The sequence below is a fragment of the Paludibaculum fermentans genome (genome assembly GCF_051172195.1).
GTDB classification, from domain to species: domain Bacteria; phylum Acidobacteriota; class Terriglobia; order Bryobacterales; family Bryobacteraceae; genus Paludibaculum; species Paludibaculum fermentans_A.
Map to the genome: position 1 here is coordinate 3102501 of NZ_JBPJAQ010000001.1, position 57671 is coordinate 3160171.

The following is a 57671-nucleotide window of genomic DNA, read 5'->3' on the forward strand; positions in this document are numbered from 1 at the left end:
TAAGTTCCGACCTGCACGAATGGCGTAACGATCCTGCGACTGTCGTGACAACCTGCCCGGCGAACTTGTGGTTCCGGTGAAGACGCCGGATGCCCGCCACTAGACGGAAAGACCCCGTGCACCTTTACTGCACCCTATCAATGAATTATGGGTCGGTCTGCGCAGCATAGGTGGGAGGCTTTGAATTCGGACTCTTGGGTTCGAAGGAGCCAACATTGAGATACCACCCTGATCGTTCTGTGATTCTAACCTAGCTCCGTAATCCGGAGCAGGGACATTGGTAGGCGGGTAGTTTGACTGGGGCGGTCGCCTCCTAAATTGTAACGGAGGCGCTCGAAGCTTGGTTCAGGAGGTTTGGAAATCCTCCTTTGAGTGCAATGGCATAAACCAGGTTAACTGCGAGACCAACAAGTCAAGCAGGTGGGAAACCAGGACATAGTGATCCGGTGATTCTGTATGGAAGGGTCATCGCTCAACGGATAAAAGGTACGCCGGGGATAACAGGCTGATCGGAGTCAAGAGTTCACATCGACGCTCCGGTTTGGCACCTCGATGTCGGCTCATCGCATCCTGGGGGTGTAGAAGCTCCCAAGGGTTAGGCTGTTCGCCTATTAAAGCGGTACGTGAGCTGGGTTCAGAACGTCGCGAGACAGTTCGGTCCCTATCTGTGGTGGGCGTAGGAGATTTGAGAGGGCCTGCCCTTAGTACGAGAGGACCGGGGTGGACGAAGCTCTTGTGTTCCAGTTGTCACGCCAGTGGCACGGCTGGGTAGCGAACTTCGGTCAGGATAAGCGCTGAATGCATATAAGCGCGAAACCTTCCTCAAGATGAGATCTCCCAAGCGAAAGCTAAGAAGGGCCGTGGTAGACGACCACGTTGATAGGCCGGGTGTGTAAGCACAGTAATGTGTTTAGCTTACCGGTACTAATAGCCCGTTCGGCTTGACCATAAAATTTACTCTTTGCACAGAGCTCCCGCTCTTTTGGCAACAAAGTGGACCCCGTCAATATTCAATGAAGAACAAAGCTCAAACGAGTTTTGGGTGACCATAGCGAGAGGGACCCACCCGTTCCCATCCCGAACACGGAAGTTAAGCCTCTCAGCCCCGATGGTACTGCGTGCGCAAGTGCGTGGGAGAGTAGGACGTTGCCCGAATTAAAACAAAAAGCCCCGGAGTCAATCCCGGGGCTTTTTTGCGTCTGCGATCACACACCGTCACCCCAACCACCCCTCTGCCAGACACTTGACCGAAGCAAGTAAGATACTTGACGATGTCAAGTAATTGTAGGGCGCAGTTTACCGTCACTTTGCGGTCGTTTACCGGTACTCCACCGTCGACCAGCCGTAGCAGGAAACATCCACAGTTCGTACGGAATCATTGGTTCGTGCGGCGGGTTGATCGTCTCAACGGAGGTGTTGGCCGGGAACACCAGGTTGAAGAAGCCGACCATCATTTCATCCCAGCTCTGATCGCCCCATTGGACCTCCTTGTTCGGGTCCGGGTTGAAGCGGTTGTTCATCGAATTGTCGAAGTAAGCGGTACAGGTTCATTGGAAGAGCCTCTGGTCCCGAACCCGATTTCGAGGAGGTAACTGAAAATCCAGAAGCAGGTCAAATGCGGGCTCCGGCTGAAGTGCAGCTCCGGATGCAACAGCGCCCCGATGAACTACTATTTGCGGCAAGGCAGCGCGTAGTCGATGGTGACGTTCAAACTGTTGCCTTTGAGAGAGCCGGGTTCGAAACGCCAGCGCCTGGCTGCTTCTATGGCTGATTGCCCGAGGAGCCGGTGGCCTTTGGCGGCTTCCGCCTTTAGGACTTCGCCGGTTTCCGGATTCACTTTCAGGACGAATTCGACCTCCCCCGAAATCTGCGCCTGCAACGCCAGTCGCGGGTAGCTGGGGGTGATGAAGTTGGTGAAGCGGTAGACCGCGGCGTTCTGCAGCTTCGGCTCCTCGAGCCGTTTTGCCTGCGAGGCCGTGATCGGTCCGTTGTAGTCAGAGAGGATAGCTCGAAAGCTGAGCTGTTCCGCGCTTCCCACATTGCCGCTTCTTGCTTCCATCAGGCCTCTGTCATAACGGCCAGCTCTCAGTTCGGGGACGAGTTTCTCGCCTGCCTGCTGCAGGGCCAAGTCCTCCGCTTCTGACGGGTCTCGAAACACATCTTTGTTGCCGAACGCAGCTTCGGTGATCTCCGAAGCGAGACTCCACAGGCGGGCCAGAGCTGGGTGGGCTGATTGGAGTTGTTCCATATCTACTTCCTGGGCGATCGGCAGGCCCAGTGAAATCGAAGTTTCGCCACATTGCGCGACGACGCCATAGCTGGCGGCTTCGAAGACGGATTGATTCTCCTTTGATTCTCGAAGGGCGGCGCGCAATGTGTCCGGATTCACGGCACATGGGTTGTTCTGGCCGACGAGTTGCGCGGGCGTTTTGCCGCTTACTCTTGCCTCGGTGGCCTGCACTATCATGCGAGGACAGTGGACGATATCCGGTGCGACGCGTATATAGCGGATTACGGAGTCGGGGCCGTCCTGTTTGACATCGATCAGCCTGTAATAGAACTGGAGGCCATGATCGGAGAAAGACGCTGAGACCACATAGAGTTCCGAGGGCCCAGGCCGGTCCGCTGCCTGGGCGAGCAGCGAGGTCAGGCAGCGGAGCAGGAGGCACCGAAGCATGTCAGCCACAGTGTACAACTGGGGCATCTTGGATTGGGGGGGATTGGAATACGGGAGGGGGATGGTAGCGCTAAGGGGATTCGAACCCCTATTAGAGCCTTGAGAGGGCTCCGTCCTAACCCTTAGACGATAGCGCCACGCTACTTCTTCACTATAACAAAGCCCCGGGCGTTTGCGAAGGGGGCGGTTCGTGCCGGGATTGGCCGCGCATGGGCCGGGTTCGATACAATTTGGGACAGCGAGGTTCGAAACTATGTCCGATTTCTATTCCGCATCGCGGCGCGGGTTTCTGGCCGCGGCCGTGGCCGCTCCCGCGATTTTGCGGGCGCAGGACGCGCCAGCCCGGATGAAGGTGGCGTTCATCGGTGTCGGCAACCGGGGCGGCTATCTGCTCAAACAGATGTTCGAGGTGCAAGGTGTCGATATCATCGCCATCTGCGACATCGATCCGGAAACGCTGAAGAAGGCCGTGGATGCGGCCACGGAAAAGGGCCATAAGCCGCAGGGCTATGCCGATTACCGCAAGATGATCGACCAGCGCAAGGACATCGAAGCGATTGTGATCGCGACTCCGGTGGACACGCACATCGGGCCGACGATTGCGTCGCTGGAAGCGGGCAAGCACGTCTACTGCGAGAAGCCGATGGCGCTGTCACCGGCGGAGTGCACCACGATTCTGAAGGCGACGGAGAGCGCAAAGGGCATCTACCAGGCGGGATTCCAACTGCGGCATGATCCGAACCGCGCGGCGTCGATCAAGTTCCTGCAGTCGGGTGGAATGGGCAAGATGCTGTACGCGCAAGGGTACCGGCATACCGGTGATTTGCCGCGGAACGAGCCTTGGCTGTTTGACCGGGTGCGTAGCGGCGACAACATTGTGGAGCAGGCGTGCCACATCATCGATCTCTTTGTGTGGGCGGTGGGCAAGGCTCCGCTGCGGGCAATGGGCTCCGGCGGAATCAACCTGTATAAGAATGTCCCCCCGGGGCGGACGACCATGGACAACTACTCCGTGATCTACGAATTCCCGGACGATATCCGTGTGACGTTCTCGCACATCTACTTCGATCCGCCGGCTTTCTCGGGCATCAAGGAACGGGTGTACGGCAGCGAAGGTGCGATCGACCTGGCCCAGGCGAAGTGGGTGAAGCTGGAGCAGAAGGGCGAGATCGCGCTGGAAGTTCCCGATGCCGGGCAGCGCGGGGATTTGCTGAGCGTGAAGGCGTTTATCGAGAATGCTCGAGCCAAGAAGCTGCCACTCAACAACGCTGTATCCGCGAAGAGGTCGACTCTCACGGCGATGATGGGCCGCAAGGCGATCTATGAGAAGAGAATCGTGACCTGGGAAGAGATGGGCGGCTAAGCCAACTGCCGGATCCCCTCGAGGATCCGCGCAGGGTTCACTTCGGGACACAGGATCAATGTCCCGACGGGGACGGTTGAAAATGCAGGGGGCGCTCCGGTGTCAACAGGTAGCCTGTTGGCGGCGGGGCGCCTTTTTGCGTCCCGGGCAGGTTGGGGCCGATGTAATCGTCATCCTGCCAATTGGCGGAGATAGGGTGGTCCATCAGGAGGTAGGAGAGGAAGCGGCGCAACTTGTAGTGACCCTGATCGAAACCCTGCAAGGCCACCGACCCGGGCGGGGCCTTGCGCAGAAGGTCGTCGAGTAGCTGCCAGCAGTTGGATTCGCAGCCGAGTTCTTCCTGCATGGTGAGGAGGCGCGGTTCGGCCAGACGGTAATGCTGGATGGCGCCGGTAGCCAGCCAGAGTGCCAGCAGGAGGCGCAGCACGGGCCGCAGACGGGTTTTCTCCCGCCACAGCAGGGCCAAGCCGGCACCCACGAGTACGAAGGCAGGGTAGGCCGCGTAGGTGGCTGCACGGGCCTGCCGCCAGGGGTCGCCGGTGGTGCCATCCCAGGGATTGACTGACCCAAAGCGGAACCACGTCCAGGCGGCGAGAAGCAAGGCCAGGATGGCTGCGAAGGGCAGCAACGGGGCGAGTCGTTTGGCGCGAGCCAGCCCGCAGGCCGCGGCGAGCAGGGTCAGCAGGCACAGCACCAGGTTGAGATGCGGCTGGAGGAAGAGGCTCATGCGGTCCTGCCAGGGTCCGGCGTTGAAGCCGGTGGCATGTTCCAGTGCCTCATGGGCCGAGAACGGCGAGTTGACTCCGGCCACGGCAGCGATCTGATAGCCAAGGCTGCTGGCGACGCGGGGCCACTCGGGTGCGGCGAGCAGGGCCCCGGCGGCGAGCGTGAGCAGCGCGGAGCGGCGGGCCGAGGGGGCTAGCAGCAGCACCAACAGGCTGGCGGCGGTGAAGGGGAGGGCTTCAGGGTAGGTATAGACCTGGGCACTGAAGCAGAGGGCGGCGGGGAGCCAGAAGCGGCCGCCTGCGGCAGCCAGCGCGGTGGCTGCCAGACCGAACACGAGGCCGAAAGACTGGGGCAGGAAGGCGTGCACGGCTCCGAAGGTGATACCGGAGAGCGTGAGGCCGGGCAGGAGGCCGAGGACGAGGCAGAGGCGGCGGCGAGCGGGGACGGCCAGGGAGATGGCGCCGCTGAGGGCGAGTCCGCCGCAGGCGAGTGGAAGCGCGATGACAGAAGGGAAGACGCTGTGCGGCCACTCGCTGCCGGTGAGCGACTGGATCCAGGCCAGCAGGAACGAAGCGCCCATGCGGTGGTGGCCGTTCTGGTAAAGAAAGACCTGCGACAGGGCGGGGTGGAGGGGGTCGCGGGTGACGGCTGCGAGGAAGGCGTGGGACTGGAGCCAGCGGGCCTGGACGAGGTAGGTGAAGGCGTCGTTGAAGGGATTGAAGGCGTGGAAGCGAAGCAGGCAGCAGAAGAGGCTGACGGCGCCGGCTAGAGTGGCGGGCAACAGCAGCCAAAGTTTCCCGGTGAGAATTTTCGCCTGATCGCGCAGGCGCCAGGCGCTGAGGGCCAGCAGGAGGAAGGCTGCGACGAAAGCCGCGAGGCGAGGGAAGCCGGTGGTCCAACCGAGCAGGGCGGCGGTGTGGATCCAGACAGCGAGCCCGGTGACGGGCGAGAACCAGAGGGCGGCGTGGGGTTTGTGGTGCGGCTTACAGAACGTGAAGACGGCGCGGCCGGTGAAGGCGCAGGCGAGCAGCAGCACGAACAGGAGCAGGACGCTGCCCGCCAGCCACACGGATCAGGATCTTCCTTTCAAGCCCGGACCTTTCAAACCCAGCATGCGGCCGGCAGCGCGCCAACTGATTTGGGCGGCCCAGTCCTGGAGGAAGCGGACCGGATGGCGGCTGTTCTTGGTAAGGCCTTCGGGGAGGCAGGCGAGGTAGGCGTAGAGCGAAGGCTCCAGCGGCTCGAAGAACTGATCGCGGCCGTCGAGCTTGTTCACGCGGCGTGAGTAAATCCACGAGAAGGGAACGTACTCGAAGTGGCGCAGCAGCACCTGTTCGCCTTCCTGGAAAGCCTGCTGGCGCTGGCCGAGGCTCTTGTTGGCGGAGTGCATACGGGATAAGGCCCATTCACCGGGCACATAGACCATGCGGCCGAGGCGGGAGAGGCGGATCCAGAGGTCGTAATCGAAGGCCGACTGCAGGTGGGGGTCGATGCCTCCGCAGGCGCGGTAAGCGTCGGCGCGGAAGAAGCAGGCGGGCTGGCAGATGAGGCATTCCTCGGAGAGGTGGCGGGCGGCATCGGCGATGACGGGATAAGGGCGGATGAGTTGCAGGTTCTGGTCGACCCAGGAGGCGCCGCTATAGACGGCGACAGCGTCGGGGTAGCGTTCGAAGGCCTGGGTGACCTGGGCGAGGGTCCCGGGCAACAGGACATCGTCGGCGTTCAGCCAGGTGAGGATGCTGCCTTGCGCTTCCTGAAAGGCGCGCTGGAGGGCTGCGGCGGCGCCGCCATCTTTCTCGGAGCGCCAGCGGAGGCGGCCATTGAAGCTACGCAGGAGCTCCACCGTACCGTCAGAGGAACCACCGTCGGCGACGAGGTAGTCGCACTGAGCACACTCCTGGCTGAGCACGCTATCGATGGCGCACTGAAGATATTCCGCCATGCCAAATGTCGGCGTGACGATGGAGATTGTGTTATTCAAGCGACCTACTACAGTATGTTACGGTGAGAGCGGAAATAGAACCCTGCCCACCGAGATCATGCGCATCGCAGTCAACGTCCGGCACTATCTTAAAGGGCGTATCGGCGGACAGGAGAACTACCTGCAGGGTATCCTGCGCGGTTTGGCGCAACGCGGGCAGGAATTGACGGTTTTCGCCCAGCCTTCGGAGAGGGAGGCGGTGCGCGAACTGGTGGCGGGTCCGGTGGATGTCAGGCCCATTCCGGAAGAGGGCCGGCCTATGATCCGGGCGATGGCCGGGGGCGGATTTGACCTGCTGTTCTGCCCGCTGCATACCCTGGAGCCGCTGGATCCACCTATCCCTTCCGCGGTGATGATACCTGATCTGCAGCACGAGTTTTTCCCTGCTTATTTTGACGATCGGGAGCTGGCGCGGCGTTGCAGGAACTATGAAGCGAGTGCGAAGAATGCGTCCCAGGTACTGACGTGTTCGGAGTATTCCAAGCGCACGATTGTCGAGCGGTATCAGGTGGCAACGGAGAAGGTGGTGGTGTGCGGGCATGGCGTGGACGGGGCGTTCCTGGCAGGCGGGCCAGCGCCGGAGGAGTTGATCGGGGCGCTCGGGCTACCGGATGAATATCTGTATTTCCCGGCGTTCTACTGGCCGCACAAGAACCACGCCAATGCGCTGCAGGCCTTGCGGCTGGTGCGTGAGCGCGGGGCGGTGCGGCTGCACCTGGTGTGTACAGGTGGGGGCGATCGGGCGAGGGTGCAGGCCCTGGTGGACGAGTTGGGCCTGGGCGAGCGTGTGAGGCTGCTGGGCCGGGTGGAGAGCGAACTGGTGCCCGAGCTGTACCGGCGGTCGCGGGGGCTGCTGTTCCCCACCCTGTTTGAGGGCTTCGGGATTCCGGTTCTGGAGGCCATGCACCTGGGTGTGCCGGTGATTACGTCACAGGGTGGTGCGGCGGAAGAGGTGGCGGGCGGGTGCGCGGTATTGGTGAAGCCCGAGGATCCGGCTTCGATTGCCGAGGGGATAGGACAGGTGATTTCCGGCGGCGAGTTGATCCGGCGATTGGAGGGCGAGGGACGCGCACGGGCTGCTGGCTTCACGTGGGAGCGGGCCGTGGACACGACGCTGGCGGCTTTGCAGCGAGTGGCGGTGGCGGGGTATCGGGCTCCGCCGCAGATTGAGGTAGCGGAGTGGCCGGTGGTTTCGGTCGCGCTGGTGGGAGAGGAACCGGCGATGGCTTCCGCGCTGGATTCGGTGGTGACCCAGGAGTATCCGCATGTGGAATGGCGAGCGGTGCGCGAGGCCGGGGCGGCTGGCTTCACTGGGGCTCTGCTGAATGTGTTGCGGCCAGGAGATGCGTGGCTGCCGGGTGCGGCGGCCAGGGTGGCTCAGGCCTGGCGGAGGAATCCGCGGGCCGGCGTGATCTATGGACTGGCCCGGGTGGGCGAAGGGTTGATGGGGACGGCGCCCTTTGTTTATGAAGACTTGAACTACGGGCCGGTTTGGGCGCGGGCGGCCGCGTTTTACGGACGGGCGGCGTGGGAGCGGGCCGAGGGATCCGCGCCCGCTGACGGGGGAGGACCCGAAGGCGCGGTGCTGGGCGAACTGAGGGTGGCCCTGCGGGTGGCTCGCGGTCATGCGGTGATCGGACTGCCGGAATGCCTGGCGGAATGGGGCAATTTGGCGGCGCTGGACAGTGTGGCTCTGGAGCGGCTGCGGAGTGAGGCGATCGCGTTGATGCTGGAGCACTTTGCGTATGTCCCGCCAGAGTGGATGGATGGCCGGTCGGTGCTGCGGTTGTTGGGCGGCTCGGGTGCGATGAGCGGCCGGTGGCGGAGCCTGTGGAGAGGGTTGGCGGCCAACCGGGGCCGGCGGCAGCGGTACTGGCGCGAGTGGCGGCAGGATGGGGGCTCGCGGTGAGCGAAACGTATCATCCGCTGGTGACGATTGTCACCCCGTCGTACAACCAGGCGGAGTTCATCCGCGCCACGATTGAGAGCGTGCTGGGCCAGGACTATCCACGAATCGAATACCTGGTGATGGATGGCGGGTCGAATGACGGAACCAGGGCGATTGTGGAGGAGTATGCCGGGCGCCTGACCTTTGTCTCCGAGCCGGATGGGGGGCAGAGCGGTGCGATCAATAAGGGATTCCGGCGGGCGGCCGGCGAGATTGTGGCGTGGGTGAATTCAGACGATGTGCTGCTGCCGGGCGCGGTAGCGGCGGCGGTGCGCGCGTTTGCCGAAGCTCCGCTGGCGGGCGCTGTGTATGGAGAGGGCTACTGCATCGACCGCGAAGGTCGGATCACGGGCCGGTTTCCGGCGACGGAGCCCTTCAATCTGTGGCGGCTGACCTGGGTTTGCGACTCGATTCTGCAGCAGAGCGCATTCTTTCGGCGGGCCGCGGTGGAGCAGGTGGGATGGCTGCGGCAATCGCTGTACTGGTCGATGGATTGGGATCTGCTGGTGAAGCTGGGCAAGCGGTTCGGGCTGCAGTATTGCCCGGACTACCTGGGGTGTCTGCGGGAGTATGGCGAGACGAAGACGGCGTCGGGCGGGGGGCGGCGGTTCCGCGAACTGTGGGCGACGCTGCGGCGGCAGACGGGGTGCTGGTGGGCTCCGGGGTGCTGGTATTACGGGTTGGACACGTATGACAAGATCTGGAGCGCGGCGCTGCGACGGGTGGGGTTGGCCTGGTTGGGTCAGCGGGTATTCCAGTTGTGCCGCTGGAAGATTGACAGGGTGGCGCTGCACGCACAAGGCTACTATCCGGGTGGTTGGGCGGGGCGCAGGATGCACTGGATGCTGCCGGGCGGGACGAGGCGATTCGTGGTGAAGGGGGAGATTCCGGCGTGGCCGGAGGCTCCGTCGGAGCAGAGGATCCAGGCGAGCTCGGGTGCCGTGGCATTGGCGGAGAAGACGTTTGGGCCGGGGCCTTTTGAGTGGCTGGTGGAGTTGGGCGAGGCTGGGGCCGGAGACGCAGTGTCCCTGGTGTTTGTGGCGCGGTGGAGTGTGCGGGGGGCGGCTGGGGTACGAGTGAGCTGGCGGATGAGCGAGATTCGCATTTCATAGTCTTTTCCTCCGATTCGGGCTTCCTGGTCCGATATGCCGGACGTGACTGGAATCTCCCGGTCCGCAGCGCCGGCCCAGTGTGGCGGCGCAGCGAAGACCGCACGGCAAGCCGCACGCCGAATCATCGCAATCACCCTGTTGAGCGGGGCCATGGCCATGTTTTCGCTTGCCTGGGGAGCGCCGCGCAGTGTTGGGGCCGGGATGGCCGAATTGCGGCCCGCGGGGCTGCCTGTGGTCTTCCACGAAACAGGCGATGGGCATTGGATGGCGCGAGGCGGCCTGCAGCAGGCGCGGATCGACGCCGAAGGGTTATGGCTGCGGGATGGGACGAATTCCATTGGAGTCTCCTTTGAAGGACGGAGCCGGCACGCCCGGGTAGAGGCGGAAGGTGCGGCCGCGGGTACGGTGAATGTGTTGCTGGGCAACGAAGCGCGGCAGTGGCGCAGCGGTGTGGCGGCTTACGACGCGGTGTGGATTCGTGGATTATACCGGGGCATTGACCTGCGGTTGACGGGTGAGCGCGGTTCGCTGAAGTCGGAATATGTGGTGGCGGCGGGCGGGGATCCCGGGTTGATCCGGATCCGCTATGCGCCGGCGCAGCGGGTTACCGTGGAGAGCGGCGGGGACCTGCGGATCGAGACAGGCACTGGCGCCTGGCACGAAGCCGAGCCGCTGATTTACCAATGGCTGGACGGGCGCATGGAACGGGTGGGCGGGCGCTATGTGGTGCGGGCGGACGGCACCGCGGGTTTTGAAGTGGAAGAGTTCGACCACAACCGGGCGCTGGTGATCGATCCGGTGGTGACGTTCAGTTCGCTGGTGGGCGGGTATGGCGCCTCGGCGGCGACAGGCGTGGCGGTGGATGCGGCGGGCTATGTGTATGTGGCCGGGTACACGGATGCGGCCGATGTGCCGGTGGTGGGGCAGGCGGTTCCGCGAGTCGGCGGAGTGGATGCGTATGTGGCGAAGATCCAGGCCTCGACCGGGCGACTGGTGTACGCCACGTACATTGGGGGATCGGGGGATGACAGGGCGTTCGCGCTGGCCGTGGATTCAATGGGGTCGGCCTATGTGACGGGGTGGACGACCTCGACAAACTTCCCCGTGCTGGGTGCGGCGCAGCCGGCGATCTCGGGCTACAAGGATGCATTTCTGTTGAAGCTGAACCCGGCGGGCAGCGCGTTTGCGTTCAGCACCTACTTCGGTGGGGCGCAGAGCGAAGCAGGCAATGCGCTGGCGCTGACGGTGGCACAGGTGTGGATGGGGGGTGACAGCAGTTCGGCCAGCCTGCCTGGGGGCAATGGTTGGCGCGGCAGCAATGGCGGGATGCAGGACGGCTTTCTGGCACGCTATTCGCAGACAGGGACGCTGCTGGGCTCGACACTGCTGGGCGGATCGGGCGACGAGAGCGTGAAGGCCGTGGCGGTGGATTCGCTGGGCAGCGTGTATGCGGGCGGGGTGACGGCGTCGTCCAACCTGACGCTGCCGATGGGCGGGGCGCAGATGTCGTTGAAGGGCTCGCAGGACGGGTTTGTGCTGAAGTTCGACGCGACCGGTTCGCAACTGATCGCGGGCACGTATTTGGGCGGAACGCGGGGCGACGTGTCGAATCCCGAGATGGTGTTGGGGCTGGCGGTGGATGCGGCGCAGAACGTGTACGTCACGGGGAGGACGCCGTCGTCCGATTTCCCCCTGGTGACGCCTTGGATGGGGACGCTGCAAGGCTTGCAGGACGCCTATGTCGCGCGGCTGGCGAGTGGGTTGGGGTCTGTGGTGTGGAGCACGCTGGTGGGCGGGGCTGGCAAGGACTCGGGCACCTGCATCGGGCTGGATTCTGGCGGGCTGGTGGTGGTGGCCGGGTCGACTACTTCGTCGAACTTCCCTTTGCAGGGCGCCACACAGGCGGCGACGGGCGGCGGTTCGGATGGGTTTGTCCTGCGGATGGCGGCGAGCGGTGCTTCGATGGCCTTTTCGACCTACACGGGCGGGAGCGCGGCGGATGGCGTGGCGGGTTTGGCGTTGGGGCCCGGGGGGACGGTCTACGTGGCGGGACAGAGCGGGTCGGGCGACTACCCGCAGAAGAACCCGGCGCAGACGGTGTCGGGCGCGGCGCTGCGCATGTTCGTGACCCGGATCGCCGTTGGCGTGTTGCCTGGGTCGCCGAGCGTGGCGCCGAATGCCGGTTCCGGGACGACGCGCAGTTTCGCTTTTTCGGCCACGCATGCCTCCGGGGCAGCGCAGATAGGGGCGTTGGAGCTGATGGTAGGTTCATCGGCCGCGTCGGCGCAGGTATGCCGGATCCGGTATGACCGGGCGACGGGCCTGCTGGGGTTGGCGGCGGACTCCGGGCTGACGTGGAGCACTGTGGCCCTGGGGGCGAGCACCGCGGTGGGGAATAGCCAGTGCACCTTGACGGGCGGCGGGGCTACAGCGGTGAGCGCGGGTAATACGCTGACGGTGACCGCGACTTTGAGTTTTGCGGCGGGCTTCGCGGGGGCGAGGCAGTTGTACCTGAATGCGGCCTCGTTGAATGGCGAGGAGACGGGTTTTGCGCCGGCAGGAGCGTGGACGGTAGTGGCAGCCACGAACCAGACGCCGGCGGCCAGCCTGGTGACTCCGGCCAGCGGCAGCGGCAGCGCGGTGAAGTTCAGTGTGGTGTTCTCTGATGCGAATGGCGGCGAGGACATTACGACTGCGAAGGTCATCGTTCATACATCCGCCACGGATGCGAACTCGTGTTCGATCCGGGTGCAACGGGCCGCGGGGACGATTGAACTGGCCGCGGATTCGGGAGCGGCTTGGAGTTCCGGCGTGGCCGGTGGCGCTGGAGCGCTGCAGAATAGCCAGTGCCAGGTGAAACTGGCGAACTCGTCGCTGGCGGTGTCGGGCAGCACCTTCACGGTGGCGCTGGACCTGGTGTTTCAGTCTGCCTTTGCGGGTGCGCGGAACGTCTATGGGATGGCCACGGATGGCTCGGGCGGGTCTGGCAGTTGGAAGCAGTTGGGTACGTGGACGGTGACTGGAGAGGCGGTGAATACCGCTCCGGTAGCGGCGTCGGTGAGCCCGTCGAGCGGCAGCGGCGCGGCCCAGGTGTTTACGTTCAACTTCACGGATGCGAACGGCGCAGCGGACGTGGCGCTGATGCGGGTGTTGATCAACGCTCAGCAGACCGCGGTGGCGGGCTGCTACTTCGCATGGGACCGCAGCGCGGGGACGATCTGGCTGGCGGATGACAGTGGGGCGGTGTGGTCGGCGTCAGCACGCGTGGGGACTACTGAGTCGGCCAGCAACAGCCAGTGCAAGGTGAATGCGGCGGGCTCGTCAATTGCGTCGAGCGGCACGGGCCTGAGCATGGCGGTGAGCGTCAGTTTCTTCGCGGGCTTCAATGGAGTGAAGAGTGTCTACGCCAATGCCACGGATGCGGCGGGGGTGACGAGTGCCTCGCCGCAGTTGGGTGCGTATACGGTTGCGGCGGCGAGTACTCAGCCGACGGGACCGCTGACGGTGGAGCCGGCGGCGGGCAGCGGTTCGAGCCAGATATTCACTTTTACGTTTACTGATCCGCGGGGCGCGGCGGACCTGACGTGGCTCCGCGTATTGATTCACTCGCAGCAGACGGCCGTGGGCGGCTGCTATGCGGAAGTCGACCCGGTGGGGCTGATTGCCTATCTCTATGACGACGCGGGTGCGGGGTATGGGGCGGCGCGGTTGGGCACGAGCGATACGGTGCAGAACAGCCAGTGCCGGATCGCAGGCGCAGGTAGCAGCGTTTCGTTGACGGGGACGCAAGCCACTCTGAAACTGGACCTTCAATTCCAGACTGGGTTCGGGGGGGTGAAGTCGATCTGGGCGAACGCGAGCGACCAGACGGGCTTTACGAGCGGGTCTCCGCAGTTGGGAGCGTTCACGGTGGACGCGGCCGGGGGGCAGGCGTTGGGGCCGGTTTCGATGACACCCGGTAGCGGCAATGGCGCGGCGCAGGTGTTCAGTTTTGTCTTTGCCGATCCCAAGGGCGCGACGGACCTGGCCTGGATGCGGGTGCTGATCCATGCGCAACAATCGGCGGTGCAGGCGTGTTACCTGGCCGTGGAGCGGTCGACTGGAATCGTCTACCTGGCCGATGACGCGGGTGCGAACTGGGTGCAGGCGGCGATGGGGAGTAGCGCCATGGCGAAGAACAGCCAGTGCACGGTGAGCGGGAGCGGGTCGTCGATGAGCCTGAGCGGCAATGGGGCGACGGTGGTGCTGAATGTCTCTTTCACGGCGGCGTTCAATGGGGCGAAGAGCGTGTGGGCGAATGCAACGGACGAGGCAGGTGCGACGAGTGCGTCTCCGCAGATCGGGTCATACCTTGTGGCGGTGACGGGCGGGAACCAGATGCCTGGTCCGGTTTCGGTGACGCCGGCGAACAGCAGCGGGTCGAGAAAGGTGTTCACGTTCACATTCAGCGACGGCAATGGGGGTGCGGATGTGGAGACGCCGCGGGTGCTGATCCACTCCCAGCAGGCGGGAGACCACGCCTGTTACTTCCAGTTGACGCGATCGACCGGGCTATTGGGGCTGGCGGATGACGCGGGTGCGGCGTGGACACTGGTACGGTTGGGAACGGCAGACACCGCGCAGAACAGCCAATGTGTCCTTTATGGTGCGGCTTCATCGTCGGCTGTCGCAGGTAATTCCCTGACTCTTGTGGTGGATGTCGGGTTTAAAGCAGGCTTTGCGGGTGCGAAGAGTATCTGGATGAACGCTACGGATGTGGGGGGATTGACGAGCGCGTCGCCGTTGCTGGGCTCGTTTACTGTGACGCAGTAGGAGTTGCTGGAGATGTGGGGTGGCTGGGCTTCTGGCGGAAGGCGCTGATCCAGATAGCCAGGCAGAGGAAGTGGGAGACGATCAGGACGAAGTTGCCGAGGAACAGGACGTCCCTGGACATCAGGCGGAGCGACTGTCCGATGGCTTCACCGGCCATCTGAACGCCGAGACCGCTGGTGACCGTGAGCAGACGGCGGTCGAGCGTGCGGGAACTCAGCAGAAGCATCCACAGGATGAGGTTCATCACCATGGCAGTGACGCTCAGATTACGGGCGACGTTGGTCATGGAGCGGCTGAAGGTGCGATCGGGGTACAGGATCGCATAGCTGAGAAAGATGACGGCCAGGAAGGCGGCTCCAATGATGAGCCAGCGCCCCATCCAGCGTTTGTCACCCTGGCTGGTGAGGGCGCGATAGACGAGGGAGATCACCAGGATGAAGACCATCGACTGACGGAACATGTCATCGATGTAGAAGACCTTCGCGTAAACAGTGGAGCCATACAGACCCAATTCGGCAACATTTGTCAGGAACAGGACAATTAAGTCGAGGAATAAGGCCAGATAGGGACGAACGTGGCCCTTCAGGAGGAGGTGCAGCAGATAGGCGTAGCAGAGGATTGCGATGCCGCTGAGGGAGAAGAGGAGGGCAGAGACAATCATTGGGACCCGGCCGCGTACTGCGATCGCCGCCGAGCCCCAAAGAAGGCGGATTGACTACTATTAGCGGATGCCGAGCGGGTCGCCCCACGGATCGGGCGGCGGCAGCGGGCTGATGCCGAGCGGGTCACCCCATGGATCGGGCGGAGGCAGCGGGCTGATACCGAGCGGGTCGCCCCATGGATCGGGCGGAGGCAGCGGGCTGATGCCGAGGGGGTCGCCCCATGGATCGGGCGGCGGCAGCGGACTGATACCGAGCGGGTCGCCCCACGGGTCAGGCGGAGGGAGCGGGCTGATGCCGAGCGGGTCGCCCCACGGATCGGGCGGCGGCAGCGGGCTGATGGAGAGGGGATCGCCCCACGGGTCGGGTGGCGGAAGCGGGCTGATGGCCAGCGGGTCACCCCACGGATCGGGCGGCGGTAACGGACTGATAGACGGGGCATTCAGACCTGTGCTGGCGGGCACAACAGCCGCGAAAGACGAGGCTGAGAACACGAGAAGTGTAACACAGGCTACGCTCAGGCTAATTTTCTTGCACATTATGGTGGCTACCTTCGCAGTGCACAAATAGAGACCGGTTTTGCGCCGGCATCCAAGTTTGGTCCCCATTACTAAGGGTTCTACCTGAGCTTATGGGAGGACGAAGGTGCCAATGGGTAGGATTTGTCCTAGGTACTATGGTAGGCAAATCTCTAATGTTGTCTAAGTGGTTTTATACTGCCACCTTAGGCGAGTTTAGAGGGAAGAAGTACCTATGGGAGAAAGGCGAAGATTACCCGGCAGTACCCCTAGACGGATTAGTACTGTTCTCGCGAGCTAAGGAAGGAGGGCGGTTCCGCGGGGTCGTTCGGCCCGGGGAAGGAGGAGCGGCCGCGCAGGCGTTTGCCGGGCCATTCGAGACGCATATCCTGGCAGACCTCATCGAGCATGTCCATGGAAGTCGTCTTCTTCTCGAGTGCAAAAGCGGTGAGCAGGAGATTATCGCAGATCGCGTTGATAAGACGAGGGATGCCCTGGCTACGCAGGTGGACTTCCTTGATGACTTCTTCGGAGAAGACTTCCTGGTCGGGCATGCCTGCCTTGCGCAGACGGGAGTTGATATACTCCGCGGCCTCGGCGAGGCCGAAGGGGGCGAGAGTGCAGCGGAGGACGATGCGTTGCTTGAGTTGGCGCAGGTTGGGGGCGTCCAGCTTCCGGTCGAGTTCGGGTTGGCCGGCCAGGACGATCTGGAGAAGTTTGCCGAGACGGGGGTTTTCGAGGTTGCCTAAGAGGCGAATCTCCTCCAGTACGTCCCATTCCAGATTGTGCGCTTCATCGACGATCAGTACTGTAGTACGACCTTCGTTGGCTTGCTGGATGAGGAGCTGATTCAAGGCGAACAGGACCTCGGTCTTCGACTTATGTGCGCAGCGAAGGTCGAGATCGTAGGCGATCATCTCGAAAAACTGTTCGGTGTTGATGCGGGAATTGAACAGGAAGGCGAACTCGATGTACTGCGACTCGAGGTAATCGCGCATGCATTCCAGCATGGTGGTCTTACCTGTGCCGACCTCACCGGTGAGTACGATGAACCCCTTGCGGCTGTGAACACCGTAGATCAGGTTGGCGAGAGCTTCTTCGTGCTGCGGGCTCCTGTAGAGGAACGCGGGATCCGGGCTTAGGTTGAATGGGTTTTCCCGAAATCCAAAGAACGCGTTATACATAAGCTCCGATCACTGCCCCCGATCCGCTTCTCGTTTGGCTCTTCTTGTAGATGAGATCCCTCATTCTAACATGCTCCATCGGCATGGCCGTGTTTCCACCTTAGACCAAACCTGCAGGAAAGCGGTCAACGGATGCAATGAGTTCAGGCGTGATGCTCGGCGGCATCGAACGCCAGTTCGGCCCACCCGGGCAGGGCCGCGGGCTGGTCGTTCATGAACACGACGCGCCGGGTCTTCGGGAAGGGAAGTCCGGAGCGTAGAGGCTGACTGTAGACTGGCAGACTCTTGAGGATCTGGCGGAACGGGTCGGCCGCGAGGTCGATGGAGGCGCTTTTTGACAGGATCCCTGTACCCCAGCCGAGGCAGACGAGGCAGGACGAAGCCGATTCGCTGATGGCGGTGAGACGCTGGGCGAGCTGGTCGAGGGATTGGACGACCCCGGCCAAGCCTGTCGATTCCGCGTATTTCCTCTGCACTTCCAATAACTTGGCGGCTGCAGCGTTGGCGGCCTGGGCGAAGCGGCGGGCCCCGGCGGGCTCTTTCCAGCGCAGGGCGCGCAACATTTCGGCGCTGGCCATGGCGGGGGAGTCCTGATATTTGCCCTGAAAGACGGTACCGGGCACGGCCATTTCGGCGAACATCGGGGTGGAGTCGGTGGGGCGGCGGGCTTCGACGGCACCGCGGGGGCTCATCTTCCAGCCTAGTTCCAGTTTGTTTCCACGCGGAAGAATGGTGGACGTCCGGACCAGGTAGACGCGGGTGGCGCCGCCGGAGGAGAGGCTCTCGGTGTCGGCGAGCATCATGGAGCGGGTGCGGCTGACTCCGGAGGCACCGAGGGTGGAGGTTTCGAGGCCTTCGGCGGGCGACCGTGGTGTGCGTTCCAGGGCGGCGAGGCGGCCGGCGAAGTCCTTCCACTGGCCTTCGCTGGCGCGATCGATGAGCAGAGCCGTCCGCAGCGGTCCTTTGACGGCGCTGGCGGGCACATAAACACCGCCGGTTGGTGTCGTGGCGAAGGTGGGGATGAACAAATGCTCCGGCGATGTACGGGCGTAGTACAAAGCGCAGGAAGGGTGTTCGAAGGGGATGCGGCGGCTGGCGTAGTTCTGGGCGTAGCCGCCCCAACTGGCGAAGTCGAGCCGTTCCGCCTTCCGGATCTGGTTCAGATAAGTGTCGAGGCGCGGTCCTTTGGCCAGGAGTCGGAAAATGCGGCGCTGGTCGAGGACGTTGACCTGGTCTTTCCAGACCATATAGTCAATGGGCGCGAGTTTCTGGCCGTCGCCGACCAGGAGGGGTGTCAAGACGGTGAGGCGATAGTTCTTCATGCGGTCACCGGCCATGGAATTGGCAATGCCACGGCGTAGCCGGAGCGGTAGACGGGATGGGGGCAGCCGGGCGGCGCTACATCGCGGACGGCACCGAGCGGCGGTTGGCCGGCGAGCAGGACGGAGCCTTCGGCGACCATGCGGGAAGCGAGTTTCTGCTGGCCGCCGCCCTGGGAGGCACCGACGCGGCCGGTGCGGCGGGTGAGCAGGTAGTCGCCGGCGGTCCACTCGACGGTATCGGAATCGGCGGGCGAGAAGAGGGATAGCAGCCAGTAAGCATTGCCGGCCGGGGGCAGGGCGGAACCGAAGAGCAGTTCCGGCAGCAGGCCGGGCTGGAAGTCGGGATTGCGGAAGCGCCCGAAGCCACGGGAGCGCAGGCCGCCGAGGCCGGTGTCGGCCAGTAAGCGGAAGGCTGCCTGCAACTTAGGGGCCCAGACAGCATAGGTGATGGGGTTGGAAAACTGGGCGGCGCACCACAGGCCGGAGGCGGGTGCGTACTGGACGCAGGTCACGCGGTGCGGCTCGATCTGGCCGCCGGTGACGCGGTCGACCGCGGCGCTGGAGCGTTGAACGAAGCGGAACGGCCCGGTGGACGAGCGGCTGTTGCCGGGGATGAGGCAACTGCTGTGCCCGTCGACGGTCCACTGCTCCTCGGAGGGTTGTTCGCCCTTCACGAGGCCGGCGATGACCGAAGTGGGGACGAGAGTGGCACCTTTCCAGCGCACTTTGGAGGCGACGGTCGGGCTGGCGGGCGGAGGCCACAGGCCGGCGGGCGGCGGGGCGTAGAGGTGGCCGCGCTGCCAGGGGAAGCAGGAGCTGAAGCGGACCGCGGGTTCGGAGTGGGGCTGCGCGGTGGCGTTGAGCCACTCTTCCAGCAGGCCCAACTGTTCGAAGCTGGAGCACAGCGCCGAATAGAGGGCGTCGCTATGAAAGATGGACACGGCCTGATCGCGGGCGCCGGTATCGGGACCGATGCGCCAGGGCGTGGTGGGCCGTAGTCGAATGAGCAGCGCGGGGTTCATCGGGAATCCGCCGTTCAGGAGAGTCTGCCGGAGAACTCGGGATCGCGGACACCGGCCTGGAGAGCAGCCGTTTCGGCGGCATCGAGCAGGGCCTGTTCTGCCTCACCGGCGGCGTAGTAGGCCTTATTGCGCCAGGTGAGTTTCCAGTTTGCGAAACGAACCCGGCCGCTGCCGCGAGAGCCGCCGCCGCCGAGGGCATCATCTTCGAGGAGGCGAAGACCCTGGACGAGGGTGGGCACGAGTTCGCGATCAGCCGGGCAGAGGATATCGACGACGAAGCGGACGCGGAAGCGGGCGCCGGCCGGCACGCGTTCGAGGGTGCGGGCATTGGCCTGGGCCGTGATGCGGTCGATGGCGTTTTCGCTCTTGACCTCGGTGAGTTCGTCGTCCAGATTTTCGCGCATCTGGGCGGTGATGGACTCCATGTCGAGAGGGGCGTCGTAGGCGGTGAGGCGGGCCGGGGTGGCCGATTTCGGCTCCAGGGCATCACCGGAGACCCGCTCCATGCGGCCGGGGTTGCGGCCGAAGAGCACGCCGACCTCGTCGGCCGGGTCGTCGGTCTGGTGGATGCGGACTTCCTGGCCGCGGCGGCGGGAGAGGTAGATCAGGTCGGCCGGGGAGACCAGGCCGGAGGACTGCTCGAGCAGGCTACGGATCTTGCCGCGCAGCGAGCTGCCGGGGACATAGGGGCGTCCGAAGGCGTCCTTGACCACGGGGTTATCGGCGCCACCGAGGTCCAGGGAACCCTTGCCGGCTCCGATGTGGAGGCCGGTCTCGCAGATCATCTCGCCATCCAGCAGCAACTTGCCAATCAATCCGAGCTTGGTATCGGCGGTGTGAGAGCTCATGTGAAACTCCGGAAATCTTTCTTCCTGACGGATGCTATTCGTTGTAGGCGACGATGGCCTCGAAGAGGTCGCGGAACCGTTCGTAGCCGCGGGCGTCGTTCTTACGGGTGACCTGGAGCAGAAGGCGCTCGAGGGGGTCGAGGCTGCGCAACTGGTGGCGCGCGATGGTATAGGCCAGGCGCGCACGGAGCATCACAAAGTGGTGCTGGCGGTCGCCCTCGCCGGCGCGGCAGGCGCGGCGCACCGCACTGAAAAGACGGCGCAACTGGCTGCGGGTGCCGGAATCCATATCGCGCATGCGGGCGACGATGGCATGGGCCGCGTTGTCGAGGTAGAGGCTATCGGCGACCAGTTTATCCAGATCGATGTCGGACGGCGGCTCCATGGGGCGGCCGCCGCGATCGGGGCCTTTGCCATGTTCGCGCGGACCACCGCGGCGGTCTCCTTCGCGATCGGGCCGGCGTTCGCCGCCAGGCTGGGGTCCACGTTCGGGCCGGTCGGCGCGGGGCGGGCGGTCACCGGCGGGTTTGTCGCCCTGGGGCGGACGTTCGCCGCGGGGCTGGCGCTCAGGCCGGCCGCCACCGGCGGGCCGTTCGCGGCGTTCCTGCGGAGGCCGGTTATTCGGTTTGGCGTCGGGTTTGTTCTCCGGCTTGGGGGCGGGCGCGGCGGCAGGCGTCGGTTCCGCCGCTGCCGGAGCCGGGGCCTCGGCCGGGGCTGGGGTTTCCTGGCGCGTTTCCGCGGCTGGTTCAGACTGGGGCGCGGGCGCAGCCGGTTGCGTCTCTTCCGGTTGGCTCTGCTGCGGTTCGAGTTCGCTCATATTACTCAGCCTCTTCCAAGAATCGCGCCCATTCGAGGGCGACGCGGCCCGCCGGTCTCAGCTTCAACTGAGCCTGGCCGCGGGTGAGAAATGCGGCCAGTACCGTGTTACGGGTCTTCTGAAACTCTTTATTGCGTTCGGGACCGTCCAGGACGCGATGGAGGCGGCGATGAAGCCGCCAGGGGCGTTGCTGTGCCTCGACCGCGCGCCGAGTGGAGCGGGCCGGGAGGGTACGGTCGGTTTCCCGGTAAAACGAGCCCAATTCGCCGAGGAACTGCGGCGGGCAGCCGAACTCCTCCACCAGGCGGAGCATGGAGGTCTTAAGGTCGGCCGCTTCAGCCACCTGCTTCCAATCGAGCACGCGTCCGAGCAGGGAGATGGAATCGCGGCCCACGCTCTTGGCGATTTCGAGCTGGTGGCCAGCTTCGGCGTAGACGCTGGCGGGGTCGACGTCGGGTGACGGAGCCAGAGCGAGCGCCATGGAGAGGGTTTTGCCTTCAGCGCCGGGGAACTCGCGCAGGAGTTCCGTGGCCGAGCGCTGGAACAGGCGCTCAATTTCGCGGGCGAAGGGGATGAGGGCGTCCCAGCTTCCGATGACGGAGAACTCGTCACCGCCAGTGTGGAGCACCGAGACGCGGTTCTGGAAATCAGGTTGAGAACAAAGAACTTGTACTTCCCCGGCGAAGAATTGCCGGAAGAAGACAGAGAGCTGGAGGTATTCCTCGATGCTCTGAGCTTTGCGCAGGCGGGTGGAGAACTGGTCGGCGTCGCCACGCAGGATGCCCCAGGTTTTGCGGCCGTGGGCGCGGGCGGCGAGCTCCAGACGGGAAGCCGGCTGGGGCCCGGAATCGGCCGGGGCGTAATGGGTGGCGAGCCAATGTTGTTCGCCTTCGGCTTTGAGCAGGCCGGGGGCATCGGCGTCCCAAACGGCGGCGGAGGTGGCGGGCAGTCCGCGGTAGAGGTCAGAGAAGAAGCGGTTCAGGCGCGAATCGTCGGCGAAGGGTTCGAAGACGCCTTCGGGTTCCAGGGCGTCGGGACCGCGCCAGCGGGCCATCTGGTCGTCGAGACGTTTGCGGACGTCGGTCCAGGCTCCGAGATTCTCGGTGGCGGACCAGGCGAGGCGCAGCCGGTGGCCGCTGAATTCGGCCAGGCGGCGGGTGACGTTGACCAGGAAGGCGTTGGCTTCGGGGAGACTCTGATCAGTGAGGACGGCGAGGAAGTGGCCGCCTCCGCTGGCTCCGAGGAGTTCGGGCGCGAGGCCCAGGTGTTTCAGCAGGGCCCGGGGGATCGCCTCGGACAGAAGGGAGACGTGAAGGCAACGTCCGGCGAGCGACGCGAGGCCGCCTTCCGAGTCGCGAATAAAAGGCTCAATGCCTAGGAGCTTGCCTTGAAGGAAAATCTGCACGAAGACTGCCTCAGGCCACAATCAAATTCTGAATCTAGCACAGAGGCGGAACTCGTTGTCGAAACTTCGGTTTCCGGACCCCTAGATGCCGGTTCTCGGGCGGTAGCCGGGACGGGCACTGACCCGGAGTTTACGGGCCACATCGCTTTTGATCTCAACGGTGATCTTGCGGAAACCCTCGTTCGGGTTGGGCGCCGGATAGTAGGTGACGGTATAGGAATTCCCCAAATCTTCGCGGATGGCCTCGAAGGCCTCCACCTGTTTTTGCCAGGTCTTCGCGAAGAAGCTCTTGCCGCCGGTGCGGGAGGCGAGGCGGCGGAAGACGCCGGTGGAGATGGGATCCCGGCTGACGTCGCTGGTGGAGATGACATAGATGGGGATACCTTCGTCCTCGGCCACGGCCCGGACGTCGTCGGGGGCGACCATGGAGGCGGAGTCGGGTCCATTGGAGAAGACGATGACGACCTTGCGTCCGGGAACCTTGGCGGCGTCGCGCAGGGAGAGCAGGAGGGCGTTGTAGAGGGCGGCGTCGTCGCCGGCGACGGCGGTGCGGAGGCCCTGGAGCACGTCGTTGCGATCGCGAGACAGGGAGGCGGCGCGGGTGAGGTTGCGGGAGAAGGTGTAGACAGCGACGGAGTCGGCGCGATCGAGGCCGCGCACGAAGTCGGCGATGGCGTCCGAGGCGTAGACGAAGCCGCGGTACATGTAATTGGACGTATCGAACAGGACGAAGACGTTGGTGCCGACGAAGGCATCGGTGGCGATGCCGCCCTTCTCGGGGTCGGCCTGGGCGGTGACCATGGGCTTGGTGGAGCCGTCGTCCAGGAGTTGGAGGGGCGGCTTGTTGCCCTCGGCAAACGTGTTCACCTTCTGTGAGATGCCGTCTTCCAGGATGCGGAAATCAGACGGCTTGAGGCCATTGACATAGCGGCCTTTGGAGTCGGTCACGGTGAAGCTGAGCACCACCATGTCGACTTTGACCCGGAAAGTGGGTCGTGCCTGATCCTGCCCGAGAAGGAGAGCCGGCGCGGCGGCCGGGATCAGGGCTCCCGTACTGGTAGCGAAAAAGTGTCGGCGTGTGAACTTCATCATCCCTCCGGTGAACTTAGTCTTCGAGTGCGGCCTTGGTTTCGAGCGCCTGGAGCTTGCGTGTTTGAACGCGGACGCTATCGGCTACGGTGCGCATGGAGCGCAGCAGGGCGGGCCAGTCTTCGAGGTGGGTAGCGAAGATCTGTTCCACGGTGCGCTGGGTCCATTCGGGCAGCAGAACGTTCAAACGGGAAGGCGGCAGGTAGAGTTCGTCGGCCAGGGCGGCAAAGAAGAGATTGTTGGATTCCCAGCTCTCGGCGAGGATGCGGCTGGAGTACCCCATGAGGGTAGGGAAGGTCCGCAGGTTGAGGAGTTCGGGGTGCTGGGAGTTGGTGAGCGTGGGCTTGGGGGTGCCGAAGGCCTCGGAGATGGCGGCCTGATTGCAGCGTTCGGGGCAGGCGGCGGTGAGGTGGCGGATCTCGTCGGCCACGAAGACGCCGGAATCCATGCGCTGGCTGACGGCCAGGGTGCCGATCTGATAGAGCTCGGCCGGGGTGATCTGTTCGAGGGCGGCGGTGACATCGCCGGCGGCCAGCAGGTCGTCCACGTGACGGACGCGGGCGGGCGGGGCGAGGCGATCGAGGATGTCGAGGGCTTTGGTGCGGGTCTCGGAGGAGAGGGCGGCATCGGCGACGACGGTTTCCCCGAGGCGCATGTGGAGGTCGACATAGTGGAGCTGGGCCGGATCGACATTCCAGAAGCGGGGGAGCTTGCTGGAGACGAGCATCTGGGGTACGAGGTCGCCCCAGATGAGGGCCTGTTCGCGGGTGGGAATGAGGAAGTTCTGTTCGGCTTCGGCGAGGGCGTAGGGCAGGTTGGCGAGGGAGCCGACCAGGCGGCCGCCGGCGCTGGAGGGCCAGCCGGTGCCGAGGACCTCAGTCGTTCTCCAGGTCTGGTTATTGCCCTGGACTCCGATGAAGTCGTGGCTGCGGGCAAACAGCGGGTTGGTGTAGAGGATCTGGGCGCCGGGCGGTGCGTAGTGGAGGTAGAGCAGCCCGACGAGGGAGTCGCGCAGCAGCGGGGTGAGGATGCCGCGGGCATCCTTGAGTTTCTCGGGATTGCCGGCGGCCTTTTCGATGACGGAGCGGAAGTTGAGTTTGCGCTGGGCATCGATGTGCTTTTCCGTCCAGAAGCCAAAGGAGAAGGAATTGCGCTCCTGCGAGGAGAGCGTGCCTTTGGGCAGGTTGAGGTCGGAGACGCGGGCGGCGAGGCGGTTGAGCAGGGCGGCATTGGCCTTCTCGCCTTTGGCGAGGGCATCGAGGTGGTCGGCCAGGTCGAAGAGGGTCTTCACTGAGACAAGCTTCTGGGCTTCGAAGCCCTTCATCATGTCGGTGAGCATGAGCTGGTGGGTTTCGTCGTCGTTGGGGGCGACGGCGCCGGCGAGGAGATCGAGCAGGCGGTCCTGCGGGTTGACGCCGGGCGCGGCGCCGGTGGCTTTCAGGATGATCTGGACGCCGCCGCGGGCGCCGTCGAAGAGGTCGCGCTCATTCTTGATTTTGGCGAAGGGCTCGATGAGGGCGGCGAGGACGGTATCGGTTTGATCAGCGGGGATCAGCTTCTGGCGAACGAGAATCTGCCAGAAACCGGCCAGGGCCTGCATGCTGCCGGCGACATCGGAGCGGACACCCATGTCGCGGATGTCCGAGATGGCTTCGGCGGTATCGAGGTAGAGCTTGATGGTGCGGTCGCTGATATTGGGCGATTCGGAGAAGAGCGAATACTGGGCGCCGAAGGTGCGCCACTTGACGGCGAGCTGGCTGACGGTGGCGGCCTCGAGGGGCTGGCGGCGGTTGCGATCGAGGTCGCTGAGCGACATGAAGATCTTGAGCGGCTCGTTTTCGACCGCCTTGCGGGAGAGGCCGAAGAGGGCTTCCAGGAGTTCCTCGGGTTCCTTCCAGTTGGCGGCGGACTTGGTGAGTTTGCCGTCGTACTTGCCGTTGGGGTGTTCGACGAAGAGTTTGCGCCAGACTTCGATGCCGCCGGGGATTTGCGCTTTGCCGTTCTCGACGCGCAGGCGGGTGGAGAGCAGCATGAGGTCGGTGTTGGCGCGGAAGACGGGCCGGGCGGGACCGGGGCTGGTGACGCGGCCGCGGAGGGCGGTGTAGAAGCGCTTGAGGTGGGCCGGTTCGGAGAGGTAGTCGAGCGTGGGGCCGTGGATGCGGAGCAGGGCGTCAAAGTAGCTGGCGAGCCAGCCGTCGTCCTTGGTGACCAGTTTCTCGATGAACTTGACGCCTTCGTTGGGGTTGGCGCCGGCGAGGTCGGCCCAGCCCGAAGCGGAGCGATCGCCGCCGGGCACGCTGACTTTGCCGTTGCGGATGCGGAACATGCCGCCGAAGAAGTCGAAGACGTGGGCGAAGGCGCGGATACGGGTGACCGGGAGCGACTTGCGGAGCTCTTCGGCGGTCTCGGGATCGAGCTTGGCCATGCCGAGGTAGAGGCGGCAGAGGGAGGGGTCGTTCAGGAAGGCGTCGATGAACTCGCCGCTCTGGCGTTCCTTATTGGAAAGCCAGTATTCGGGGGCATAGAGGACGGTGACGCGGGTGGGTTTGAAATCGTAGCGGAAGGGCCGGTTGGTGCGCAGGGCCTGTTCCAGGTCGGCCAGGGGGAAGCCGGAGTCCATGGCGAGGAAGGCGCGGGTGGCATTGACGGTCTCGAGGACGACGTCGCTGCCGCAGCCGCCGCGCATGCGGAAGCCGAGGACACGGAGGAGTTCACCTGTCTGGGTGGAGTCGCAGTTTTCGATCTGGATGGTTTTGGAATCGCCGGCGAGTTTGTCGAGCTCGCGAGCCTGGCCCAGGTAGCGGATGACGAGCTTGAGGTACTCGGTGGGTTCCAGCGAATCGCTGCCGCTGACGGCCTGGTAGCCATTGGTGACGACGTTGCGGGCGAGGGCGAGGAGAATGTCGCGGGAAGGCAGGTCGGGCGAGAGGGCGGCCATGCGCGAGAAGCTGCGGATGGGGCCGGGGATTTCGACGATGCCTGTGGGGATGGTGGCGATGGTGGGCGCCTGATCAGCGAGTGTCAGCCCGCTTCCACCCGCCTGGCGCCAGGCGGCGAGGTGGCGGCTGGCGGCGGCGCGGTCGCCGGTGATGAGGTTGAGTTCCACCAGGCGCCGGAGGGCATTCTTTCCGGCGGGGGTGGTGGGCCCGGCGACGGCGAGGAGTTTCTCGTAAGCGGCGCGGGCGCCGGGGTCGCGGCGTAAGTCGAGGAACTGGGCGTGGGCCGCGAGGGCAGCAGGATCGCGAGGCGCGGCTTTCGCGGCGTCTTCGAGAATCTGCCTGGCCGCGCGGGCCTGTCCGCGCAGTTCCATTTGGCGCAGGCGGTCTGCCTGGTCGTCCGCCGGCCAAGCCAAGGTCAAAGAAAACAGGGTCCCCAATAGGGCGAAACGAGCGCTCTGCTTGAGCTCCATCATCCCCTCCCGATCCCAACCAGTCTCACGCCGTGGTGATCGAATGTATCACAGCTGGCAACCGGAGTGTACGAGGACAGCGGATGAACAGATTTCCGTGTCCGGCCACAAGCGGTTATTTGAAATGGATGCACCGGGCGGCGTTTGGATGCAAGACCCTTGAAAGGACGCGGGTTGCGAGGCGCCAGGGACCGCGGCGTATTCTGAATGCGGAGGTCGGTATTCAGAATGCGTCTTTTCGCAGTTTTGCTCATGGGTCTTATGAGTCTTCCGCTGGCGGCGGCGGAACACACAATTGCAGTGGTGGGACTGGTGCACTCGCACGTTTGGGGTCATTTGAACAAGATGGTGCAGGGGCAGCCGGCGCGTCTTGTGGGCGTGGCGGAGAGTGAGCCTGAACTTGTGGCGGAAGCCAAGCGCCGCAAAGTGCCGGAGAACCTGATTTTCTCCGACTGGAAGAAGATGATCGATGAGAAGAAGCCAGAGATTGTGTGGTCGTTTGTCGAGAACAACCGGCACCGGGAGATTGTGGAGTATTGCGCTCCGCGGAAGATCCACGTGATGTTCGAGAAGCCGCTGGCTTCCACGTACAAAGATGCGCTGGCGATTAAGGACCTGGCTGCGAAGCACGGGATCTACATCCTGACGAACTACCAGATGGCGTGGTGGCCGTCGAACTATGTGGCCAAGGAGATTGCTGATTCGGGCCAACTGGGCAAGGTCTGGCGGATCCGGGGTGTGGTGGGGCATGGCGGGCCGGGCGGTCCGACTGGGTTGAATAAGTACTTTTTCAACTGGCTGACGGATCCAGTGAAGAACGGAGCGGGGGCGCTGGTGGATTTCGGCTGCTACAACGCTTTGTGGAGCCTGATGTACCTGGGCCGGCCGGAGACGATTTACGCGCAGGTGAATCATCTGCGTCCCGAGGAATTCCCCCATGTGGAAGACAACGCGACGATCGTGCTGCACTACGCGCAAGGTGTGGCCGTGCTGGAAGGCAGTTGGGATCTGCCGCGGAGCTTCCAGGATCTGGAACTGTTCGGGCGGCAGGGCAGCGTGTACATGACAAGCCAGAAGGTGGAATTGCGGAAAGGGCGCGGGGCTGTGGAAGAGGTTCCGATCAAGCCGCTGGCTCCGGAAGCGGCCGAGCCGATTGCGGCCATGGTGCATGCGATCGAGACGAAGACGGCGCCGGGCGGGATGACGGCCATCGACCTGAACGCGCAGGTGGTGGAGTTGATCGAGGCGGCGAAGGAGTCGATTAAGACGGGTAAGGCGGTTCGGCTGAAGTAGAAGATTCCGGCTGGCTGCAATAGAAAAGGGGCGCCCTTGCGGGAGCGCCCCTTTTTTGCGTCTGGCCGGCAGCCGGTGGGCTTACTGGGCGATGCGGAGGATTTCACTGGCGATGCGGACGAACGCGTAGTTCAGATCCGTGGGGGTCGGAGCGTACGCGTACATGCCGGCATTCTGAGTGTCGGAATAGATGGGGCTGGCCGGATCATTAGCGATGCGGCGCAACAGTTCGTGATCAACGCCGCCGTTGCTGCCGAGGCCGATGGTATAGAGGGCGGGCTTCAAGGTGGCGTTGTTGCGGGCCGCGGTGGCGATATTGTCGGCCACGTTCATTCCTGCGCCGGTGACAGCCATGGGAACATCCGGCCGTTTCTGGCCGCTATAGTTGCCGGAAGAGAAGGTGGCGATGGCCTTGTAGCCGGTTGTGTTGAAGCCGTGGATTTCGGTGTCGGGGATGTAGGCGACGTCGCGCCGGACGGCCGTGGCGCTCCCGGCGAAAGCGCAGCCGGAACCGCTGATGAGCGGATCGCTCACGTCGGTTGCGGAGGATGCCGCCTCCTTGATGAGGCCGTAAGTGGCGCCGGTCGAAAGGCTGTATGTGTCGCCGGCGGCTTGGGTGAGCCCGCCGACGAGGTTGGCCGGGGTCCAGTTCGGATTCCAATTGGGGGCAGAATAGTTGGCGGAACTCTGACCGGAATTGCGGTCGTACTTATCGCCGTTGGCGTCGGTACAGGTGCTGGGCAGCATCGTGCAGGTGGATGACTCACTGGTGCAGCCGCTGGGGCCGCCGTTATAGCCATAGCGGGTATCGGATTTCTTTTTCACCGGGAAGCTGGCATGGAAGAGGTTGGCGTAACCGTCCGTGAACAGGACGATCATGTTCAAGGTGCCGGGTTCGTTGATGGTGACGAGTTGATCGTAGGCCGCATCCAGAGCTGAGCCGGTGCCGGTGCCGCCGCTGCAGGTGATGGCGGCGATGCGGGTGAGCATGGACGGCGAGCCGGTCTTGAAGGTCATGGAAGGGGCGAAGTTCAGATACCAGGCACCGCCGAACGTGACGAGACCGAGGCGATCGCGCTGCTCGGCGAACATGTTGACGAAGGTGGTGGCGGCTCCGCGCATGGTGGTGCAGGGCTTGCCGTTGGTGGTAGTGTCCTGCATGGAGCCGGAGCGGTCGAGGACGAGCAACAGATTGACGTCGCGGCGCGAGGCTTTACCGGTGGCCACGACGTGCGTCGTGGTGAAGCCGAGGTAGCGCATGAAGTACTGGGGCGCATCCACCGACGCCGTGACCGTGACGGTGCGGGTGCGGTAAGCGGACTCAGCCACGGCAACCGAGACAGCCTGATTTTTGGTGCCGAAGCTGCCGGCTTTCAGATTCGCGTTGAAGAAGTCGATGGCGCGAGCCTGAGCGGCAGCGGTTTGTTCACCAATGGTCAAGCCGACACTGAGGTTGCGGGCGGCGGCGATCGCAGCGGCGTCGGCGGAGGCGGAGATCATGGTCTTCAGCACGAACAGGACGCCCGCGTCGACGGCCAGTCCCACGATGGGGATCAGGACCGCGATGAGGACCGCCGTTAGTGGAAGGAAAATGCCTTTTTGCCGGGCTGTCCAGCGCCGGGCGCGAGATTTGTGGACAGTGGCGGTTTTCATGGATGACATCATTCACCTCTGCGAATCGAACTACAATGCCTCAGGCTGAAACGGTTAGAAGATATAGCGGCGTGTGATCAGGTTGCCGACATTTGAGCCGGGCACGCTCCACGCCAAGCCCTTGAAAAAGCCTTCTGCCATGAAGGCGAACTGTCCGCTGGTTAAGGTCAGGGTATTGCCGAAGTTGGTGGCGCGGGCCGATGAATCGGTCAGGTAGTTGACGACATCGCCGTTTGCCGAGATATTGCCTGGGGTGCCAAAGGTACTGGTTTTGAAGCTCGCGTTGCCGACGACGATGCGGTTGATAATCACGTACTGGTTCATGTTTGTGCACTGACCGGTGGTTAGGCCGGCGCCGGTGCAGTCGCTGCTGGCGATGTACGTGACTTTCGAAAGAATAATGACGCCGTTGCCGCCGGAATCCGTCATGTCGAGACCAGCGGCCAAGCGCACGAGCAGGTTGCGGTTGGCGGTGAGGCTGAAATCGACCCAGCGTGCGTACATGTTGGCGGCGTCGCGAGTGACGGTGGTGACCTGAATGGCCCGGCTGGTGTTGAAGCCAACTGAGATGGTCGCCATCATGATGGGGACCAAGAAGAGGCTGACCATTGCGAAATCGATCAGGGAGTGGCCCCCCTGGGTCTTCCTTTTAGATAGGCGTGCGATTCTCATGCGCGTTCCAGCTTTCTTACCGGCAGGGCGGTCCGGAGGAGCCGCCTGGCAGGCCTTCCATGCGATCGCTTGACCGCGCGAGGACGGTCATGGGTGTTGCGGTGCGCCACAGCGGCGCGATCCACCTGAACTGGTAGCCCTCGACTGACACCTCCACGATGTTGCCCGGCATGTTGGCGGACGTCTCTACCTGGGTGTCGGGCTTGTAGTACCGGATGAAGGTCTTCGTTGAGATGTCGGTGGCGTTCAGAAAGCCGACCGAACTGCGGCGGACTACTTCCTTGATGGAAGCGTCCTGGCACATGCCCGACATGGTTTGGAAGGTGACAGCGTAGCGCGTACCGGCCTGAACGGCATACTGGATCGCGGTACGGGCATAGAATGCCCGGCCGAAGTCGATGATGCCCAGGACGATGGCGAAGAAGGGAAGGATGACAATTGTAGCCTCAACCATCGCGTTACCGCGCTGGCGACGCCTGGACGGCCTAGAGTGCATGGGATTCGCCTGGGTGGCCATGAGAAAGTTCGACCTGCAACAAGTATCGAGTGGTCCCGGTCAAATAACGATTGGGTGGATACCTTACCAGGGGTGGACTGGTACTAGTTGAGAGGTACTTTCCAGGTAGGGATTTACTGAGGTGACGCCTAAGGTTCAGGGTTTTTCGGGAGAAGGTTAGGCGCAATGACTGAGGTCGCAGCTCTGGAGGCGCTGGTTCAGCAGGGCAGTCGCAAGACAGCTGGGCTACGCGGAGCGGGCGGGCCGAGGCCAGCGCGTGCGGTCGCCTGCACCCGTTTGGGCGGAACGCGCTGTTCGGGATTTCCATTCCTGCATCTGTCATGGTCTCTCCGCTGTCCATGGGATCCGGCTGCACCGGCAAGGATTTGCTTCCCTGATTGGTTCTATCGGCGGAAGCGCGGGGAGACTTGATTGGGCTGATGCCCTACAGGATTTTGAGATGGAAGGATTACCGGGGATGGGCCTGTAGCGGCAATCCCTGGTTTCTGTTAAGGTTCCGGCCCGAACGGCACTGGTATTGACGGGTGTAGGGTACTGGGGCTCAGCTCGTTAGAGAGAGATGGGCGCCGGCTATCCGCTGACGGAGGTTCGCGGCTCCGTCTGCATTCGCGGGCTGGGGCGGAGGAGGATCGCCGCTCCCACGGCACCGAGGCCGAGCGCGATCCACTGGGTCCACGTGAAAGGGCCGCCCCAGGGAAGTGCCTGCTCATGAAAGCGGAAGAATTCGATGGTTACGCGGGCGAACGCATATAGAAGAAGATAGAGTCCCAGGATCCGGCCGTCCCGGTGAGGCCTGCCGCTCTGCCGGTAGAGGAATGCGGCGAGGAGCGCAACCACTGCCGCTTCATAGAGTTGCGCGGGATGGAGGGGGATGCCGAGGGGCACTCCGGTGAGTTCGTGGGCAGCGGGGTTTTCGAAGGTCACGGCCCAGGGGCGGTCGCAGAGGGAGCCCCAGCAGCAACCGGCCGCAAAGCAACCGAGCCGGCCGATGGCATGCCCGAGAGCGACTCCGGGGGCGAAGACGTCGGCGGTTTTGAGCCAGGGCAGGTTTTGCCGTTTCATGTAGGCCCAGGCAAAGGCGAACGCGCCCAGGAAGCCGCCATAGTAGACCCCGGCGGAGAGCAAGGTGTCGAACGAGAAGATTCGGCCGGGGTTCTTGGCGTAATAGTCGAAGTCCATGACGAACATGAGTAGCTTCGCACCAGCCAAGCCGGTGAGGGCGCAGTAGATAGCGAGATTGCTCACCTTCTCTGGATCGATTCCGGCGCGGCGGGCCAGCCTGGTGGTGAGCCAGATGCCGGCGAGGAAGCCCAGGGCGACCAGCAGTCCGTAGGTGGGCAGGAAGAACGAGCCGATGGAGATGAGTTTGGGGAACATGGTTCAGGCGCGTTTGCGCGCCGCGATGCGCAGGCGGCGGTAGTCCATGCGCCACTGGCCGGACTCCGCATCATACAAGGTTGGACGGGCCATTTCCGCGTAGCGATTCAGGACCGAGGCGCGCCATTGCGGGGCAAACATTTCCATCCAGTTGGCAAGACCGGCCTCGCCGCCGTCGAGTGGGGTGAGGCGGTCGAACAGGAGGGCGTAGACGACTTCGAAACCGGAGTTCTCGAGGACGGTAGAGTATTCGCCGATGCCGGGGAAGTACCAGGGCGACTCGACGGGCTGGCCCTGTTCGCCGAAGATCTGGCGGGCGGCGTTGAGGAGAGAGGCGACGTTCCCAGCGCCGCCGAACTCGGCGACGAGGCGGCCGCCGGGTTTGAGGGCGGCGAACATGCGATCGGCGGCCTGCTGGGGCGGGCGGATCCAGTGGAGGGCGGCGTTGGAAAAGATGGCGTCGAACTGTTCGTGCGCGATGTAATCTGGCAGGCTGGCATGGATCCAGGAGCCGGCGGGATACGCGGCGCGGGCCTGTTCGAGCATGGGCTCGGAGTAATCGAGGCCGGTGAGGATGGCGCCCGTGGCCCCCAGTTTGGCCGTGAGCTGGCCTGTGCCGCAGCCGACGTCGAGGATGTGTTCGCCGGGGGCGGGGGCGAGCAGCGCGATCAGGTCTTCGGCACTCTTCCAGACAAACGAGTGGCGCTGATCATAGAGGGAGGCGTTCCATTCCACGGCGTTGGTGATTCCCATCAAAGATGGTACAGCATCAGGTAAACGACCACGCCTGTGACGCTGACATAGAGCCAGATGGGCAGGGTGATGCGGGCCAGTTTGCGGTGTCGAGCGAGTTGGCCGGTCCAGGCGCGGTAGAGGGTGATGATGGCCATGGGGGCGACCGCCGCGGCGAGGATCGTATGGGTGAACAGAATGGTGAGGTAGACGGTCCGAATGGCGCCGGGATGCTGAAAGCGGACGGACCCGACCTGGTAGTGGTAAGTGAGATAGCTGATCAGGAACAGGGTGGAGGTGGTGAAGGCGGCCAGCATCACCTTCTTATGAGCGTCGAAATTACGGCGGCGGATGAGAACGTAGCCGATGACCAGCAGGATGGCGGACAGGCTGTTCAGGCAGGCGTTCAGCGTGGGTAGATCACGCACTTCCATGTCACAAGACCTCTTTCCGGACCTTGCCGATGTCTTCCACCAGTTGGGGCAGGGCGGTGGCGTCGGTGGTGTCGTAGTAGCCGCGGATGCGGCCTTTGCGGTCGATCAGGACGAAACGGGTGGAGTGCTCCAACTTGCCGTCGCCGACGTTACCGAGTCGAAAGGTGTCGAAGCTGAGTTTGTTGAGGGCGTCGGCGGGGCCCGTGAGGAAGGTCCAGCGCTCGGGGTCGGCTTTGAACTGTTTGGCGTAGGCGGCGAGGACCTCGGGGGTGTCGGTTTTGGGGTCGACGGTGAAGGAGACGAGTTCGACGTCGGAGAGATCCTTCGTGTCCTCCTGCAGTTTGTGCATCTGGGCGGTCATGCGGGGGCAGGGGCCGTGGCAGGTGGTGAAGATGAAGTCGGCCACCCAGACTTTGTTGGCGAGGGCGGCGGTGCTTTCGTACTTCTGCCCATCCTGGTTGGTCAGGGTGAAGTGGGGGACATCCCCTAAAGTGGGGAGGCCGGAGTTCAGACACGCGGTCAGGCAGAGACAGGCCGCACCCAGGGCGGCGGATTGAAGAAGCTTCATTGCCAACTTTTAGAATAGCTTGTAGCTGTCGATGATCAGGGCCAAGTAGAGGAGCGGCAGGTACATGACGCTCGCTTTGAGGACGCCGCGGGCATTCAGGGACGTGCGGTCGCGGCTGAGGCGGGCGGCCGATTTCAGGAAGAATCCACCCAGAACCAGGGCGGCGGCCAGATAGAGATTGCCGGTCATCTGGAAGAAGCTGGGCAGCAGGCTGATGGGAATCAGGGCGATTGCGAAGCCCAGGATCTGGCGGGAGGTGGAGGCGCCGTCGGGCTCGACCACGGGCAGCATCTGGATGCCGGCTTTGGCGTAGTCGTCGCGGTACATCCAGGCGATGGCGTAGAAGTGGGGAAACTGCCAGAGGAAGATGATGGCGAAGAGGATCCAGGCATCGATGGTGAGGACGCCGCGGGCGGCAGCGAAGCCCAGCAGTGGGGGCATTGCTCCGGGGAAGGCGCCGACGGTGGTGGACCACCAGGTGCGCTGCTTCATCGGGGTGTAGAGGCAGAGATAGCTGGCGACGGTGAAGAGGCCGAGCCAGGCGGTGAGGGGATTGACGCCCCAACCGAGTTGAAGTTCACCGGCGACCAGCAGTGCGATGCCGAACAGCAGCGCGTTGCGCGGGGTGACCTTGCCGGCGGGAATGGGCCGCTGGCTGGTGCGGTTCATCTTGGCGTCGGCGTCGTGTTCGTACCACTGGTTCAGGGTGGCCGTGCCGGAGGCGATGAGCGCCGTGCCCAGCAGGCAGTTGAACAGCAGGAGGAAATCCACCGAACCCTGATGGCCGAAGAAATAGCCGATGCCTGTGCTCATCAGGATGAGCCAGGTGATTCTGGGCTTGGTGAGATCGAGATAACTTCTCATGAATGATGCCCCGGGGATGCCAACTCGTGGCGCGAAGAGCCCGTCTCCGGAGCTTGCTCCACATGGCGCAGGATTTGCGCCGACAGAACTACGGTCAATGCGAGGACCAGCGCGCCGGTGCCGGCGTGGGTCATGAGCGCGGCGCGGATGGCCAAACCGGCTTCAGCGCCCATCATGCGGGCGACGAGTGCGGCGACTCCGAGGACTACCTGGATACCAATGAGGCTGAGCAGCCAGACGCAGGTGCGTTTCATGCCCGCCAGGGCTTGCGCGTCGGTCATTACCGAAACGGCGACCATCATGACAACAATGGCGGCGATGAAGGCCCAGACCACGTGCGGGATGGCGCCCATGACTTTGTGCCGATAGGCGGCTCCGAGGGCTACTTGGAGGACGACGACCGCTGGAGCGGCCACGGCCATGGAGCGGAGCGAGGGCCAGCCGGAATCGGGGACCACGGCTTGGGAGGCTGCCGCGGGAGAAGTTCTCCAGGCGGCTAAGGCCAAGCCGGCGAACAACATATGAGCCAGCCACGCGGTGAGTGCTTCGACTTCGGGCGCGGCCAGGGAGCCCACCGGCGGTACGCCGTAGACAATGGCAGCCAGCGCGCACGCCGACAGCAGGACGAGAATTCGGTGCAACCACGAACCCGACATATGTTTACTGTGGAAACCCAGTGGGGTCCTGGAGACAGGATCCCTTGGGGACCATTCTACCCCGGCAAGAATTTTTCCGCACTTGTCAGATGCAGCAATTGACGGGAACGACGCGAATGGATTGAGCCGTGAGTGGATTTTATCGGGGATTGGGTGGGGGGTGTCGTGGGAATTTACGACAAGCGAGATAACAACCGGGCTGTTTGCTTCGTTGAGGGAAAAGAGGACTCATCCATCATGGCTACCTGGCGGCAGGACATCACTTATGCATTCCGGAGATTGAGGAAGTCGCCGGGTTTCGCGGCGGCGGCGGTGCTGTCGATTGGATTGGGCATCGCGGCGAACTCGACCATCTTCTCGATGGTGAGCGCGTTTGTGCTGAAGCCGGCTCCGGTGGGGGATCCGGCCACGCTGCTGAGCCTGTATACGCAACACAAGGGGAATTGCTGCAGCGAGTTCTCGCATCCGCTGTTTGAGGATGTGCGCGACCAGACGAAGTCGTTCGAGGGCGTGGCGGCGTATTTCCCACTGATGCCGGCCTCGATTGGGGGGAAGGGCGAGCCGACCCGGGTGTGGGGGCAGGCTGCGTCGGCGAACTATTTCGAGTTGGCTCGATTGCGGATGCCGCTGGGGCGAGGGTTTCTGCCAGGCGAAGATAAGGCCCCGGTTGTGGTGCTGAGCTACGGGCTGTGGCAGCGGCGCTTTGGCGCGGATCCGTCGATCCTGGGTGCAGGCGTGAACCTGTCGGGCAAGCCGTTCACCGTGGTGGGCGTGACGCCGGCCGGTTTTCGCGGGCTCGACCTGGGGTTGAATACGGAGCTATGGGTTCCGCTGGGGACGGTAGATCAGTTGATGCCGAAGCTGCCGGAGCGGAACAGCCGCCATGCTTCCTGGCTGATGGTGATGGCGCGGATCAAGGATGGGGTGAGCCGCGAGGCGGCGCAGGCGGAATTGACCGGTTTGGGCGCTCGCATTGCGCAGTTGTATCCGAAGAATGATGAGGGCCTGGGGTTTCATGCCGAGCAGGCCGGCGCGATGATGCCGAATCTCAAGAAGGGCGTGACGCTGTTCCTGGGTGCGCTGAGCGTGGTGGTGCTGCTGGTGCTGTGCATCGCGTGCGCGAACGTAGCGAACCTGTTGCTGGCCCAGGCTTCGGCGCGGCAGAAAGAAATGGCGGTGCGGCTGGCGTTGGGGGCGACGCGCGGCCAGTTGATCCGGCAAATGCTGGCGGAGAGCACGATGCTGGCGCTAGGCGGCGGACTGTTCGGGCTGGTGCTGTCGTTGTGGTCGACGCAGGCATTGTCGTCCTTCAAGTTGCCGATTCCGCTGCCGGTGGATTTGCGGGTGGGGGTGGATGCCCAGGTTCTGTTGTATACGTTCCTGCTAAGCGTGGGGACCGGGTTATTGTTCGGACTGGCTCCGGCGCTGGCGGCGTCGCGGCCGATTTTGGCGAGCGCGTTGAAGGGGGAAGACGTGCTCGCCCGGCCGGGCCGGCGATGGACAATGCGGAATGTGCTGGTGGTGGGGCAGGTGGCGATGTCGCTGACGCTGCTGTGCGCGACGGGGCTGTTCCTGCGGAGCCTGCAGAGCGCGTCGAACATCGAGATCGGATTCCGGTCGAAGGGGATCCTCATGATGGCGGTGGATCCGCGCTTGCACGGCTACACGCCGGAACGGACCAGCCAGTTCCTGGAGCAGATCCGCCAGCGGGCGCTGGCCCTGCCTGGGGTGACCTCGGCGGCAGTGACGGATATTGTGCCGTTGTCGATTGGCGGGACGACGAATGGCATGCATCCGGAGGGGCGTCCGGCGAAGGACGGCGAGTCCAACACGAGTGTCGATTTTTATATGGCTTCGGCCGGATATTTCGAGACGATGGGGATTGCGCGGGTGGCGGGCCGAGATTTCGCGGATGAGTCGCCGACGGCGCCCAAAGTTGCGGTGGTGAACGAGACGCTGGTGAAGAAGATGTTCCCCGGCGAGAATCCGATTGGGCAGCGGATGGTGGGCGGCGGCGGAGGACCCTACGAGATCATCGGCGTGGTGAAGAACTCGAAGTCGCGGACGCTGGGCGAAGAGCCGAGGCCGATGATGTACCGTGCTGTTTCGCAGGAGGCTGGGACGGATGTGTCGTTCATGGGGTACTCCGTGATGGTGCGGACAAATGGCAATGCTGCGGCGCTGGCGCCCGCGCTGCGGCGGGAGATCCAGACGCTGGATCCGAATATGGCGATCTTCAATGCCGAGAGCATGGAGGAGCATCTGCGCAATTCGCTGTTCCTGCCCAGGCTGGCCGGGACGCTGTTTGGAGTGTTCGGCGGGGTGGGGCTGCTGCTGGCGGCGGTGGGTTTGTATGGGGTGATGAGTTACTCGGTGAGCCGGCGGCGGCGGGAGATCGGGATCCGCATGGCGCTGGGGGCGCAAGCCGGCAATGTGCAGGGCATGATCGTGAAGCAGGGTCTGGTGATGACCGCAATCGCGACAGTGGTGGGGCTGGCGGCGGCGCTGGCGAGCGCGAAGCTGGCGGCGGGGATCCTGTATGGGGTGGAGCCGCACGATGTGACGACGTTCGTGGCCGTGCCGCTGTTCCTGGCGAGTGTGGCGCTGCTGGCGAGCTGGATTCCGGCAAGGCGGGCGGCGAAGGTGGATCCGATGACGGCGCTGCGGTATGAGTGAGCTATCAGCGGTCAGCTTTCAGCTGTCAGCTTTTGGGCGGGGGATGTTGGCAACTCAGTTTCCGCCAGCGCTTGTGGGACTGGCTCGTGCCTAGCGGGGATAGAATCGGAGCGTGCCCCGATCAGTCAGCAAGCAACGCCCAGTAGAAGTCGTTGCCGCCGCTGTCGCTGAAGAAGCAGAGCGTATTGGCCGACCACTTTCCGAGGTGGAAAAGTCCATGCTGCTGTTCTCCGAGACGAGCTGGACTCCCGGCAATACGGAGGAGATGAACTATCGGTTCGAGCAGGAGTGTGATCAGAGGCTTTTTGAGAAGAAGATGGTGGGCCTTCTCAGAGGACTCCGAAAGCGGTTGAAGCGGGAAGACCTGCAGCGGTTTGAGTCTTTCCTAGACGCTGTCCGGGCAACGGAGAAAGAAGACTACTACCTGCTAGTGATGCTCCGAGAGGCCGGCCTCGGGGTCCGGCCGCGGCGATCAATCCTCGAACGCTTGGCTGGGCTCGTGAAGTTGGTCCTGCTGGCCATCGCGATCCTCTGCGCGATTCTGGCATGCTTGTACATCCTGGACTGCTTTGGTGTGCCCGTTACGCGGGAGTCGTTAGCTTTCTTTGGCTGGGTGATCGCCATCGGGATCGCCGCGGTTTATGGAACGCTGTATCTCACGCTCGGAAAGCCGCGATTTCAAATCCTGTGGGACAGAATCGCCGACAAGTTCAAGTGGCTGGATTGAAGGGTTGGAACGTGGGTGGCCCCGCGGGTGGGGACGTTCTGGTCTGTCCACTTGGGTGGCTTCGTTTGGGTTGGAGACGTCATCGTCTAGGACAGACGAGAACGTCCCCTCAGGCCAGTTCCTTGATGCGGATGTTGCGGAACCAGACTTCGATGCCGGGGCCGGCGTGCACTTGTAGTGCTATCAGGCCGCGCTTTAGGATGCCTCGCTCGGTTTCGGTGTAGTCTACCGTGCGCATGCCGTCGAGGGTGATGGTGATGTGGTTGCCCAGGGCCTTGACCACGTAGGTGTGCCAGCCGTTCTTGTCGATCTTCTCGATGGCTGGGGCGGGGGCTTGCGCCAGGATTTTGCGGCGGCGCGATTCGTCGTAGAGACAGCCCCAATACTGCTGGCCGATGTCGGCCTGGTAGCCGAAGAGTTCGTGCGGCTGCAGGTCGTTCACGCTGCGGAACTGCACTCCGCTGTTGCCTTCGCCATTCAGGAGGCGGAACTCGAGGGCTAGTTCGAAGTCCTCGTAGGTGTCCCTGGTGCGCAGGAAGTCGTTCCACTTGAGGCCCGTGTGCTTGCCGACGATCATGCCGTCGCGGACGCTCCACAGGCCGGGCGTGTCCTGGATCCAGCCGTCGAGGTCGCGGCCGTTGAAGAGAGGGAGCCAGGCGCCGTCGGCCGGCGGAGTGGAGATGGCGCGCCCACTACGAATCGCCTCGTTGCCCCAGTGGGCGGCGTTGGCTGCGTCGACTGAAGATTCCACGGGCGCGTTGGGCTGCTTGCGGGTCTTGATGCAATCCATCCAGTTCAGGACGTGATCGATGGTGCCTTCGCGTTTGGCGTCGACGGTGAGCGAGGCCTTCCGGACGTGGGTGCGTTTGTCGTCGACACCCTTCTCCGGGTAGACCTCGATGAAGGGGCGCGTGAGGCGGAGAGTGCCTTCGGTGCCTCGGAAGAGAATGCCGCCATCTTCCATGCCCGTCACCATGGTGCTGACGTAGGAGACCTGGAAGTTCTTGGGATAGGTGAGTTCGACGCTGACGGTGTCGGGGCACTCATACCAGGGAATGAGGAAGCGGGAGCCCTGGCCTCGTGCCTCAGTGGGAACGCTGTCGCCCATGACCCAATGGACGGTGTCGATCCAGTGGGAGAAGAGGTCGGTGAGCGTGCCGTTGCCGTAGTCCCAGAACCAGCGCCACTGGCTGTAGCGCCAGGGATCGAACTCTCGCGGGCAGGCGTTGCCGAGGAACTGCTGCCATTCGAGCTTGGAGACGTCGATGCGCGGCTCCTCGCGATTCATGTAGTTCTGGTTCCACCAGGTGAGCACCTGGGTGACGGTGCCGATGCGGCCGCCCTGGATCAGCTCGCGGGCCTGCGCCATGTGCGGATAGCTGCGCTGCTGGTAGCCGACCTGGACGATGCGGCCGGATTTGCGGACGGCGTCGATGACGGTGCGGCCCTCTTCCACGGAGTGGGTGAGCGGCTTCTCGACATAGACGTCTTTGCCGGCAGCAACCGCGGCCACGGTCATAGGCACATGCCAGTGGTCGGGCGCGCCGATGACGACGGCGTCGATGTCCTTGCGGTTGAGCAGCTCTCGGAAATCGCGATGGGCGTCACCGTTGGCGTTGAGCTCCTGCTTCGCCTTGTCGATGCGGGGCTGGTAGATGTCGGCGAAGGCGGCGATGTCGGCGTTGCCGAACTCCTTGGCATAGCGGGCCACATAGGTGCCGCGGCCACCGGCGCCCACCAGGCCCACGCGCAGACGGTCGTTGGCGCCCAGGATGCGCGCATAAGAGAGCGCGCTGCCGGCAGCGATGAATCCCCGCCGCGTCATATTCCGCATATCCACCTCACTTGGCGGACTGTCTTAGTCCGCGTCAGACTTCCAGCCGAACTCGTGGTAGGACTCCAGCGCGGCTTTCACCGTGCGCATATGGAGCGTCACCGTATCTTCCAGTTTGCGCGCATATCCACCGGCCAGCGTGACGGCCACCGGTACATGCTGGCGGAGCGCGGCGTCGAACACCACGCGATCGCGCAGATACAAGCCTTCCCGGGTGAGGGAGAGCCCACCCAGCTTGTCATCATAGTATGGGTCCGACCCTGCTACGTAGACCACCAGGTCGGGCCGGAAGCCGCACACGGCGGTGTCATAGGTGGAGCGCAGTTTTTCCAGGTACTCCTGATCACCGACCCCGTCGCCGAGATGGATATCCACCGTAGAGGGGGGCTTCTCAGTGGGGTAGTTGTTGAAGTGGTGAATGGAGATGGTGAAGACGGAGGGGTCGTGCGCGAAGACGGCGGCGGTGCCGTTGCCGTGATGGACATCGCAGTCGATGATCAGGGCGGTTCGGATGAGGTGTTCCTGCTGCAGGACACGGATGGCCACAGCCATGTCGTTGATGGCGCAGAAGCCTTCGCCGTGTCCTGGGAAGGCGTGATGGAAGCCTCCGCCGATGTTGAAGCCGATGCCGTGTTGCAGGGCTTTGCGGGCGGCCAGCAGGGTGCCTCCGGCGGCGAGGAAGAACGCCTCGACCATCTTGCGGGAGTAGGGCACTTCCAGCTTGAGAATCTCGTGGTAGGTGAGCTTGCCGCTTTGGAGCTTGCCCACCCAGTCGGGGGTATGCACCAGCAGGAGTTGCTCGACCGTGGCCTGTTCGGGCGTGAGGAAGTCTTCCGGTCCGGCGACAAATTCATCGATGAGGCAGGCGCGGATCAGGCGGTACTTCTGGGAAGGGAAGACGTGTGCGCCGAACTTGAGATCGTAACCGTCGTGATAGATCAGCGGGAACGGCAGCATGGTCAGGCGCCGGCTTGCAGCGCGGTGAGAATCCCCAATCGGTAAATATCCTCGCCGGTGCAGCCGCGCGAGAGGTCGTTGGCGGGCTTGAGGAAGCCCTGGAAGAGGGGTCCGGTACAGACCGCGCCACCCAGGCGTTCCACTAGTTTGACGCTGATGTTGGCGGAGCCGACGTCGGGGAAGATGAGGGTGTTTGCCCTGCCGGCCACGGTGGAGCCAGGAGCCTTGGACTGGCCGATGCTCTGGATGAGGGCGGCGTCGGCCTGGAGTTCGCCGTCGATGTGGAGATCGGGCCGGCGGGCTTCGACGATGCGGCGGGCTTCCTTGACCTTCTCCGCCAGGGGGTGTTTGGCGCTGCCCTTGGTGGAGAAGGAGAGGAGGGCGACGATGGGTTCGACGCCGATGACGTTGCGAGTGGTTTCGGCGGTGGCGATGGCGATGTCGGCGAGTTGGGTGGGGGTCGGGTCGATCATGAGGGCCGGGTCGGCCATGGCGAGGACGCCGTTTTCACCGCATTCGCTGGCATGGGTGCAGACGATCATGACGCCTGATGCTGTTTTGATGTCGTGGCGCATGCCGATGGTCATGTGGGCGGCGCGGAAGGTGTCGGCCGTGGTGGTGGCGGCTCCGCCGACGAAGCCGTCGCCATCGCCGGAGTGGACCATGAGTCCGGCGAAGACCAGGGGGTTGAGGGCGATCTTCTCGCACTCGGCCATGGTGATGCCGCGCGACCTGCGGCGGTCGTGCAGGATGGCGGCATAGTCCTTCAGCCGGGGATTGTTCTCCGGCTGCTCGACGACGACGCAGGAGGCGACGTTGCCTTTCGGCCGGCCCATGAGGATGGGAATGACCAGTTCCTCGTGGCAGAGGCGGGAGGCGGCCTCGATGACGCGCGGGTCCTCACCCTCGGGGAAGACGATGCGTTTCTTCTTGAGCTGGCGGCGGAGCTTCTCGGTCTGCCGGCCAAAGTACTCTTGTGCGGATTCCGGAACCTGCATGAACCATCTATTCTATCCCTGCCGGGGCGCCGTGCTCGCGCGGGCGCGAAGCCGTTACAATCAGATGAGGCCGTCCGCTTTCCACTTCGGATCGCCGCGTACTTCTAATCATTCGAGAAGGGAATTTCCATGCGTAAGAAAGTTACGGTCGTAGGTGCTGGCAATGTTGGCGCAAATTGCGCGCTGCGCATTGCGGGCAAGGAACTCGCCGATGTCGTCCTCGTCGATGTGGTCGAAGGCGTCCCCCAGGGCAAAGGCCTGGACATCCTGGAATCCGGACCGGTGGAAGGCTATGACGTCATGGTCACCGGCGCCAACAGCTATGAGCCGACGGCCGATTCCGACATCGTGATCATCACGGCCGGCTTCCCGCGCAAGCCCGGCATGAGCCGCGACGACCTTCTGCTGGCCAACTACGAGATCGTGAAGAGCGCCACGGAACAGGCCGTCAAGTATTCGCCGAACGCCATCCTGATCCTGGTGACGAATCCGCTGGATGCAATGTGCTGGGTGGCCCAGCAGGTATCGAAGTTCAGCCGCAACCGCGTGATCGGCATGGCGGGCGTACTGGATACGGCGCGCTACCGTACATTCATCGCGATGGAGCTGGGCGTGTCAGTGGAGAACATCACCGCCCTGGTGCTGGGTGGCCACGGCGACACGATGGTGCCGATTGTGCGCCTGACCACGGTGGGCGGTATCCCGATTACTGAACTGTTGCCGCAGGACCGGATTGACGCGCTGGTGCAGCGCACTCGCGACGGCGGCGCCGAGATCGTGAAGTACCTGAAGACCGGCAGCGCCTACTACGCTCCGTCGGCCGCGGCTGTCGAGATGGCGGAGTCGATCCTGAAGGACAAGAAGAAGGTTCTGCCTTGTGCGGCGCTGTTGGAAGGCGAGTATGGCTATGACGGGCTGTATGTCGGCGTGCCCTGCAAATTGGGTTCGAACGGCATCGAAAAGGTCTACGAAGTGAAGCTGGAAGAGGCCGAGAAGGCCCAGTTGGATAAGAGCGCGGCCGCTGTGAAGGAACTCATTGAGGTCCTGAAGCAGAAAGCCGGCATGTAAATAGCTGATGAACGGGCCCGTCCGCGAGCCTGCCGGAGAGCAGGCAGGGCGGGCCCGCCGGCATAGGTTCGACTAAGGATTCCCCTCGTCCAAGCCGATCGTATACAATACACTGTCCATACGGACAGTTGTTCGGAGGTTTTGCCTTGGACGAAAACATGGTTCGCATTGTCAGCGGTGTCCTTGCCGTTGCCTGCGTGGTGATCATTATTCTGCGCCGCAGAGCAAAGCAGCAGAACAGCCAGAAGGACGACTTCTAGGAACAGACTGAGCCGTTAGCCGCCTGGCAGCCGGCCGCCCTGCTGCCTTCCTGAAAACCAGACTGCTGATCAGACTCTCCATGCCTCCAGCCCCTTCCAAGAAGGAACCAGCCCCCCAGATTGACGAGAAGAAGGCCTGCTTCGCGCTCGAAGTGCGTCCTTCCCCCATTCACCGTTGGGGGATTTACGCCAAAGAGCCGATTCCCAAAGGCCGCAAGATCATCGAGTACACGGGCGAGAAGATTAACCGCAAAGAGACGAACCGCCGTGCCGATGGTCCGCTGAACTACCTGTTCACGTTGACCAGCTACTGGACCATCGACGGCAGCGTGGGCGGCAGCGGAGCGCAGTACATCAATCATTGCTGCACTCCGAACTGCTATGCCTGGATCCACAAAGGCCACATTCTGTACATGTCAGCCAGGGAAATCCAGACAGGGGAAGAACTGACGATCGATTACCGGTTTGATCACGATGTCGCGGCCGTGCCCTGCGCGTGCGGAGCCGCCGACTGCCGGGGCACGATCAATCTCAAGAAGGAACCAAAGCCGCGGAAGCCGGCGGCCCGGGAAGCCGCGAAAAAGGCCGTGAAGAAGACGGCAAAAAGCGTCAAAACCACGGAGAAGAAGCGGTCCAGGTGAGTTGGCCGTCGCGCTCGAGTGCGAGAAGCCGGTTGTACTTCGACAATCTCGACGAGCGGGTAATGGATCCGACTTTGATCTGGCCCGCGCCGGAGGCACAGGCGAGATCGGCCAGGAAGTTGTCTTCCGTCTCGCCGCTGCGGGCCGAGACGACGGCGCGCCAGCCAGCCTGAGCGGCAAGCTGGAGGACTTCAAATGTCTCGGTAATGGTGCCAATCTGGTTCATCTTCACCAGCACGGCGTTGGCCGATTGAGCGGTGATGCCCTGGCGCAGACGGATCGGGTTTGTGGTGAAGAAGTCATCTCCAATCAATTGCATACGGGCGCCGAGGCGCTGTGTCAGGCGGGCCCAGCCGACCCAGTCGTCCTGATCGAGACCGTCCTCCAGCGACCGGATGGGGTATTGCCCTGCCCAGGTTTCGTAAAGGTCGATTAGTTCATCGACGTCCAGGGTGCGGCCCTCGGAACGAAGGACATAACGCCCGTCCTCATAGAAGTGCGACGAGGCGGCATCGATGGCGATGGAGACGTCTTCCCCGGGCCTAAACCCTGCGTTCTCAATCGCCTGCGTCAGGATGATGAGGGCTGCCTCGTTGGAGGGCAGAAGCGGCCCCCAGCCGCCCTCGTCGGCCACTCCCGTGACGGGATAGCCGCGTTCGTCCAGGATCCTGCGAGTTTCCCGATGGATGGTGACGATGGCGTGGAGCGATTCGGAATAGGTAGGCAAGCCATGCGCAACGGCCAGGAAGTCCTGGAATTCCACCTGGCGGCCGGCGTGGAGGCCCCCGGAGAGAATGTTGACCATCGGCAATGGCAGGGTCGGCTTCGTATTGTGCTGGCGGGCAAGGGTTTGCCAGAGCGGCTCGTGGTTGGACCGGCTGACGGCGCGGGCGACGGCGCAACTGATGCCGAGAATCGCGTTGGCACCCAAACGGGCTTTGGAGGAGGTGCCGTCGAGCTCGATCATGCGCTGGTCGATGGCGGCCTGGTCCGTCGCGTCCAAGCCGGTCACGGCGGCGGCCAGTTCCGTTTCGACGTTGCGGCAGGCGCGGGTTACGCCTTTGCCGGCATAGAGTTGTGGGTCCCCATCGCGGAGCTCGACGGCTTCGTGACGGCCGGTGGAGGCTCCGGATGGCACCTGGGCGGTCGCGGAGATGCCGTTACTCAGAGTGGCCTCGACCTCGAGGGTGGGCACTCCGCGGGAATCGAGAATCTGCAGGGCGCGCAGTTTGGCGATGGTTAAGCTCATGAGAAGGCTCTTTCGAAGGCTTCGGCGGCGGAGGATGGCGGGGCGAGGATCAACTGCGTGGCGGCGGTCCGGACATGGTTCCTGACGGGCTCGGCCAGGTACTCGGCTGGGGATTTGCCATCGACCCTGGCGAGGAGCAGGCAGCCGAGGTGGCGCATGGCGGCGGGTTCGAGCCAGGAGTAGTGTGGTCCGGTGGTTTCGAGGAGAGCACTCCAGAACGTGGACGAGGCTGCCGCGTAGTCACGACGGCTGGCGGGGCGGTGGAAGGCCTTGAGCAGGAGATGGTTGGTGAGGAAGGCGGCATCGAAGGAGGGATCGCCCCAGTGGACGACCTCCCAGTCGATGGTCATCATCGACTGATCGGTGACCAGCAGGTTCTTCGGGCTAAAGTCGCCATGGACGAGAGAAACGCGGCGTTCAGAGGACTCCTCTATGAGTGAGGCGAAGTGTCTGGCGAGAGCGGGATGCCTGGCGGCGGTGCTGCGATAGTACGGGTCCACCCGCAGTTCATGAAAGACCGTCTGGTCACCAAAATCGGACTGCCAGCGCGGATGCAATTCACTCTGGAGGATCCAGGTGCCCAGCAGGGTGCCGGCCCGGGCGGCGTGGTCCAGGCGGATTTCGCCTTTGAGCAGCGGCGACTTCCAGGGTTCGGCTTCCTGGGGTGCGGCTTCCATGGCGAAGAGGAAGTTCTCCTGATCTTCCATCAGGATAGCGGGCACGCTGCCTGTTGGGAGCAAGCCGGCCAGCTCACGCATGATCTGGGATTCGCGGAAGATGCGGTCGCGGCGGCAGAGCCACTCCTGTTCGACCCGCAGGCGTTCGAGTGACTGTTTGAAGACGCAGCGCAGGCCGGGGGCGCGCACGAGCAGGACGTGGTTGGAGACACCTCCGCCCAGTGATTCCACGTGGAGGTTGGCGGGATCGATGGACAACCGGGCGGCGATCCAGCTCTTGGCTTGGAGTGAGTCGAGTTCCAGCAAGCTTCGACGATTGTACCGGAACCGGCCCGCGCGGGTTACTTGCGAAGGAAGCTGAAGAGACTGGAGAGCGAGGAAGTTTTGGGCGCCACGCTGGTGGCTTCCTTGCCGGAGAGCTTTTCGGCGAGGCTCATCAGGCTGCGTCCGACGGCCGCCCCGGGCGGAATGGGCTTGCCTTCCACTAGGGCCTTCTGAACGTCCTCATAGTCGCTGGGGATGAGGTGGTAGACGTCGCAATGGAGTGCGGCTTCGATGACATCGCGGCTGAGGCCGATGTCTTTGTGGTAGCGATTGACCAGGATGCGGACCTTCGAACGGTCGACTCGATTGCGGTCGAGGTAGGCGAGAGAGCGCTGGGTGGCCTGGAGGGCTGGCAGTTCGTTGGTGGTGACGAGCAGGAGTTCGTCGCAGAGTCGTGCGAGCGTGAGGCTCCATTGTCCATAGGCGCCGTTGCAATCCAGGATGACGACCTCATACATCGAGCGGGCGAAGTCGACAATGGCGGCGGCGTTATAGTTTTCGTCGATACCGTGGACGGGCTGGTCGGGCGCGAGGGCGACATCGACGCCTCCGGCGGACTGAACCATGCCTTTCCAGATGTCTTCGTCCAGTTGGCCGCCACGGGTGAGTGCTTCCATGAAACTGTAGTTCTGTTTCAATTTCAACTGGAATGAAATGGTGCCGGTGAGCGGGTCGAGATCGGCCAGCAGGACCTTTTTGGCGCCGAGTTTGCGGTAGTAGTGAGCCAGGTTGCAGGCAATGGTGGAGGCGCCGCACGCACCCTTGGCCGGCATGACGCAATAGACCTTGGCGCTGGCTTGGCCCTTGCCGCGATGCTGGGCGGAGAGCCGTTCCATCGCGGAGATGAAATGCTCGGCGGTGAGCGGCTGAAACAGGAATTCGGTGGCGCCCTGGCGCAACGTGCGCAGAATGAACTCGGAATCGTTGCCGGCGTGCAGGGCGACGATGGGCAACTTGGCGTCGAGCATAGAGAGGTCGCTGAGGAGCGCGAGCGCCCACTCGCGGTTGGTCTCGACATCGACGAAGCAGAGATTGATGCCTTGTTCCTGCAAGGCGTCGCCCAGCAGCGCTCTAGTGGGATAGTCCTTCAACTCGATCACGGGAGAGAACGGGACGTGCTCAGCCAACAACGGCGTGAGTTCACCACTCAGTTTGGTGTTGGGGCAAATGACCAGGATTTTCCATTGGCCGAAATTGTGACTGGTCGAAGAAGCGGACATCAAGTTTCCTTCTGCGGCTGAACCCTACTAAGGACCTATCGGTAAGACAAACGGAAAACTTGAGAGGGTTGCACCCCGCTTGGGACTAAGTTCCCAGAAGACCGTTCCGCAGGGCGGCCGGCGAGGCAAAGAAAAGCCAGCAGGCTGGCCGGGGAGCGGGTTCCGTACGCAAGTTATTCCTATGACTCACGGTAACTACAAGAGTAGTGTTGGTTTATGCGAGACCCAGCCTGCCACGGCCGAGGGAATCAGAGCCCTGTTGGGCGGCAGTGAAGACCTGAGCTGCCGGTGGGCGGTTCCGAATCTGCTGGTTGGCCTGCAACTGGCGCGGCAGCAACCCGTGCAAACCCTGGTGCTGGACAAGAGTTTCGGGCAGCAGGCGGTGATTTCGGCCCTGGGCGAATTGCGGGAGACGCTGCCGGACGTGGGCGCAATTGTGTGGGGGAATTCGATGAACGAGGCGGAGGCGCTGAGGTTGCTGCAGGCCGGGGCGCGCGGATTGTTGCGGAAGACGGCGGATCTGGCCACGATCCTCACCTGCATCCGGGCGGTATCCGACGGGACAACCTGGATGGAAGATTGCGTTTTCCGGGAAACGGTCAGGGCCGACCGGTCGACCCGGAACGACCTGACGATGCGGGAGCAGCAGGTGCTCGTGCTGGTGGAGCAGGGGATGAAGAACAAGGAGATCGCGCTGGAATTGGGTATCAGGCCTGGTACGGTGAAGATTCACCTGAAGCATATCTTTGAAAAGACAGGGGTCCATGGGCGGTATGGATTGGCCCTGAATGGGATGCGGGTGAGAGGCGTAATTCCCGTTCAGCCCGTCACGGCATACTCTCCGCTGGTCTAGGGTTCCGGACAGGGCGCCGTGAGGGCGCATGATATCCTGACAGTCGTGCGTTTCAAGGGGCTCATTTTCCAACTGGCGGCCACGGCATTGAGCCTGGCTCTCGTGGGCGCGGCGCCACCGGCAGCCAAGCCGAACGCGGCCAAGTCGCCGGCTGAATCGGTGTTGCTGGACACTTTGGCGAAGGAGTTGGACCGCAACTTCCAGGCCTTGAAAGCGAAGGCTGATCCTGCACCTTACTTCATCTCCTACAGTGTGACGGACGAGGAGAGCAGCGGCCTGACGGCGTCGCTGGGCGCTATCCAGACGAAGGGTGTCTCCCGCCGGCGGTTTCTTGATTGTTCGGTGCGGGTTGGTTCTCCAGAACTGGACAACTATCACCTGCTGGAGGGTGACCGGCCGCGATTTGCGGCGGCAGCCAGTATTCCAGTGGAAGACAAGCCGGATGCGATCGCGCGCCTGGCCTGGCGGGAAACTGATCGGGCCTGGCGGGCGGCGGCGGAGCGATATCTGCGGGTGCGCAGTTCTTCCCAGGTGAAATCCGGCCAGGAGAAGGCGGCTCCTGATTTCTCCGCGGAGCAGGCGGTCACCGCTGTGCAGTCGGTACCTCGCTATAAGTTTTCTGTTGAAGAGTGGACGCCTCGCATAAAGCGCATCTCCAACGAATTTGGACAGTATGGCGGTGTGCTCCGTTCGGAGGTCAATCTGGCCTTCCGGCGGGAAGTGCGGACGTTTGTATCGTCGGAAGGCAGCCGGATTCAGCACGGCCGCAATTTCTACCGGATTTTCATTACAGCGCGAGCCAAGTCTTACGACGGCAACGATCTGGTGACGACCGACAGTTTTGAAGCGGATGACCCGGCCCATTTGCCGAAGGACGACGTCCTGTTGGCCTCGGTACGCAAGATGGCCGACGATCTGGCAAAACTGCTGAGAGCGGCGCCGGCAGATCCGTACGTTGGACCGGCTATCCTCTCCGGACGTGCGGCCGGCGTGTTCTTCCACGAGATCTTTGGCCACCGGGTGGAAGGCCACCGGCAGCGGGACGAGACGGAAGGGCAGACGTTCTCCAGTTCAGTTGGAAAGCCGGTGCTGCCTGAGTTCCTGTCAGTGCGCTTTGACGCGACCAAGACCTCCATCGACAAGACCGACCTGAACGGCTGGTATGCCTTCGACGATGAAGGTGTGGCGGCGCAACCGGTCCAATTGGTGGACAAGGGCATCCTGAAGACCTTCCTGATGTCGCGGACGCCCATTCCAGGCTTCGCGAAGTCGAACGGGCACGGGCGGAGGCAGCCCGGCCTGGAAGTGGTTTCGAGGCAATCGAACCTGTTCGTGGACTCGACGAACCAGGTCTCGGATGCCGAACTCAAGAAGATGCTGATCGCCGAACTGGTGAAGCAGAAGAAACCGTACGGATTGTATTTCGAGCAGGTAACAGGCGGCTACACGACGACGCGGCGCCAGGGTTTGCAGGCCTTCACGGTGATTCCGCTGGTAGTCTACCGGGTCTACGCCGACGGCCGGCCGGACGAAATGGTGCGTGGAGCGGACATTGTGGGTACGCCACTGGCTAGCTTTGCGAAGATCCTGGCGACGTCCAACCGCAGCGAAGTGTTCAACGGCTACTGTGGGGCGGAGTCGGGGAGTGTTCCGGTGGCTGCTGTTTCGCCTGCGCTGCTGGTTTCCGAGATCGAGATTCAACGCAAAGCCGGGGGGAAGGATCTTCCGCCCCTACTACCGCGGCCCCGAACCGACTTGAGCCAGGCTGGGCCGGAGGTGATCCGATGATTACGCGGAGAGGATGGCTCTGGACGGGGTTGGCGGCCTCATCCCGGCTGCTTGCGCCGAAGGCATTGGCACAGGATAAGCCGGCGACTGGAGCGAATGACCCGGAACTGGCGGCGCGCCAAGCCAAGCTGAATGCGGCATTGGCGGCGGATCCGGTTCTGCGAGCGATTGTGCAGGAGTTATCCCGGGCAAGGACTCTCCGGACGATGGGTGAGTCGATCTACTACGCGGATGTGGCATTGGACGATGCCGACTCGTTCACTGTCTCGGCGATGCTGGGTGCGTTGTTCGAGCCCAATCGCGCGAAGCTGCGGCCGATGCGGGTTCAGGTTCGGGTGGGCACTCCGCAGATGGACAACTCGAACTCCATCTTCACGGATTACTATTCGGGCACGCGCTATGACGACAGTTCACTGCCGTTGGACAACGATCCCATTGCGCTGCGGACCCAGATCTGGCTGGCGCTGGATCGCATGTACAAGACCGCGGCGGAGGCGATTGGCCGGAAACAAGCCGCCCTGCGCGGGGTGACCGTGGCCGAGCCGTTGAACGATTTCTGGCCTGCGCCGACGCGGTTACTGTTTGAAGAACCCAGGCGGATCAAAGTAGACGATGACGCCTGGAGCAATCGGGTGAAAGCCCTGTCTGCCATCTTCCTGAAGTACCCGGGCATCACCTCTTCCAGCGTCGATTTCGAGACATCGCAGGGAAACACATACCTGGTCAACACAGAATCGACGGTGGTGCGGGTGAATGACCGGATCGCGTACGTGCGTGTGCGGGGCTCGCAACAGTGTCCGGATGGCATGGCGGTTTATGACGGAGCTTGCGTCACGGCGCTGGATCCGGGCAGGATGCCGGCGGAACCGGAACTACGCGCGACGGTGGAAGAGGTTGCGAAGAATCTGAGCACGATTGCCGCGGCCCCGGTGGGCGAATCGTACACGGGGCCGGTGTTGTTCTCGGGCCAGGCGGCGGCGCAAGTCTTCGCTGAAGTGTTCAGCTATCAGCTGTGTCCGCAGCGCCGGCCGGTGACTGAGCCGGGGCGATCGTATCCGATGGCGGCGACCGAGTTGGAGAGCCGTTTGGGTTCGCGGGTGCTTCCGGAGTGGATGGACATGGTGGATGATGCCACCCTGCAGGAATACAAGAAGCGTCCCATGGTGGGGCACTACGCCACGGATTTGGAAGGGGTCGCGCCAGAGCCGGTGACTGTCGTCGAGAAGGGTGTCCTGAAGACTCTGCTGACGACGCGGACGCCGATTCGCGGGCTGACGAAGACGAACGGCCACGCACGGCTGCCTGGCGGTTTCGGCGCCAAGACGGCGCGGACTTCGAACCTGTTCGTGAAGGCTTCGAAGAGCGAGAGCGAAAGTGCCCTGAAGGCGCGGCTGCTTGAGATGGTCAAGACGCAGGGCAAGCCGTACGGGATGCTTGTCAAAAAGATGGACTTCCCGTCCGCGGGTTCGGCCGACGAGTTGAGGCGTACGATCATGCGGGCTAGCCGCTCGGGTGCCGGTGGGCGGCCGGTGTCCTCCCCTGTGATGGTCTACAAGGTATTCCCGGATGGCCGGGAGGAACTGCTGCGCGGGATGCGGTTCCGGTCCCTGGGGACGAGAGCGTTTCGCGATATCGTGGCGGCGGGCAGTGAAGAATATCAGTTCGACTGGCTCGAGAATGGGGCGCCGATGGCTTTGATGGGTGCCGGCAATTTTGTTGTCGGAGCATCCGTAGTGGCGCCGCCGGTGCTGTTTGAAGAACTGGAGTTGGAGCCCAATACGGACGACCTGCCGAAGCCGCCGATTGTGCCGCCTCCGCCGCTGACGACCAATTGACCCGTCTTTTGGCTTGATCCCGCCACGCGCCGCGATGCGGCCGTGCGCGATATGGTGTAGTTGCTATTGGATCAAGGTGCGCGCCATCTTCCAAGTTCCGGCACGGCTTGCGGTGTTCCCCGTTTGCTGCGTGGTAGCGCTGGCCCAACCGCCCTCCAACCCTCCGCCTCCGCTGACCGTAGCAGACTGCATCCACAAGGCTTTGGCCGTGCCTTCTGCCGCCAGTGTAGCTCGCAAAGAGCGCGAGATCGCTTCGCTGGAAGTGAGGCAGGCGCGCGTGGGGCTGTTGCCGCAGTCGGAGATCACGTCGAGCTACCAGTACAACAGTCCGAGCCGGCTCGACCGTTCGACCATGAGCTTTGTAGCCCTGAACGGTATACGTGAATTCACGGCACTCGTCAACGTGATTCAGGAGATCGATACGTCCGGCCGGTTGAGGGCCAGCCTGGCCCGGGCGCGGGCCACGCGAGACGAGGCTTCCGCCTCGGTGGAGATGGCGGAGCGCGATCTGCGGAAGGCAGTTGCAGAGGCCTACTACCGGACGCTGCTGGCACGGCACATTGAAGCCGCGCTGAAGACCTCGCTGGGCGAGAGCGAGGCGTTCGAGCAGCGGGTAAATCTGTTGTGGAAGGGCGGGGAAGCGGCGCGCGCCGATGTAGTGAAAGCTTCCGCGCAGACAGCGTTCCTGCGGCAAGCGGCGGATACAGCTCAATTGGCGGCGCGCCTGGCGAATCAGGAACTGGCTTCGTTCTGGACAGAAGACGTGGCGGCCTTCGTACCGCTGGCCGATGTGCTGGACGACCCGCTGCCCTTGCCGGACAGCGGCGCACCGGCGGATGCCGCCTATATGCGGCGGCCCGAGTTCAAGCTCTATGACGCGCAGTTGCATGGGTTTCGGGCGGACTCGAGGATCGCGAAGTCGAACCTATATCCCAGGTTGAGCGGGCTATTTCAATTTGGCGTCGACTCGGTGAGTCCCACTTGGCAGGACCGAGGCTACCTGGCCGGGGGTTCGCTGACGATTCCAGTGTTTGACTGGTTCCGGTCGTTGAGTTTGGCGCGGCAGTTCCAGGCGCGCGCGGCGCAGGTGCAGGATAGCCGCAGCCAGGCCCAGCGAGCCTTCTCAGCCGAGTACGAGTCGGCGCTGTTGCGGGTGAAGCAGCTGTTCGGGCAGGTGGAGATGACTCGCCAGCAGGTAGCCCTGTCGGAAGAGGACCGGAAGCTGAGCCAGGTTCGATATGAGGGCGGTGAGGGCGCGGCGCTGGACGTGGTTACCGCCGAGAATCAATTGGCGCAGGCGCGGACAAATCTGTATTCGGCGATTGCGTCGTACCTGACGGCACGTCTGGAACTGGAGGTCGCAGCCGGGCGATGAGACGCACCAGGGATGGACGAAACAAGACCTCGATCCTGCTGGTCGTGCTGGCGGTGGGCGCTGCTGCCTGCTCTAAGCACGAAGAGGAAGAGGCGGTCAAACCGCTTGTGCAGGTAAGCGTAGTGCAAGTGGAGCGCGCCAACCTTGCCGTCAGCGTACAAGCGCCAGCGTCAGTCTTTGCGCGGGAGCAGGCGAACCTGGCCGCGCGTTTGACGGCCCCTATTCGCGAATTGCGGGTACACAAGGGTGACATGGTGGCGGCTGGGCAGGTGCTGGCCCGGTTGGATGACCGGGACCTGAAGGCCCAGAGGGACGAGGCGGCGGCGGCTGTGGCGGATGCCCAGGCGACACTGGAGAAAACCACGGGCTCGACGCTACCGACGGACATCGAGCGGGCCCGTGGGCAGGTGGCGACCGCGCAAGCGGCTTTGAACCAGGCCCAGAAGTTCTACGACCGGCGCAGGCAATTGTATGAGCAAGGCGCAATTCCGCAGCGTGACCTTGTGATGGCCGAGACGGACCTGGCTCAGGCGAAGACGGCCTACGAAGTTGCCCAGAAGTCGCGGGCGCTGCTGGAAGGGCAGTCGAAGGAGCGCGATATCACGATTGCGCGCAGCCGGTTGGAGCAGGCGAAAGCGCATCTCACTTTGGTGGAGACGCAACTGCAGTTCGCCGAGATCCGGTCTCCCTTTGGTGGTTTTGTGGTGGAGCAGTTTGTGTTTCCCGGTGACATGGCGAAGCCCGACACGCCGATGTTCACTGTGGCAGACCTGTCGACGGCGGTGGCCCGGGCGCAGGTGCCGGCCGGCAGCGCGGGCGGGTTGAAGGTGGGGCAGCGCTGTGTCTTCACGGCGTCCGACCGGCCGGAGCAGAAGATGGATGGCCGGATCACGGTGGTGAATCAGGCGGTGGATGCAGCGCGGCGCACTGTGGAGACATGGTGCGAGATTTCGAACGGCAAGCATGCGTTGAAGGCCGGGGAGTTTGGCGGACTGTCGGTGGTGACGGGCCAATTGGAGCAGATACCCTGGGTGCCGTTGAAGGCAGTTCAGTTCGAGGAGGGCACCCGCAAGGGGATGGTTCTGGTGGTGGAGCAGAAGAAGGCCAAGTGGCGCGAGGTGGAGACCGGGCCGACGATTGAGGGCAAAGTGCCGATTCTCTCGGGCCTGAAGGGTGGGGAGATCGTCATAGTAGACGGCGGGTACGGTCTTGTCGACGATACGGCCGTGGAAATCGTGGCGCCGAAGGCCGACAAACCATGACCAGATCGCTGGCCGGCTTTGTGGAAGCGCATGGCCGGGCGATGCTGCTGATTGTGCTGAGCTTCGCCGTGGCTGGGGTGTTCTTCGCCTTTCAACTGCCGGTAGCGATTTTCCCGCAGACTGATTTTCCGCGCATTGTAATTCTGGTGGACAACGGAATTGCTCCGGTAGACGTGCAGATGCTGACCGTGACCAGGCCCATTGAGGAGGCCGTGCGGATCGTGCCCGGCATCTCGACGATCCGGTCGACGACGGCGCGCGGGTCCACTGAAATCAGTGTCTTCTTTCGCTGGGATGTAGACATTCTGAATGCGCTGCACCTGGTGCAGGGGCGAATCGCGCAGATTACGCCATCCCTGCCGCCGGGGTGCCGGTTCTACATCAACCGGCTGACATTCTCAGTGTTTCCGATGTTGGGCTACAGCATCACTTCGCCCTCGCGGTCGCAGTCGGAGCTTTGGGACCTGGCCTACTACAACCTGGCGCCGCGGCTGTATAACCTGCCGGGCGTGGCGGAGACGCGCATTGTTGGAGGGCGGCCGCCGGAATACCACGTGCTGGTGGATCCCCAGAAGCTGAACAGCTACAACATGCCGCTGACGAAGGTGACTGAGGCGATCCGTTCGTCCAATATCATCACGGCCGCCGGTATGCTGCAGGAGAACTACCATCTCTACCTGACAACGGTCACGGGCCTGCTGCGGTCGAAGGAGCAAATCGAGGACACGGTGGTGGACATGGTGCGCGGCACTCCGGTGACCGTGAAGAATATCGCGAGTGTCGTGCTGGGCGAGCGGCCTGTCTATAACATCGTGACGGCTGACGGGCGGCCGGCGGTCCTGATCAACGTGCTGCAGCAGCCGGACGGGAATGCGGTGGAGATTGCGGACGCGGTGAAACGGGAGTTTGCGAGCATCCGCAAAACGCTGCCGCCGGATATCCTGGTGAACACGTTCTACGATCAGTCGCTGCTGGTGCGCGATTCCATCAGCGGGGTAGTAGAGAGCATCCTGATCGGGCTGGCGCTGTCTGTCGCGGTGCTGGTGGGCTTCCTGAAGAGCTGGCGGACGACGCTGGTGGCCTCGATCGTGATCCCCATCGCGGTGCTGATCGCCATCGTCTGCATGCGGCTGTTCCACATGAGCTTCAACCTGATGACCCTGGGTGGACTGGCGGCGTGCATCGGTGTGGTAATCGACGACGCGATTGTGATGGTGGAGAACATCATCGTGCACCTGTCGATGGGGCTGACGCCCGCGGCGGCGGCGCGCAGCGCGATTGAGGAACTGACTCCGGCGCTGATCGGCTCGACGTTGACCCCGATAATGGTGTTCCTGCCGCTCGTGTTTCTGGGCGGGATCACGGCGGTGTTCTTCCGGGCGCTGGCGATGACGATGGTGACGGCCCTGCTGGCGTCGCTCTTCATCGCGATCTTCTTCACTCCGGTGCTGGCGACATGGTTACTCAAGAAACGGGAAGGTGAGGCCGTCGCGGATCAGGAGCAAGCCGAGCAGGCGGGCGAGGGGCGCTGGCTGCGTTGGCTGACGGTGCGGTATGAAGCGTCGCTGCACTGGGCACTGGAGCACGGCGGCATAGTCATGCTGGCCGCGGTGGTGATCCTCGCCAGCACGGTGGGGCTGTACTACCAGCTTGGCTCCGGATTCCTGCCGGAGATGGATGAGGGGGCGTTCGTACTGGACTATATTACGCCCCCGGGCACGTCCCTGCAGGAGAGCGACCGGATGCTGCTCCATATTGAGAAGTTCCTTCGGGAGACGCCGGAGGTGGAGAGTTATTCGCGGCGAACCGGCGCACGGTTGGCTCTGGCGATTGCTGAGCCGAATACCGGAGATTTTCTCATCCGGTTGAAGAGGGACAGGAAGCGGTCGCTGGAGGAGGTGACCAGCGAACTGCGGCGCAAGATCACGACGGCGGAACCCGCAATCGAGGTGGAGTTTCCGCACATCCTGGAGGACCTGGTGGGTGACCTGGCGTGGTCGCCGCAACCCATCGAGATCAAGATCCATCACGACGACGACAAGGTCTATAAAGACATCGCGAAGCGCGTGGAAGAGTGGCTGCCGAAGGTGAAGGGTGTCGTCGATATCGTGAACCGCACGGTGCCGATCGGGCCGGCGGTGAACTTCCGGGTGGATCTGGAGAAGGCGCAGCGGGCGGGCTTCAAGGTGCAGGATGTGGCGGATCTGGAAGAGGCGATCCTGGATGGGGCGCTGGCGTCGAACATGATTCGAGGCGACCGGCTGATTGG

44 protein-coding genes, 1 tRNA gene and 2 rRNA genes (2 of these 47 cut by a window edge) are annotated in these 57671 nt (G+C 63.3%); 17 read left to right on the forward strand and 30 right to left on the reverse strand.

All coding sequences use genetic code 11. From position 1 onward, the window contains the following. Window positions 1–949: ribosomal RNA gene (locus tag ACR9Y2_RS12640) — 23S ribosomal RNA — on the forward strand; it begins 1989 nt to the left of the window's first position. A gap of 89 nt (window positions 950–1038) precedes the next feature. Continuing rightward, window positions 1039–1155 (forward strand): 5S ribosomal RNA (gene rrf, locus ACR9Y2_RS12645). Between the two features lie 119 nt (window positions 1156–1274). On the opposite strand, the gene ACR9Y2_RS12650 is transcribed toward rrf, so the two are convergent. The 3 genes from ACR9Y2_RS12650 to ACR9Y2_RS12660 form a co-directional block, all read right to left on the reverse strand. Then, window positions 1275–1520 (reverse strand): hypothetical protein, encoded by a 246-nt coding sequence (locus ACR9Y2_RS12650; RefSeq protein WP_435041664.1) that lies wholly within the window; start codon window positions 1518–1520, stop codon window positions 1275–1277. A gap of 149 nt (window positions 1521–1669) precedes the next feature. Then, window positions 1670–2677: an energy transducer TonB gene (locus ACR9Y2_RS12655; protein ID WP_435041665.1), complete on the reverse strand. Its 1008-nt coding sequence runs from the start codon at window positions 2675–2677 to the stop codon at window positions 1670–1672. Window positions 2678–2739: 62 nt separating this feature from the next. Then, window positions 2740–2814, reverse strand: a tRNA-Glu gene (locus tag ACR9Y2_RS12660). A gap of 116 nt (window positions 2815–2930) precedes the next feature. Here ACR9Y2_RS12660 and ACR9Y2_RS12665 point away from each other — a divergent pair. Continuing rightward, entirely contained in the window at window positions 2931–4040 is a 1110-nt protein-coding gene (locus ACR9Y2_RS12665) for a Gfo/Idh/MocA family protein (protein ID WP_435041666.1), read from the forward strand. Between the two features lie 55 nt (window positions 4041–4095). Here the strand turns inward: ACR9Y2_RS12665 and ACR9Y2_RS12670 are convergent, their stop codons facing one another. Further along, a complete protein-coding gene (locus ACR9Y2_RS12670) occupies window positions 4096–5835 on the reverse strand; it encodes a hypothetical protein (protein ID WP_435041667.1) in 1740 nt (579 codons plus the stop codon). Window positions 5836–5838: 3 nt separating this feature from the next. Continuing rightward, window positions 5839–6747, reverse strand: coding sequence for a glycosyltransferase family 2 protein (locus tag ACR9Y2_RS12675; protein ID WP_435041668.1), 909 nt, complete (start codon window positions 6745–6747; stop codon window positions 5839–5841). 58 nt (window positions 6748–6805) lie between these two features. Between ACR9Y2_RS12675 and ACR9Y2_RS12680 the strand changes: the two genes are divergently transcribed. The 3 genes from ACR9Y2_RS12680 (at window position 6806) to ACR9Y2_RS12690 (ending at window position 14619) form a co-directional block, all read left to right on the forward strand. Beyond that, window positions 6806–8656, forward strand: a complete 1851-nt coding sequence (locus ACR9Y2_RS12680) for a glycosyltransferase family 4 protein (RefSeq protein WP_435041669.1) — start codon at window positions 6806–6808, stop codon at window positions 8654–8656. Beyond that, a complete protein-coding gene (locus ACR9Y2_RS12685; RefSeq protein WP_435041670.1) occupies window positions 8653–9807 on the forward strand; it encodes a glycosyltransferase family 2 protein in 1155 nt (384 codons plus the stop codon). Before ACR9Y2_RS12680 ends, ACR9Y2_RS12685 begins: the two co-directional genes overlap by 4 nt. Before the next feature lie 150 nt (window positions 9808–9957). Continuing rightward, window positions 9958–14619 (forward strand): beta strand repeat-containing protein, encoded by a 4662-nt coding sequence (locus ACR9Y2_RS12690; RefSeq protein WP_435041671.1) that lies wholly within the window; start codon window positions 9958–9960, stop codon window positions 14617–14619. Here ACR9Y2_RS12690 and ACR9Y2_RS12695 read toward each other — a convergent pair. From ACR9Y2_RS12695 to ACR9Y2_RS12740, 10 genes are all read right to left on the reverse strand, one after another. Further along, window positions 14603–15280, reverse strand: a complete 678-nt coding sequence (locus tag ACR9Y2_RS12695; RefSeq protein WP_435041672.1) for a hypothetical protein — start codon at window positions 15278–15280, stop codon at window positions 14603–14605. The two genes, ACR9Y2_RS12690 and ACR9Y2_RS12695, sit on opposite strands and share 17 nt — an antisense overlap. A gap of 60 nt (window positions 15281–15340) precedes the next feature. Beyond that, window positions 15341–15817, reverse strand: coding sequence for a hypothetical protein (locus ACR9Y2_RS12700; protein ID WP_435041673.1), 477 nt, complete (start codon window positions 15815–15817; stop codon window positions 15341–15343). A gap of 257 nt (window positions 15818–16074) precedes the next feature. After that, entirely contained in the window at window positions 16075–16980 is a 906-nt protein-coding gene (locus tag ACR9Y2_RS12705) for an ExeA family protein (RefSeq protein ID WP_435041674.1), read from the reverse strand. Between the two features lie 143 nt (window positions 16981–17123). After that, window positions 17124–18302, reverse strand: coding sequence for an RAMP superfamily CRISPR-associated protein (locus ACR9Y2_RS12710; RefSeq protein ID WP_435041675.1), 1179 nt, complete (start codon window positions 18300–18302; stop codon window positions 17124–17126). Further along, entirely contained in the window at window positions 18299–19324 is a 1026-nt protein-coding gene (csm4, locus tag ACR9Y2_RS12715) for a type III-A CRISPR-associated RAMP protein Csm4 (protein WP_435041676.1), read from the reverse strand. Before csm4 ends, ACR9Y2_RS12710 begins: the two co-directional genes overlap by 4 nt. A 14-nt stretch (window positions 19325–19338) precedes the next feature. Next, entirely contained in the window at window positions 19339–20172 is an 834-nt protein-coding gene (csm3, locus tag ACR9Y2_RS12720) for a type III-A CRISPR-associated RAMP protein Csm3 (RefSeq protein WP_435041677.1), read from the reverse strand. Between the two features lie 34 nt (window positions 20173–20206). After that, window positions 20207–20989, reverse strand: coding sequence for a type III-A CRISPR-associated protein Csm2 (csm2, locus tag ACR9Y2_RS12725; protein WP_435041678.1), 783 nt, complete (start codon window positions 20987–20989; stop codon window positions 20207–20209). Window position 20990: 1 nt separating this feature from the next. Continuing rightward, the gene (locus ACR9Y2_RS12730) at window positions 20991–22394 is read right to left on the reverse strand and encodes a Cas10/Cmr2 second palm domain-containing protein (RefSeq protein WP_435041679.1); all 1404 of its coding nucleotides are present in this window, start codon (window positions 22392–22394) and stop codon (window positions 20991–20993) included. A gap of 81 nt (window positions 22395–22475) precedes the next feature. After that, the gene (locus ACR9Y2_RS12735) at window positions 22476–23486 is read right to left on the reverse strand and encodes a VWA domain-containing protein (RefSeq protein WP_435041680.1); all 1011 of its coding nucleotides are present in this window, start codon (window positions 23484–23486) and stop codon (window positions 22476–22478) included. Between the two features lie 13 nt (window positions 23487–23499). Continuing rightward, complete coding sequence (locus ACR9Y2_RS12740) at window positions 23500–26895, reverse strand: tetratricopeptide repeat protein (RefSeq protein ID WP_435041681.1); 3396 nt, start codon at window positions 26893–26895, stop codon at window positions 23500–23502. Window positions 26896–27153: 258 nt separating this feature from the next. On the opposite strand from ACR9Y2_RS12740, the gene ACR9Y2_RS12745 reads away from it, so the two are divergent. Beyond that, window positions 27154–28185: a Gfo/Idh/MocA family protein gene (locus ACR9Y2_RS12745; RefSeq protein WP_435041682.1), complete on the forward strand. Its 1032-nt coding sequence runs from the start codon at window positions 27154–27156 to the stop codon at window positions 28183–28185. Window positions 28186–28266: 81 nt separating this feature from the next. Here ACR9Y2_RS12745 and ACR9Y2_RS12750 read toward each other — a convergent pair whose 3' ends face one another. The 9 genes from ACR9Y2_RS12750 to ACR9Y2_RS12790 form a co-directional block, all read right to left on the reverse strand. Beyond that, entirely contained in the window at window positions 28267–29838 is a 1572-nt protein-coding gene (locus tag ACR9Y2_RS12750; RefSeq protein WP_435041683.1) for a VWA domain-containing protein, read from the reverse strand. A gap of 54 nt (window positions 29839–29892) precedes the next feature. Beyond that, window positions 29893–30510: a hypothetical protein gene (locus tag ACR9Y2_RS12755; RefSeq protein ID WP_435041684.1), complete on the reverse strand. Its 618-nt coding sequence runs from the start codon at window positions 30508–30510 to the stop codon at window positions 29893–29895. Between the two features lie 16 nt (window positions 30511–30526). Continuing rightward, complete coding sequence (locus tag ACR9Y2_RS12760) at window positions 30527–30964, reverse strand: TadE/TadG family type IV pilus assembly protein (RefSeq protein WP_435041685.1); 438 nt, start codon at window positions 30962–30964, stop codon at window positions 30527–30529. A 633-nt stretch (window positions 30965–31597) separates the two neighbouring features. After that, window positions 31598–32404 (reverse strand): prolipoprotein diacylglyceryl transferase, encoded by an 807-nt coding sequence (locus ACR9Y2_RS12765; RefSeq protein ID WP_435041686.1) that lies wholly within the window; start codon window positions 32402–32404, stop codon window positions 31598–31600. A gap of 3 nt (window positions 32405–32407) precedes the next feature. Then, complete coding sequence (locus tag ACR9Y2_RS12770) at window positions 32408–33157, reverse strand: class I SAM-dependent methyltransferase (protein ID WP_435041687.1); 750 nt, start codon at window positions 33155–33157, stop codon at window positions 32408–32410. After that, a complete protein-coding gene (locus ACR9Y2_RS12775) occupies window positions 33157–33570 on the reverse strand; it encodes a DUF420 domain-containing protein (RefSeq protein ID WP_435041688.1) in 414 nt (137 codons plus the stop codon). The genes ACR9Y2_RS12770 and ACR9Y2_RS12775 overlap by 1 nt, the downstream gene beginning before the upstream one ends. A gap of 1 nt (window position 33571) precedes the next feature. Beyond that, the gene (locus ACR9Y2_RS12780) at window positions 33572–34138 is read right to left on the reverse strand and encodes an SCO family protein (protein WP_435041689.1); all 567 of its coding nucleotides are present in this window, start codon (window positions 34136–34138) and stop codon (window positions 33572–33574) included. 9 nt (window positions 34139–34147) lie between these two features. Then, entirely contained in the window at window positions 34148–35002 is an 855-nt protein-coding gene (gene cyoE, locus ACR9Y2_RS12785) for a heme o synthase (protein WP_435041690.1), read from the reverse strand. Then, window positions 34999–35643, reverse strand: a complete 645-nt coding sequence (locus ACR9Y2_RS12790; protein WP_435041691.1) for a hypothetical protein — start codon at window positions 35641–35643, stop codon at window positions 34999–35001. Before ACR9Y2_RS12790 ends, cyoE begins: the two co-directional genes overlap by 4 nt. 252 nt (window positions 35644–35895) lie before the next feature. Between ACR9Y2_RS12790 and ACR9Y2_RS12795 the strand changes: the two genes are divergently transcribed. Further along, entirely contained in the window at window positions 35896–38334 is a 2439-nt protein-coding gene (locus tag ACR9Y2_RS12795; RefSeq protein WP_435041692.1) for an ABC transporter permease, read from the forward strand. A gap of 217 nt (window positions 38335–38551) precedes the next feature. Then, entirely contained in the window at window positions 38552–39061 is a 510-nt protein-coding gene (locus ACR9Y2_RS12800; RefSeq protein ID WP_435041693.1) for a hypothetical protein, read from the forward strand. A 109-nt stretch (window positions 39062–39170) separates the two neighbouring features. Here the strand turns inward: ACR9Y2_RS12800 and ACR9Y2_RS12805 are convergent, their stop codons facing one another. The 3 genes from ACR9Y2_RS12805 to ACR9Y2_RS12815 are packed head-to-tail and all read right to left on the reverse strand — an operon-like array spanning window position 39171 to window position 42850. Then, on the reverse strand, window positions 39171–40886 hold the full coding sequence (locus tag ACR9Y2_RS12805) for a family 16 glycoside hydrolase (RefSeq protein ID WP_435041694.1): 1716 nt from the start codon (window positions 40884–40886) through the stop codon (window positions 39171–39173). A 33-nt stretch (window positions 40887–40919) separates the two neighbouring features. Then, window positions 40920–41852: a histone deacetylase family protein gene (locus ACR9Y2_RS12810; protein ID WP_435041696.1), complete on the reverse strand. Its 933-nt coding sequence runs from the start codon at window positions 41850–41852 to the stop codon at window positions 40920–40922. Window positions 41853–41854: 2 nt separating this feature from the next. After that, the gene (locus ACR9Y2_RS12815) at window positions 41855–42850 is read right to left on the reverse strand and encodes a phosphate acyltransferase (RefSeq protein ID WP_435041697.1); all 996 of its coding nucleotides are present in this window, start codon (window positions 42848–42850) and stop codon (window positions 41855–41857) included. A 129-nt stretch (window positions 42851–42979) separates the two neighbouring features. On the opposite strand from ACR9Y2_RS12815, the gene mdh reads away from it, so the two are divergent. Both mdh and ACR9Y2_RS12825 read left to right on the forward strand, forming a co-directional pair. After that, window positions 42980–43918, forward strand: a complete 939-nt coding sequence (gene mdh / locus ACR9Y2_RS12820) for a malate dehydrogenase (protein WP_435041698.1) — start codon at window positions 42980–42982, stop codon at window positions 43916–43918. Between the two features lie 340 nt (window positions 43919–44258). Next, a complete protein-coding gene (locus ACR9Y2_RS12825) occupies window positions 44259–44819 on the forward strand; it encodes an SET domain-containing protein (protein WP_435041700.1) in 561 nt (186 codons plus the stop codon). Here ACR9Y2_RS12825 and eno read toward each other — a convergent pair. From eno to ACR9Y2_RS12840, 3 genes are read right to left on the reverse strand one after another with little or no spacing between them, the layout of a single operon-like run. Beyond that, complete coding sequence (gene eno, locus ACR9Y2_RS12830; protein ID WP_435041701.1) at window positions 44788–46068, reverse strand: phosphopyruvate hydratase; 1281 nt, start codon at window positions 46066–46068, stop codon at window positions 44788–44790. The genes ACR9Y2_RS12825 and eno overlap by 32 nt on opposite strands. Beyond that, on the reverse strand, window positions 46065–47051 hold the full coding sequence (locus ACR9Y2_RS12835) for a phosphotransferase family protein (RefSeq protein WP_435041702.1): 987 nt from the start codon (window positions 47049–47051) through the stop codon (window positions 46065–46067). Before ACR9Y2_RS12835 ends, eno begins: the two co-directional genes overlap by 4 nt. Window positions 47052–47086: 35 nt before the next feature. Beyond that, on the reverse strand, window positions 47087–48289 hold the full coding sequence (locus ACR9Y2_RS12840) for an AAA family ATPase (protein ID WP_435041703.1): 1203 nt from the start codon (window positions 48287–48289) through the stop codon (window positions 47087–47089). Window positions 48290–48470: 181 nt separating this feature from the next. Between ACR9Y2_RS12840 and ACR9Y2_RS12845 the strand changes: the two genes are divergently transcribed. From ACR9Y2_RS12845 to ACR9Y2_RS12870, 6 genes are all read left to right on the forward strand, one after another. Further along, window positions 48471–49142: a LuxR C-terminal-related transcriptional regulator gene (locus ACR9Y2_RS12845; RefSeq protein ID WP_435041704.1), complete on the forward strand. Its 672-nt coding sequence runs from the start codon at window positions 48471–48473 to the stop codon at window positions 49140–49142. Window positions 49143–49187: 45 nt separating this feature from the next. Continuing rightward, on the forward strand, window positions 49188–50930 hold the full coding sequence (locus ACR9Y2_RS12850; protein ID WP_435041706.1) for a TldD/PmbA family protein: 1743 nt from the start codon (window positions 49188–49190) through the stop codon (window positions 50928–50930). Then, window positions 50927–52765, forward strand: a complete 1839-nt coding sequence (locus ACR9Y2_RS12855; RefSeq protein ID WP_435041707.1) for a metallopeptidase TldD-related protein — start codon at window positions 50927–50929, stop codon at window positions 52763–52765. Before ACR9Y2_RS12850 ends, ACR9Y2_RS12855 begins: the two co-directional genes overlap by 4 nt. 76 nt (window positions 52766–52841) lie before the next feature. Beyond that, window positions 52842–54140, forward strand: coding sequence for a TolC family protein (locus tag ACR9Y2_RS12860; protein ID WP_435041709.1), 1299 nt, complete (start codon window positions 52842–52844; stop codon window positions 54138–54140). After that, window positions 54137–55402 carry an efflux RND transporter periplasmic adaptor subunit gene (locus ACR9Y2_RS12865; RefSeq protein WP_435041710.1) on the forward strand — a complete coding sequence of 422 codons (1266 nt, stop codon included), beginning with the start codon at window positions 54137–54139 and terminating at the stop codon, window positions 55400–55402. The genes ACR9Y2_RS12860 and ACR9Y2_RS12865 overlap by 4 nt, the downstream gene beginning before the upstream one ends. Beyond that, window positions 55399–57671, forward strand: the 5' portion of a protein-coding gene (locus ACR9Y2_RS12870) for an efflux RND transporter permease subunit (RefSeq protein ID WP_435041711.1). The gene runs 799 nt beyond the window's last position; 2273 of the gene's 3072 nt are visible here — the first part of the coding sequence; its start codon is at window positions 55399–55401; the stop codon falls past the right edge of the window. Before ACR9Y2_RS12865 ends, ACR9Y2_RS12870 begins: the two co-directional genes overlap by 4 nt.

Bases quoted from the DNA above. Each gene is read 5' to 3' on its own strand.
- ACR9Y2_RS12650 (WP_435041664.1), bottom strand. From the start codon at position 1,520: ATGAACAACCGCTTCAACCCGGACCCGAACAAGGAGGTCCAATGGGGC.
- ACR9Y2_RS12655 (WP_435041665.1), bottom strand. From the start codon at position 2,677: ATGCTTCGGTGCCTCCTGCTCCGCTGCCTGACCTCGCTGCTCGCCCAG.
- ACR9Y2_RS12665 (WP_435041666.1), top strand. From the start codon at position 2,931: ATGTCCGATTTCTATTCCGCATCGCGGCGCGGGTTTCTGGCCGCGGCC.
- ACR9Y2_RS12680 (WP_435041669.1), top strand. From the start codon at position 6,806: ATGCGCATCGCAGTCAACGTCCGGCACTATCTTAAAGGGCGTATCGGC.
- ACR9Y2_RS12690 (WP_435041671.1), top strand. From the start codon at position 9,958: ATGGCCATGTTTTCGCTTGCCTGGGGAGCGCCGCGCAGTGTTGGGGCC.
- ACR9Y2_RS12695 (WP_435041672.1), bottom strand. From the start codon at position 15,280: ATGATTGTCTCTGCCCTCCTCTTCTCCCTCAGCGGCATCGCAATCCTC.
- ACR9Y2_RS12700 (WP_435041673.1), bottom strand. From the start codon at position 15,817: ATGTGCAAGAAAATTAGCCTGAGCGTAGCCTGTGTTACACTTCTCGTG.
- ACR9Y2_RS12705 (WP_435041674.1), bottom strand. From the start codon at position 16,980: ATGTATAACGCGTTCTTTGGATTTCGGGAAAACCCATTCAACCTAAGC.
- ACR9Y2_RS12710 (WP_435041675.1), bottom strand. From the start codon at position 18,302: ATGAAGAACTATCGCCTCACCGTCTTGACACCCCTCCTGGTCGGCGAC.
- csm4 (WP_435041676.1), bottom strand. From the start codon at position 19,324: ATGAACCCCGCGCTGCTCATTCGACTACGGCCCACCACGCCCTGGCGC.
- csm3 (WP_435041677.1), bottom strand. From the start codon at position 20,172: ATGAGCTCTCACACCGCCGATACCAAGCTCGGATTGATTGGCAAGTTG.
- csm2 (WP_435041678.1), bottom strand. From the start codon at position 20,989: ATGAGCGAACTCGAACCGCAGCAGAGCCAACCGGAAGAGACGCAACCG.
- ACR9Y2_RS12735 (WP_435041680.1), bottom strand. From the start codon at position 23,486: ATGATGAAGTTCACACGCCGACACTTTTTCGCTACCAGTACGGGAGCC.
- ACR9Y2_RS12740 (WP_435041681.1), bottom strand. From the start codon at position 26,895: ATGATGGAGCTCAAGCAGAGCGCTCGTTTCGCCCTATTGGGGACCCTG.
- ACR9Y2_RS12745 (WP_435041682.1), top strand. From the start codon at position 27,154: ATGAGTCTTCCGCTGGCGGCGGCGGAACACACAATTGCAGTGGTGGGA.
- ACR9Y2_RS12750 (WP_435041683.1), bottom strand. From the start codon at position 29,838: ATGAAAACCGCCACTGTCCACAAATCTCGCGCCCGGCGCTGGACAGCC.
- ACR9Y2_RS12755 (WP_435041684.1), bottom strand. From the start codon at position 30,510: ATGAGAATCGCACGCCTATCTAAAAGGAAGACCCAGGGGGGCCACTCC.
- ACR9Y2_RS12760 (WP_435041685.1), bottom strand. From the start codon at position 30,964: ATGGTTGAGGCTACAATTGTCATCCTTCCCTTCTTCGCCATCGTCCTG.
- ACR9Y2_RS12765 (WP_435041686.1), bottom strand. From the start codon at position 32,404: ATGTTCCCCAAACTCATCTCCATCGGCTCGTTCTTCCTGCCCACCTAC.
- ACR9Y2_RS12770 (WP_435041687.1), bottom strand. From the start codon at position 33,157: ATGGGAATCACCAACGCCGTGGAATGGAACGCCTCCCTCTATGATCAG.
- ACR9Y2_RS12775 (WP_435041688.1), bottom strand. From the start codon at position 33,570: ATGGAAGTGCGTGATCTACCCACGCTGAACGCCTGCCTGAACAGCCTG.
- ACR9Y2_RS12780 (WP_435041689.1), bottom strand. From the start codon at position 34,138: ATGAAGCTTCTTCAATCCGCCGCCCTGGGTGCGGCCTGTCTCTGCCTG.
- cyoE (WP_435041690.1), bottom strand. From the start codon at position 35,002: ATGAGAAGTTATCTCGATCTCACCAAGCCCAGAATCACCTGGCTCATC.
- ACR9Y2_RS12795 (WP_435041692.1), top strand. From the start codon at position 35,896: ATGGCTACCTGGCGGCAGGACATCACTTATGCATTCCGGAGATTGAGG.
- ACR9Y2_RS12800 (WP_435041693.1), top strand. From the start codon at position 38,552: ATGCTGCTGTTCTCCGAGACGAGCTGGACTCCCGGCAATACGGAGGAG.
- ACR9Y2_RS12805 (WP_435041694.1), bottom strand. From the start codon at position 40,886: ATGACGCGGCGGGGATTCATCGCTGCCGGCAGCGCGCTCTCTTATGCG.
- ACR9Y2_RS12810 (WP_435041696.1), bottom strand. From the start codon at position 41,852: ATGCTGCCGTTCCCGCTGATCTATCACGACGGTTACGATCTCAAGTTC.
- ACR9Y2_RS12815 (WP_435041697.1), bottom strand. From the start codon at position 42,850: ATGCAGGTTCCGGAATCCGCACAAGAGTACTTTGGCCGGCAGACCGAG.
- mdh (WP_435041698.1), top strand. From the start codon at position 42,980: ATGCGTAAGAAAGTTACGGTCGTAGGTGCTGGCAATGTTGGCGCAAAT.
- ACR9Y2_RS12825 (WP_435041700.1), top strand. From the start codon at position 44,259: ATGCCTCCAGCCCCTTCCAAGAAGGAACCAGCCCCCCAGATTGACGAG.
- eno (WP_435041701.1), bottom strand. From the start codon at position 46,068: ATGAGCTTAACCATCGCCAAACTGCGCGCCCTGCAGATTCTCGATTCC.
- ACR9Y2_RS12840 (WP_435041703.1), bottom strand. From the start codon at position 48,289: ATGTCCGCTTCTTCGACCAGTCACAATTTCGGCCAATGGAAAATCCTG.
- ACR9Y2_RS12845 (WP_435041704.1), top strand. From the start codon at position 48,471: ATGACTCACGGTAACTACAAGAGTAGTGTTGGTTTATGCGAGACCCAG.
- ACR9Y2_RS12855 (WP_435041707.1), top strand. From the start codon at position 50,927: ATGATTACGCGGAGAGGATGGCTCTGGACGGGGTTGGCGGCCTCATCC.
- ACR9Y2_RS12865 (WP_435041710.1), top strand. From the start codon at position 54,137: ATGAGACGCACCAGGGATGGACGAAACAAGACCTCGATCCTGCTGGTC.